General features: G+C 63.4%; 55 protein-coding genes and 3 pseudogenes. 31 read left to right on the forward strand and 27 right to left on the reverse strand.

Annotated features, from left to right (window positions below):
• Positions 1–259 precede the first annotated feature (259 nt).
• From EVC45_RS47730 to EVC45_RS32020, 3 genes and pseudogenes are all read left to right on the forward strand, one after another.
• Positions 260–454: a hypothetical protein gene (locus tag EVC45_RS47730; RefSeq protein ID WP_306770808.1), complete on the forward strand. Its 195-nt coding sequence runs from the start codon at positions 260–262 to the stop codon at positions 452–454.
• Positions 388–540, forward strand: a pseudogene (locus tag EVC45_RS47735) (Hsp20 family protein); the annotation flags it as partial. The gene EVC45_RS47730 and the pseudogene EVC45_RS47735, both read left to right, overlap by 67 nt.
• 31 nt (positions 541–571) lie before the next feature.
• Positions 572–871: a hypothetical protein gene (locus tag EVC45_RS32020; RefSeq protein ID WP_129962176.1), complete on the forward strand. Its 300-nt coding sequence runs from the start codon at positions 572–574 to the stop codon at positions 869–871.
• Between the two features lie 437 nt (positions 872–1,308).
• On the opposite strand, the gene ald is transcribed toward EVC45_RS32020, so the two are convergent.
• Together ald and EVC45_RS32030 are read right to left on the reverse strand one after the other, a co-directional pair.
• Positions 1,309–2,424 (reverse strand): alanine dehydrogenase, encoded by a 1,116-nt coding sequence (ald, locus tag EVC45_RS32025; protein WP_129962177.1) that lies wholly within the window; start codon positions 2,422–2,424, stop codon positions 1,309–1,311.
• A gap of 285 nt (positions 2,425–2,709) precedes the next feature.
• Positions 2,710–2,982: a hypothetical protein gene (locus tag EVC45_RS32030; RefSeq protein WP_129962178.1), complete on the reverse strand. Its 273-nt coding sequence runs from the start codon at positions 2,980–2,982 to the stop codon at positions 2,710–2,712.
• A 309-nt stretch (positions 2,983–3,291) separates the two neighbouring features.
• Here EVC45_RS32030 and EVC45_RS32035 point away from each other — a divergent pair, with 309 nt between their 5' ends.
• The 5 genes from EVC45_RS32035 to EVC45_RS32055 all read left to right on the forward strand — a co-directional run bounded on the left by EVC45_RS32035 (position 3,292) and on the right by EVC45_RS32055 (position 7,901).
• Positions 3,292–3,555: a hypothetical protein gene (locus tag EVC45_RS32035; protein ID WP_129962179.1), complete on the forward strand. Its 264-nt coding sequence runs from the start codon at positions 3,292–3,294 to the stop codon at positions 3,553–3,555.
• Positions 3,556–3,801: 246 nt separating this feature from the next.
• Positions 3,802–5,871, forward strand: a complete 2,070-nt coding sequence (locus tag EVC45_RS32040) for a [FeFe] hydrogenase, group A (protein ID WP_129962180.1) — start codon at positions 3,802–3,804, stop codon at positions 5,869–5,871.
• 53 nt (positions 5,872–5,924) lie between these two features.
• On the forward strand, positions 5,925–6,395 hold the full coding sequence (locus EVC45_RS32045) for a YbhB/YbcL family Raf kinase inhibitor-like protein (protein WP_129962181.1): 471 nt from the start codon (positions 5,925–5,927) through the stop codon (positions 6,393–6,395).
• A 185-nt stretch (positions 6,396–6,580) separates the two neighbouring features.
• Positions 6,581–7,144, forward strand: a complete 564-nt coding sequence (locus EVC45_RS32050) for a YSC84-related protein (RefSeq protein WP_129962182.1) — start codon at positions 6,581–6,583, stop codon at positions 7,142–7,144.
• 286 nt (positions 7,145–7,430) lie between these two features.
• Positions 7,431–7,901: a universal stress protein gene (locus EVC45_RS32055; RefSeq protein WP_129962183.1), complete on the forward strand. Its 471-nt coding sequence runs from the start codon at positions 7,431–7,433 to the stop codon at positions 7,899–7,901.
• A 90-nt stretch (positions 7,902–7,991) separates the two neighbouring features.
• Here EVC45_RS32055 and EVC45_RS32060 read toward each other — a convergent pair whose 3' ends face one another.
• Together EVC45_RS32060 and EVC45_RS32065 are read right to left on the reverse strand one after the other, a co-directional pair.
• Positions 7,992–8,189 carry a hypothetical protein gene (locus EVC45_RS32060; protein WP_306770812.1) on the reverse strand — a complete coding sequence of 66 codons (198 nt, stop codon included), beginning with the start codon at positions 8,187–8,189 and terminating at the stop codon, positions 7,992–7,994.
• A gap of 138 nt (positions 8,190–8,327) precedes the next feature.
• The gene (locus tag EVC45_RS32065) at positions 8,328–9,110 is read right to left on the reverse strand and encodes a helix-turn-helix domain-containing protein (RefSeq protein WP_129962185.1); all 783 of its coding nucleotides are present in this window, start codon (positions 9,108–9,110) and stop codon (positions 8,328–8,330) included.
• Positions 9,111–9,531: 421 nt separating this feature from the next.
• Between EVC45_RS32065 and EVC45_RS48010 the strand changes: the two genes are divergently transcribed.
• The 4 genes from EVC45_RS48010 to EVC45_RS32085 all read left to right on the forward strand — a co-directional run bounded on the left by EVC45_RS48010 (position 9,532) and on the right by EVC45_RS32085 (position 11,628).
• Positions 9,532–9,705 carry a poly-beta-hydroxybutyrate polymerase N-terminal domain-containing protein gene (locus tag EVC45_RS48010; protein WP_168991576.1) on the forward strand — a complete coding sequence of 58 codons (174 nt, stop codon included), beginning with the start codon at positions 9,532–9,534 and terminating at the stop codon, positions 9,703–9,705.
• Between the two features lie 192 nt (positions 9,706–9,897).
• Positions 9,898–10,425: a flavodoxin gene (locus tag EVC45_RS32075; protein WP_129962187.1), complete on the forward strand. Its 528-nt coding sequence runs from the start codon at positions 9,898–9,900 to the stop codon at positions 10,423–10,425.
• A gap of 64 nt (positions 10,426–10,489) precedes the next feature.
• Positions 10,490–11,032 (forward strand): Hsp20/alpha crystallin family protein, encoded by a 543-nt coding sequence (locus tag EVC45_RS32080; RefSeq protein WP_129962232.1) that lies wholly within the window; start codon positions 10,490–10,492, stop codon positions 11,030–11,032.
• Positions 11,033–11,133: 101 nt separating this feature from the next.
• On the forward strand, positions 11,134–11,628 hold the full coding sequence (locus EVC45_RS32085; protein ID WP_129962188.1) for a BCAM0308 family protein: 495 nt from the start codon (positions 11,134–11,136) through the stop codon (positions 11,626–11,628).
• Positions 11,629–11,710: 82 nt separating this feature from the next.
• Here the strand turns inward: EVC45_RS32085 and EVC45_RS32090 are convergent, their stop codons facing one another.
• Positions 11,711–12,697: a ribose-phosphate pyrophosphokinase gene (locus tag EVC45_RS32090; RefSeq protein WP_129962189.1), complete on the reverse strand. Its 987-nt coding sequence runs from the start codon at positions 12,695–12,697 to the stop codon at positions 11,711–11,713.
• A gap of 458 nt (positions 12,698–13,155) precedes the next feature.
• Here EVC45_RS32090 and EVC45_RS32095 point away from each other — a divergent pair, with 458 nt between their 5' ends.
• From EVC45_RS32095 to EVC45_RS45825, 3 genes are all read left to right on the forward strand, one after another.
• Complete coding sequence (locus EVC45_RS32095; protein ID WP_129962190.1) at positions 13,156–13,812, forward strand: dienelactone hydrolase family protein; 657 nt, start codon at positions 13,156–13,158, stop codon at positions 13,810–13,812.
• 283 nt (positions 13,813–14,095) lie between these two features.
• Complete coding sequence (locus EVC45_RS32100; RefSeq protein WP_211193508.1) at positions 14,096–14,908, forward strand: hypothetical protein; 813 nt, start codon at positions 14,096–14,098, stop codon at positions 14,906–14,908.
• A gap of 203 nt (positions 14,909–15,111) precedes the next feature.
• Positions 15,112–15,252, forward strand: coding sequence for a hypothetical protein (locus EVC45_RS45825; RefSeq protein ID WP_168991577.1), 141 nt, complete (start codon positions 15,112–15,114; stop codon positions 15,250–15,252).
• A gap of 308 nt (positions 15,253–15,560) precedes the next feature.
• On the opposite strand, the gene EVC45_RS32105 is transcribed toward EVC45_RS45825, so the two are convergent.
• Genes EVC45_RS32105 through acsA form a run of 5 tightly spaced genes read right to left on the reverse strand, consistent with a single transcriptional unit; the run spans position 15,561 to position 20,793 of the window.
• Positions 15,561–15,812: an acyl carrier protein gene (locus tag EVC45_RS32105; protein WP_129962191.1), complete on the reverse strand. Its 252-nt coding sequence runs from the start codon at positions 15,810–15,812 to the stop codon at positions 15,561–15,563.
• Entirely contained in the window at positions 15,809–17,008 is a 1,200-nt protein-coding gene (locus EVC45_RS32110; protein ID WP_129962192.1) for a dihydrolipoamide acetyltransferase family protein, read from the reverse strand. The genes EVC45_RS32105 and EVC45_RS32110 overlap by 4 nt, the downstream gene beginning before the upstream one ends.
• Before the next feature lie 28 nt (positions 17,009–17,036).
• Positions 17,037–18,011 (reverse strand): alpha-ketoacid dehydrogenase subunit beta, encoded by a 975-nt coding sequence (locus tag EVC45_RS32115; RefSeq protein WP_129962193.1) that lies wholly within the window; start codon positions 18,009–18,011, stop codon positions 17,037–17,039.
• Entirely contained in the window at positions 18,008–19,030 is a 1,023-nt protein-coding gene (gene pdhA / locus EVC45_RS32120) for a pyruvate dehydrogenase (acetyl-transferring) E1 component subunit alpha (protein ID WP_129962194.1), read from the reverse strand. The genes EVC45_RS32115 and pdhA overlap by 4 nt, the downstream gene beginning before the upstream one ends.
• Positions 19,027–20,793, reverse strand: coding sequence for an acetate--CoA ligase (gene acsA / locus EVC45_RS32125; protein ID WP_129962195.1), 1,767 nt, complete (start codon positions 20,791–20,793; stop codon positions 19,027–19,029). The genes pdhA and acsA overlap by 4 nt, the downstream gene beginning before the upstream one ends.
• A gap of 115 nt (positions 20,794–20,908) precedes the next feature.
• On the opposite strand from acsA, the gene EVC45_RS32130 reads away from it, so the two are divergent.
• A complete protein-coding gene (locus EVC45_RS32130; protein ID WP_306770809.1) occupies positions 20,909–21,301 on the forward strand; it encodes a flavin reductase family protein in 393 nt (130 codons plus the stop codon).
• A gap of 113 nt (positions 21,302–21,414) precedes the next feature.
• Here the strand turns inward: EVC45_RS32130 and EVC45_RS32135 are convergent, their stop codons facing one another.
• Together EVC45_RS32135 and EVC45_RS47050 are read right to left on the reverse strand one after the other, a co-directional pair.
• Positions 21,415–23,094, reverse strand: a complete 1,680-nt coding sequence (locus EVC45_RS32135) for an AMP-binding protein (protein ID WP_248295335.1) — start codon at positions 23,092–23,094, stop codon at positions 21,415–21,417.
• Positions 23,095–23,579: 485 nt separating this feature from the next.
• Positions 23,580–23,765, reverse strand: a pseudogene (locus EVC45_RS47050) (alkene reductase); the annotation flags it as partial.
• Positions 23,766–23,917: 152 nt separating this feature from the next.
• On the opposite strand from EVC45_RS47050, the gene EVC45_RS32145 reads away from it, so the two are divergent.
• Positions 23,918–24,907, forward strand: a complete 990-nt coding sequence (locus tag EVC45_RS32145; RefSeq protein ID WP_129962197.1) for a zinc-dependent alcohol dehydrogenase family protein — start codon at positions 23,918–23,920, stop codon at positions 24,905–24,907.
• Between the two features lie 29 nt (positions 24,908–24,936).
• On the opposite strand, the gene EVC45_RS32150 is transcribed toward EVC45_RS32145, so the two are convergent.
• A complete protein-coding gene (locus EVC45_RS32150; RefSeq protein ID WP_129962198.1) occupies positions 24,937–26,469 on the reverse strand; it encodes an NAD(P)/FAD-dependent oxidoreductase in 1,533 nt (510 codons plus the stop codon).
• Positions 26,470–26,866: 397 nt separating this feature from the next.
• Here EVC45_RS32150 and EVC45_RS32155 point away from each other — a divergent pair, with 397 nt between their 5' ends.
• The 7 genes and pseudogenes from EVC45_RS32155 to EVC45_RS32185 all read left to right on the forward strand — a co-directional run bounded on the left by EVC45_RS32155 (position 26,867) and on the right by EVC45_RS32185 (position 35,657).
• Positions 26,867–28,288: a DUF2252 domain-containing protein gene (locus tag EVC45_RS32155; RefSeq protein WP_129962199.1), complete on the forward strand. Its 1,422-nt coding sequence runs from the start codon at positions 26,867–26,869 to the stop codon at positions 28,286–28,288.
• A complete protein-coding gene (locus tag EVC45_RS48015; RefSeq protein ID WP_129962200.1) occupies positions 28,179–28,529 on the forward strand; it encodes an alpha/beta hydrolase in 351 nt (116 codons plus the stop codon). Before EVC45_RS32155 ends, EVC45_RS48015 begins: the two co-directional genes overlap by 110 nt.
• Complete coding sequence (locus EVC45_RS32165) at positions 28,420–29,313, forward strand: hypothetical protein (protein WP_248295336.1); 894 nt, start codon at positions 28,420–28,422, stop codon at positions 29,311–29,313. Before EVC45_RS48015 ends, EVC45_RS32165 begins: the two co-directional genes overlap by 110 nt.
• 73 nt (positions 29,314–29,386) lie before the next feature.
• Positions 29,387–29,587, forward strand: a pseudogene (locus tag EVC45_RS32170) (SulP family inorganic anion transporter); the annotation flags it as partial.
• A 167-nt stretch (positions 29,588–29,754) separates the two neighbouring features.
• A complete protein-coding gene (gene speC, locus EVC45_RS32175; RefSeq protein WP_129962202.1) occupies positions 29,755–32,118 on the forward strand; it encodes an ornithine decarboxylase in 2,364 nt (787 codons plus the stop codon).
• A 35-nt stretch (positions 32,119–32,153) separates the two neighbouring features.
• Positions 32,154–34,400 carry a putrescine-ornithine antiporter gene (potE, locus tag EVC45_RS32180; RefSeq protein ID WP_129962203.1) on the forward strand — a complete coding sequence of 749 codons (2,247 nt, stop codon included), beginning with the start codon at positions 32,154–32,156 and terminating at the stop codon, positions 34,398–34,400.
• A gap of 102 nt (positions 34,401–34,502) precedes the next feature.
• The gene (locus EVC45_RS32185) at positions 34,503–35,657 is read left to right on the forward strand and encodes an AI-2E family transporter (protein ID WP_129962204.1); all 1,155 of its coding nucleotides are present in this window, start codon (positions 34,503–34,505) and stop codon (positions 35,655–35,657) included.
• A 138-nt stretch (positions 35,658–35,795) separates the two neighbouring features.
• Here the strand turns inward: EVC45_RS32185 and arcC are convergent, their stop codons facing one another.
• From arcC to EVC45_RS32235, 10 genes are all read right to left on the reverse strand, one after another.
• A complete protein-coding gene (gene arcC, locus EVC45_RS32190) occupies positions 35,796–36,725 on the reverse strand; it encodes a carbamate kinase (RefSeq protein ID WP_129962205.1) in 930 nt (309 codons plus the stop codon).
• A 102-nt stretch (positions 36,726–36,827) separates the two neighbouring features.
• Complete coding sequence (locus tag EVC45_RS32195) at positions 36,828–37,838, reverse strand: ornithine carbamoyltransferase (RefSeq protein WP_129962206.1); 1,011 nt, start codon at positions 37,836–37,838, stop codon at positions 36,828–36,830.
• 60 nt (positions 37,839–37,898) lie between these two features.
• The gene (arcA, locus tag EVC45_RS32200; RefSeq protein WP_211193509.1) at positions 37,899–39,158 is read right to left on the reverse strand and encodes an arginine deiminase; all 1,260 of its coding nucleotides are present in this window, start codon (positions 39,156–39,158) and stop codon (positions 37,899–37,901) included.
• Positions 39,159–39,329: 171 nt separating this feature from the next.
• On the reverse strand, positions 39,330–40,178 hold the full coding sequence (locus EVC45_RS32205; protein ID WP_306770810.1) for a transporter: 849 nt from the start codon (positions 40,176–40,178) through the stop codon (positions 39,330–39,332).
• Positions 40,179–40,300: 122 nt separating this feature from the next.
• Positions 40,301–41,680 carry a DUF2254 domain-containing protein gene (locus tag EVC45_RS32210; RefSeq protein ID WP_129962208.1) on the reverse strand — a complete coding sequence of 460 codons (1,380 nt, stop codon included), beginning with the start codon at positions 41,678–41,680 and terminating at the stop codon, positions 40,301–40,303.
• Between the two features lie 61 nt (positions 41,681–41,741).
• On the reverse strand, positions 41,742–42,041 hold the full coding sequence (locus EVC45_RS32215) for a hypothetical protein (RefSeq protein ID WP_248295337.1): 300 nt from the start codon (positions 42,039–42,041) through the stop codon (positions 41,742–41,744).
• Positions 42,042–42,314: 273 nt separating this feature from the next.
• On the reverse strand, positions 42,315–43,346 hold the full coding sequence (locus EVC45_RS32220; protein ID WP_129962209.1) for a nitroreductase family protein: 1,032 nt from the start codon (positions 43,344–43,346) through the stop codon (positions 42,315–42,317).
• A 515-nt stretch (positions 43,347–43,861) separates the two neighbouring features.
• Complete coding sequence (locus EVC45_RS32225) at positions 43,862–44,689, reverse strand: universal stress protein (RefSeq protein WP_129962210.1); 828 nt, start codon at positions 44,687–44,689, stop codon at positions 43,862–43,864.
• Entirely contained in the window at positions 44,686–45,189 is a 504-nt protein-coding gene (locus EVC45_RS32230; RefSeq protein WP_129962211.1) for a universal stress protein, read from the reverse strand. The genes EVC45_RS32225 and EVC45_RS32230 overlap by 4 nt, the downstream gene beginning before the upstream one ends.
• 34 nt (positions 45,190–45,223) lie before the next feature.
• On the reverse strand, positions 45,224–46,063 hold the full coding sequence (locus EVC45_RS32235) for a universal stress protein (RefSeq protein ID WP_129962212.1): 840 nt from the start codon (positions 46,061–46,063) through the stop codon (positions 45,224–45,226).
• A gap of 333 nt (positions 46,064–46,396) precedes the next feature.
• Here EVC45_RS32235 and EVC45_RS32240 point away from each other — a divergent pair, with 333 nt between their 5' ends.
• Entirely contained in the window at positions 46,397–46,924 is a 528-nt protein-coding gene (locus EVC45_RS32240) for a flavodoxin (RefSeq protein WP_129962213.1), read from the forward strand.
• Between the two features lie 36 nt (positions 46,925–46,960).
• Here the strand turns inward: EVC45_RS32240 and EVC45_RS32245 are convergent, their stop codons facing one another.
• Positions 46,961–47,572, reverse strand: a complete 612-nt coding sequence (locus tag EVC45_RS32245) for a LemA family protein (RefSeq protein WP_248295338.1) — start codon at positions 47,570–47,572, stop codon at positions 46,961–46,963.
• Between the two features lie 276 nt (positions 47,573–47,848).
• Here EVC45_RS32245 and EVC45_RS32250 point away from each other — a divergent pair, with 276 nt between their 5' ends.
• Both EVC45_RS32250 and EVC45_RS32255 read left to right on the forward strand, forming a co-directional pair.
• Positions 47,849–48,733, forward strand: a complete 885-nt coding sequence (locus EVC45_RS32250; RefSeq protein WP_129962214.1) for a F0F1 ATP synthase subunit gamma — start codon at positions 47,849–47,851, stop codon at positions 48,731–48,733.
• 35 nt (positions 48,734–48,768) lie between these two features.
• The gene (locus tag EVC45_RS32255) at positions 48,769–49,260 is read left to right on the forward strand and encodes a hypothetical protein (RefSeq protein ID WP_129962215.1); all 492 of its coding nucleotides are present in this window, start codon (positions 48,769–48,771) and stop codon (positions 49,258–49,260) included.
• A gap of 194 nt (positions 49,261–49,454) precedes the next feature.
• Here the strand turns inward: EVC45_RS32255 and EVC45_RS32260 are convergent, their stop codons facing one another.
• The 3 genes from EVC45_RS32260 to EVC45_RS32270 all read right to left on the reverse strand — a co-directional run bounded on the left by EVC45_RS32260 (position 49,455) and on the right by EVC45_RS32270 (position 52,712).
• Positions 49,455–51,143, reverse strand: a complete 1,689-nt coding sequence (locus tag EVC45_RS32260; protein ID WP_129962216.1) for a bifunctional aminoglycoside phosphotransferase/ATP-binding protein — start codon at positions 51,141–51,143, stop codon at positions 49,455–49,457.
• Complete coding sequence (locus tag EVC45_RS32265; RefSeq protein ID WP_129962217.1) at positions 51,140–51,382, reverse strand: hypothetical protein; 243 nt, start codon at positions 51,380–51,382, stop codon at positions 51,140–51,142. The genes EVC45_RS32260 and EVC45_RS32265 overlap by 4 nt, the downstream gene beginning before the upstream one ends.
• Positions 51,383–51,752: 370 nt before the next feature.
• Positions 51,753–52,712, reverse strand: coding sequence for an LOG family protein (locus EVC45_RS32270; RefSeq protein WP_248295339.1), 960 nt, complete (start codon positions 52,710–52,712; stop codon positions 51,753–51,755).
• Positions 52,713–52,887: 175 nt separating this feature from the next.
• On the opposite strand from EVC45_RS32270, the gene EVC45_RS32275 reads away from it, so the two are divergent.
• The 4 genes from EVC45_RS32275 to EVC45_RS32290 all read left to right on the forward strand — a co-directional run bounded on the left by EVC45_RS32275 (position 52,888) and on the right by EVC45_RS32290 (position 56,296).
• A complete protein-coding gene (locus EVC45_RS32275; RefSeq protein WP_129962218.1) occupies positions 52,888–53,868 on the forward strand; it encodes an acetyltransferase in 981 nt (326 codons plus the stop codon).
• Between the two features lie 535 nt (positions 53,869–54,403).
• The gene (locus tag EVC45_RS32280) at positions 54,404–55,081 is read left to right on the forward strand and encodes a phosphoribosyltransferase (protein WP_129962219.1); all 678 of its coding nucleotides are present in this window, start codon (positions 54,404–54,406) and stop codon (positions 55,079–55,081) included.
• Between the two features lie 44 nt (positions 55,082–55,125).
• Positions 55,126–55,575 (forward strand): CBS domain-containing protein, encoded by a 450-nt coding sequence (locus tag EVC45_RS32285; RefSeq protein ID WP_168991580.1) that lies wholly within the window; start codon positions 55,126–55,128, stop codon positions 55,573–55,575.
• 202 nt (positions 55,576–55,777) lie between these two features.
• A complete protein-coding gene (locus tag EVC45_RS32290; protein ID WP_248295340.1) occupies positions 55,778–56,296 on the forward strand; it encodes a hypothetical protein in 519 nt (172 codons plus the stop codon).
• Positions 56,297–56,374: the final 78 nt, after the last annotated feature.

Raw genomic sequence — 56,374 nt, forward strand, 5'->3', positions numbered from 1 at the left:
ATTGACCATGATCGAAAGGTCGCCTAACCTATGCCGCACCCGCCGTCCCAACCTTCAACTGTCATTGGGACATTGCCGTCATGAAGGAACAAGCTACGAATTTGCCTGTAAAGAGTGAGGCAGCGAGCACTCAGGCTTCGGCCCCGCTATAGGTATGACACCGTGTCGAGGCCCTGCTCCGGGAGGTGGATCGTCACTTCGAGGAGGTCGACTGCGGGCTTGGGGTTCTTCCGATCACATTGCAGCTGAATTACCGGGAATGGACGAAAGGGACATCGAGGTGATGCTCGCCAATGGCGGTCTTACGATCAAGGGTGAGAAGCGGGAGGAGAAGAAAAGAAGAAGGACTTTTATCTTCACGAACGACGCTTTGGAACATTCGAACGCTACTTCCGGCTACCGGATGGCGTCGATCGCGAAAAGATCGAAGCAGATTTCAAAAAAGGAATTCTGACAGTCTCGCTGCCCATGACGCCGGAATCACGATACGCCGAGCAGAAATTCCTATCAGAGCGGCTTGATTTCGGTGATTGTTGGTGAAAGTAAAAGGTACATTTTCAGGAGCACAATCATGTACAGGTTTATCCGCACTTCCACGGTCAAGAACGCGGCGCTATTGCCGTCCGCACTGGCTTTCGCATCCCAGGTTACCGCCCACCTCAACAAGTCTTATTCCCTTCAAATGCATTTCGGCGTCGAGCAATTTGGTAGCCTGAAGGTTCATTGGCACTTTGATTCGGACAGTCTTGACAAGATGCAGCAAATCAACGAAAAACTGATGGAAGACCAGGACTATCGGTCGTTGCTCGAAAAGTACAAGGACGTCTGGGAGGACGGCGCCATGCGTGACACGGTCGTTCGACTGGCCTGACGGAAGCACCTCGGAGAAGACTGGGGACATTCCTTCACGCTCGTCGAACCACTTCAGTTTGCAAGAGCGCCAGGCTTCTGCGCATTCAAGCGGTCCCGGCAGCGGCACGTTACGGGAGCGCGCGCTCGCTGGCCGCGCCAGGCGTACCTGCCTGGGCATTAAAGGAGCATGCGTTGGCTCGCACTCGATGCGTGTCTGAGGCTGTCCTTCTGCCCCGGCATCTGGCCCGGCCGCGCGAGGCGCGCACCGATCAGGCCTGCATCCGTGTCGCGGAGACTGATCAATCGGTGGTCCGATCCTGAAACGTGGCGTCCTTTCCGTCTTGTGCGTCTCCTGCGCGGACCGCATACCAACGCGGTGCTTCACCTGAATCTGTTTGAGCAGGACGGCGATGTCGCGCAGTCAATCACCGGGCACCGCACCCTGTAATTGCGGCCTTAGCCGAGCAGATCGTGCGCGGGCACGTAAGGCTCGCCGAGCGCGTGTGCCACGGCCTCATAGGTGACTCGGCCCTCGCATATGTTCAGGCCGGCGCGCAGGTGCGCGTCGTCGGCCATGGCACGCTTCCAGCCCTTCTCCGCAAGCGTGATCGCATGGCCAAGGGTGGCGTTCGTCAACGCGAAGGTCGACGTTCGCGGCACTGCGCCGGGCATGTTAGCCACGCAGTAGTGCACCACACCGTCGACGACGTAGGTGGGCTGCGCGTGCGTTGTGGCGCGCGAGGTCTCGAAGCATCCGCCCTGATCGATCGCGACGTCCACTACGACGGCGCCATTTTTCATTGCGGCGATCATCTCGCGCGTGACGAGTCGTGGGGCGGCTGCGCCCGGTATCAGGACAGCGCCGATCACGGCGTCGGCGCTCAGCACCGTTTTCTCGATCGCGTGCGCGCTCGAACTGAGCGTCGTGATGCGGTTGCCGAAAATCAGATCGAGCTGCCGCAGCCGTTCCACGTTGGTATCGAGAATCGTCACGCGCGCGCCTATGCCGACCGCCATCTGCAAGGCGTGCGTGCCGACCACGCCCGCGCCGAGGATCGCGACATGACCGGGCGCGACTCCGGGCACGCCGGCGAGCAACAACCCCATGCCGCCATGTGGTTTCTCCAGACTGGCGGCGGCCACCTGAATCGACATGCGGCCGGCCACTTCGCTCATCGGCGCGAGGAGCGGCAGCCCGCCGGCCGGACCGGTAATCGTTTCATAAGCGATGCAGACCGCGCCGGATGCGATCAGCGCCATGGCCTGGTCGCGATCGGGCGCCAGATGCAGGTACGCGTAGAGTATCTGGCCCGGCCGCAGCATGGCGCGCTCCGCGGCCTGCGGCTCCTTGACCTTGATGATCATGCCCGCGCGCGACCAGACTTCGCTCGCGTCGCCGCAGACGGTGGCGCCCGCGGCCATGTACGCCTCGTCGGACAGACCCACGGCCGCGCCGGCCTGCTTCTGGATCAGCACCTGGTGTCCGCGGCGTGCGAGTTCCCGGGCGCTCGCTGGGGTGAGGCCCACACGGTATTCCTGGTTCTTGATTTCCCTTGGGACGCCGATCTGCATGCCGCTTCTCCGTCGAATACGTCTGCGCCTCGCCTCGAGGCGCCGATCACGAACGCTTGAGCGTCAGTTCTCCGACGACGAGCCGCACGCCAGGCGCCGCGCCAATGCGGGCGCGGCCACGGAAATCAGGCTAGCGCCAGGTCTATTGCTGGGGATTGATCCAGGTCAATGGCGTCGGCGCGGAGGCGATCGCGGCGCTCGGTCGTGCGCACGACGGCCCGGCACTGGCGGGTGCGAACGCGTCGGCTCCCACGGCGATGAACATTCGTCGAGATCTCGTCGCCGTCAGGCGTTCAGGTATCCGCAGCCGCACAGAAAGAGGCTGAGCAGCGTGTCCACGACACCAGCGCCGATGAGGAGGCACCGCGACTCGAGCAAGTGCTTACCGGCTGCAGAGATCCACTGCGGCATGAAGATTGTCACGACCGCGCGAACGATCGTCAGCCACCCGAGTAGCGTGATGACGATGCGCCATTCGTGCAGCAAGAGGTTATGGACGAGAACCAGCGCGATGCCACCCAGTAACCCGAAGAATCTCTTTTTGCGGGATTGCTTCACTATGAGCTTTCGTGTGACGAAGGCGCTCCAATTGCACGCGTTATGGAGAGGTGGCGGATCCGACCTGCTGATCGCGACAGGAACAGGCCATTGACGTGTGTCAATCTTGATCGGTGAACCGTGGACCATGCTCTTGGTAAGCACCGCCGCACTCGGCATGTTCCGCTTTCTCGCCTGGCGACGAGCTTGTTCAGCATGCAACCGCTCGACAGGGGTACGGACCGTGACCTGTATGTGGCCACGCGGGCACAGGGCTCCAGAACGGGCTCGTATCCGTGTTTCCGGTAAATCGACAAGGGGAGCAAGAAAATGCGCTGGCTAGTCATTCTGGATGGGAAGCATTGGGGTGATCTCTCCCCAGTTGTCTTCCACGAGCATCACCGCAACAAGGATTGGTGCATGCTGCTTTGCGACGCTGTTGATGCAAGCGGCACGATGACGGAGATCACCCGCGGAGACATCGAGATCTGCGTGCCGTCAGTTTCCGTCGTAGCTGCCGTCCATATTCAGGATCCTCGACAAACGTTGGGATTTATTGACCCGGAGATGGTTGAAGGAGAGGCACCGGAATAATCGCGCGAGGGCGCAGAGCAAGCGGGAGATGGCGATAACCGCAATCGCGCCGTCGGTCGACGAGCTGCACGATGCATTCGGCGATCTCCCGCGCATCGCCGCCGCCGGGGGCAGATCGCCCGCAGAAATGTCCACGCCACGGGTGGATGCCGAGTTCGACGAAGCGGAGGCAGGCGATTGCTTCTGGCGGTTCGGAGCGCTGCAGGACCTTCCTGGCGCGAACAGCACGAGTGGCTGGAGATGCGAATGATCCGGATGACTATCAATGGAAAATCCGTCGAGGTCGGTGACGGGTCCACCCTCCTCGATGCAGCCACGAAAGCCGGAGTGCATATTCCCACGCTTTGCTACTATCCGCGTCTGCCGTCCCACGCGGTATGCCGCATTTGTCTCGTGGAAGTAGAGGGGAAAGAGCGTCCGCAACCCGCCTGCGCGACCGTGGCCAACGAGGGCGATGTCGTCGTGACGGATTCAGCCGATCTGCGGGCGTTTCGCAACGTGGACGCACAGTGGCTCCTTGCGCGCCACCCGAACGACTGCATGCGATGCGAGGTAAGCGGTTCCTGTAGTTTTCAAAGCTTTGTCAACGAGTATCAGCTGGAAGACGGGTGGCAGAAGATCCCACGAGGGGCAGCGGAACATCCGCTGCATACGCTTACCGACCATACCTCGCCGAGCATCTGGCGCGACCTTTCGAAGTGCATCGAATGCGGCTTGTGTGTAGAGGCTTGTGGCGAACCGGGGCAGCAACAATACGTAATCGGATTCGCCGAGCGTGGATCGGGCCGCTTGCCCGTTACGGTTTTTGACCGGCCCCTAGCCGACACACAGTGCATTTCCTGCGGTCAATGTACGCTCGTGTGCCCCGCTGGCGCTCTGGTCGAGACGCCGCACTGGCACAACGTTCTCCATACGCTCGACTCGCGCAGGCGGGTATCAGTCGTTCAGGTTGCACCCGCAACGCGCGTGGCAATCAGTGAAGAATTCGGGATGCAACCGGGCACGGTAAGCACCGGACGGATGATCAACGCACTCCGGCAACTAGGGTTTGACTATGTGTTCGACACAAACTTCGCGGCCGATCTGACGATCATTGAAGAAGGGGCAGAGCTTCTTTCACGTCTGCGGAATGAAGGGGTATTGCCGCTCTTTACATCATGCTGCCCTGGGTGGGTGAACTGGATCGAAATCAACCGGCCGGATCTGTTGCCCTATTTATGCACGGCGAAATCGCCGCAGCAAATGCACGGTGCTCTCTCCAAGCGCGGCCCCTTCGCACGCGGGCTCGGCCGAGACTTCGCGCAAGGCGACGCTGAACCGTACGTCGTCAGCGTGATGCCCTGCACTGCCAAGAAGGATGAGGCTGCCCGGCCGGGACTTGCCGGCGATGTCGACCATGTTCTTACTACCCGTGAACTGGCCCGGATGATCAAGGCGCGAGGCATTGCCTTCAACGCGCTGCCGGAAGTTGCAGCGTTCGACAATCCGCTTGGCGAGAGTAGTGGCGCCGCACAGATTTTCGCCGCATCGGGCGGTGTGATGGAGGCGATCGCGCGTGCGGTGACTCACCTGACCGGCCAGAGCATGCCTGCGTTGGACTGGCATCAGCTTCGCGGCGTGGGCGAGGGCGTGAAAACGGCAGAAATCTCAGGTGTAGGCAAGGTCGCCGTTTGTAACGGCATCGGGGCAGCGCAGCGAATGCTGCAGACGGAAACCTGGCGCGCTGAATACATTGCTATCGAGGTCATGGCGTGTGTGGGGGGATGTCTGGGAGGAGGTGGAGAACCCAAGTCCATGGATCCGCTGATCCTCGAAAAACGCATGCACGCGATCTATGAGATGGATAAGCTCGCGCCGCTACGTTGCTCGCATCAAAATGAGGATGTCGCACGTCTTTACACAACTGAACTGGGACGACCTAACTCGGCAAGCGCACACGCTCTACTCCACACGAGCTATGCCGCCCGAAATTCCAAACGACTGCTTCTGATGCAATTTCTCGACTGCGTCGACAGACGGGACGCCGCCGGTGCCACTAGCCTTTTGCATCCCGGAATAGTGTGGGAAACGGATTCTCCTATCGGTCGGATTCAGGGGATTTCGGATGTCAGGAAGTTGATCGATAGCCGTCTGCCGCCCCGCAAATATGGATCCGGATACGTCAGGCATCGGATGGAGTCGGCCGCGGATGCAGACGAATTGACCGCCGTGACGCCTACGGGCGAACGATGCTTGTTTCGCATCGATGTTGAAACTGTCGTCGAAGGCAGAAGATTTAGAACTCTGATTACAAAACTGGTGAGGGAACTCATTTAGGCGCACAGTACTTCGGTCAGCGTCGTGACTGTAAGAAGGAGTGGCAAGGCGATATGAACCTGATCCTGAGCTCACAGGCTTTCCGCGACGGCGGTGAGATTCCAGCCCGCTATACCTGCAAGGGCGCGGACGTGTCGCCGCCGCTGGCGTGGTCCGGCGTGCCCTCCCTTGCCAGAAGTCTGGCGCTGCTAGTCGAAGACCCGGACGCGCCCGATCCTGCCGCACCGCGCATGACATGGGTCCACTGGCTGCTCTACAACATTCCGCCGACGACCGGGAGTCTGGAAGAGGGAATCGCCGCGAACCAGCTACCGGCGGGCACGCTCGAGGGCACTAACGATTTCCGGAAGACTGGCTACGGCGGCCCGTGTCCGCCGATTGGCCGTCACCGCTACTTCTTCAAGCTGTATGCGCTCGACACGCTGTTGCCCGACCTTCACCTTCCTGCCAAAGGAGCATTGGAAAAAGCGATGAAAGGTCATGTGGTGGCCCATGCGGAACTGGTCGGAACGTTCCGAAAGTAAGGCCTCAATCCGGATCAGCCTGACGTCGTCGAACGCCCCTGGTTCCAAGCCCGTGATGTCGAGGTAAGAGTGAGGTCCGATTGTCTTGACGGCAAGCAGGTACCGCTATCGATAGCACTCGGGAAGATCGCAAGGTGGTAGTTCGTTTCATACCGCGAGGTCGCCCTCTGAATGGAGCGTCTGTCATGAGCAAGTATCTGCGTTTTTTTCTTGCAGTCTCGCTTCTGTTGTTCGCAATGGCCTGTTCGACTCAGCAGAATTCTAACTCGGGGACGGGTGATCCAGAATTGGAGGCGCAAGCGCGCGCGGCGCTCCAGCAACTGCTCGAGACGGCCCCCACGGCCCGGGACCTTCATGATCGGGCGAAGGCGGTTCTCGTGTTCCCGGACATCCTCCGGGCGGGCTTTGGGGTTGGCGCGCAAGGCGGAAGAGGCGTGCTGTTCGGCCCGGACGGTAAAGTCCTCGGTTACTTCAGAGCCACCGCGGTTTCGTGGGGCCTGCAGGTTGGCGCTCAGACGCTCTCGGAGGCGTTGTTCCTGATGACCGATGCAGCCGCGCGGCAACCCTTCGATAGCAGTGGATGGGCCGTTGGCGTAGGCCCCACTGTCGTAGTCGCGGACGCGGGCGCAGCCAGGACGATGAACACCACAACGCTTCAGGCCGACGTCTACGCATTTATCTTCGGCCAGCAGGGGTTGATGGCCGGGCTCGGCCTGCAGGGTCAACGAATTACGCGGCTTAATCTCTGACGTGAGCGAGAGCTCCGTCGAACCGGGGCTTCTCTTTCTGGATTAGCGACCGGCGCGCGCTCCACGAATTGCTCAGCGGCAATGTGGCCGGGTACGGCGGTGCTTGCGATGCGGTGACGGTTGACCCAGATCAAGCCGGCTGTCGCATCGAGGTCGATGATGTAACCGCGCAACTTCTCTGTTTCAGCTCGTTATCTCCAGCCTTTACGGGGACCGGCGCCGTTCCACTCCCCATGCTTTGCGTATCCGTTGCCGAAGCACATGACGATCTTATCGGAGAATCACCGTGTACCAGAACATCCTCGTTGCGCTCGACGGCAGCAGTTCGTCGAAGCGTGCACTGAAAGACGCTGTGGGTCTCGCTGCCCTGACGAAGGCTGTCGTGCATGCGCTCTATATCGTGGACAAGACACCGCTCTTCTCCTACGCCGGCTATTACGATCCGATCGCCTATATCGATGCTGTGCGCAAGGACGGACGCTCAGTGCTGCAGGAGGCGGAGCGGGCTTGCGCTGGAGCCGGCGTGGAATGTCGCGCCGAACTGGACGAAACGAACAACCTGTCTGACGACGTGGCCAGCGCCGTGCTGCGCCACGCGGATCAGGCCCATGCCGATCTGCTCGTGTTGGGCACGCATGGACGCCGTGGGGTACGGCGTCTGCTGATCGGCAGCGTGGCCGAGCAGGTTGTGCGCTTCTCGCGGTGTCCGGTGTTGCTGCTTCGCGAAGAGGGCAAGCACGAAGCCGTCGCCGCATAGTTTGCCGGAGGCAGGGGGCGCACCGGCGGAGGATGGAATCCCGGCGCCCAGCGCATCAAGGGCCATACGCCGGACGACCTTCCGGACTCGTCAACCCGCTGTGCGTTCGGCGAGCAGCATCTGGCAAAGCGCCGCCGCAAAGCGCTGCAGCGACACGACCGAGCCCGCCACGCTTTGATACCGTTCGCGTCCGATCTGTGCATCGAGCATCACGAGCATGCCGGCGCCACGCGCGATGGACAGAAGCCGATCGACGTCGACGTCGGCGAAGTTTTTCTCCGGTTGCATGGGCCGCTCGGCCGGGATCCCGCGAACTGGATCGCCATGGTTGGCGCAATGCGGTGCGGTGGTGGCGGATGACATGATCGTTCTCCTTGTAGAGCGCGCCGCGTCGATGGTCCGCGGCAGGTGGCGCGGTGGCCGTCCTCAAACCTGAGCCAATCCGTGCGCGTCGACGATGCGGATGGTCTTGCCGTTCGCGTTCACCAGGTGTTCACGCTGGAACTTCGAGAACATCCGGCTCACGGTTTCGAGCTTCATGCCCAGAAAGCAGCCGATCTCTTCGCGCGTCATGCGCAGATGAAACTCCGCCGCGGAAAAGCCGCGCGCCTTGAAGCGCTTTGACAGGTTCAGCAGAAACGTCGCGACGCGCTGTTCGGCGCTCATCGTGCCGAGCAGCATCATCTGGCTCGATTCGCGCACGATTTCGCTGCTCATCATCTGATAGATGTGGTGCTGCATCGGCTTCATCTCGCGGCAGATCGCCTCGAGCTGCGCGAACGGAATGATGCACACGACGCTATCCTCGAGCGCGATCGCATCGCAGTTCTGCTTGCCGGCACAGACGCCGTCGAGGCCCAACGCTTCGCCGGCGATCTGGAAGCCGGTGACGTGTTCGCGACCGTCGCGATGCATGACCATGGTCTTGAACGACCCGGCGCGAATCGCGTAGATGCTCTGAAAGGTGTCGCCGGTGCGATATAGCACTTCGCCGCGTTTGACCGAGCGCGTGGAGAAGATCACCGAGTCGAGTCTCGCGAGCTGCTCTGGCGTCAGTTCGGGCGGCATGCAGACCGCACGCATCGAGCACGTGGAGCAGCGCGATCTCCGATGTGCCGCCGGGACATCGGCCTGGATCGCGTGAATCGGCGTCACGGTTGCGGGACGGGGCGCGCGGAATGCGGGTTCGCAGGCTTCTGCAATTAGCATGATCGACTCCGTTTGGCTACGCGCAATAACTGGGCAGCACGATGCTGACGATGGACGGTCACGCCAGCGATAACGCCGGAAGGCGCCCGGATTCGCCGGCCTCGTCGAGGAGCAAGATCTTCGATTTGGAGGCTGACGTGGTGGTGTCCATGTCAACCAGTATTGGCGGTCGTAACTCGAAAAAAAATCGGCCGAGCTTTAAGTGGGGCCAGGAGTTTGGGTAGCGGCTGTAGGAATATTCCTGGCGCACGACGGGGCGAGCGGGCGGCTGGTCGGCTTCGTCGGCGAACAGCTTGTGGCGGATTGCATCGCGGACGAGCCCGTTCTCGACGAACTCGCGATTGGAGAGCCGCCGGTGCGTTAGCGCTTCAACGGCGTGCGCGCGGTAGTCGATGATCTAGAGTCGTCGAATGACCTGTGCGTGGCGTCCGACCGACAAACGCCCGACGCGTCGGCCGCCCCTCGAGCGCGCCTCGCGTCTTCGTGCGGCGCACGCTGGCGTGGCCGCGTTGGCGGCGGGCTGTCGCCATCGTCGGCGGTCCTCGAGATGGCGGACTGGCTCCTGCATATCGCGATTGCGCGGGGCGTTCGTTGATTCACACGCCGCGCGTGCTGCTGCTCGACGAAATCAAGGCGCTGAAGACAAACCCCAAACGGTCGTCTGGCGACTGAACGGGGCTTTCGCTCGTTTCTTGATTTCCATCAGTGGCCGCAACCGCAGCGCGCCTATTCTGAACAAGTGCGGACCAAAGTCACCCTGTGCAACCAGCGCCTGAAGGAGCGAGCCATGACGCCCAACAAGATTCTCGTGGTCTTCTATTCCCGCTCGGGGACAACTCGCAAAGTTGCGTCCGTGCTTGCCAGGATGCTCGGGGCGGACGTCGAGGAGATCGTTGACCGTGGTGCTCGCGGCGGCCCATTTGGCTACGTGCGCTCGCTCGTCGAGGCCATGCACGCGAGACCGTCGCAGATCGCCCCGCCAAAGCACGATGCCTCCGACTACGATCTCGTCGTGATCGGATCGCCGGTATGGTCCGGCACCGTGTCGTCGCCGGTGCGCGCCTACCTGTATGCGAACTTCGAGAGGTTGAATCGGGTGGCGTTTTTCTGCTGCTTCGCGCGGCGCGGCGGCGAATCCGCGCTGAAGGAAATGAACGCACTCTGTGGGGCCGCGCCGCTCGCCGAATGCTGCGTGACGGCGCGCGAAGCCCGGCACGGAGACGCGAGCCGTGTTTTGTCTGATTTCGTCGAACGGATCGAACGCAAGCTCGCGGAAATTCAGCAGCTCGGCGCGAATCAAAGAGAATTGACTTGAATCAATCCGGAACCAATCTGCCAGACGATCATGAAATCTCCATTGACCTGAAGGAGGACTGATGATGAGCGAGCCGACCAGCAAAGTACCCGTCAAGAAATCGGCAGAGAGCACCGAGCGCTCGTGGCCGTTGCAAAGCTGGCATCCAATGGAGAGCCTGCGCCGGGAGATCGACCGCCTGTTCGACGATTTCGACGGCGGCTTCAAGATGCTGCCGATGCGCCACTCCGTTTTCGACATCGAGCCGTTCTGGCGCCGCGAGCGGGCCTTGACGTCCATGCCGGCGGTAGACGTCGCTGAGACCGACAAGGCCTATGAGATCACGGCCGAACTGCCTGGCCTCGAAGAGAAGGACATCGAGGTGAAACTGGCCAACGGCGGCCTGACGATCAAGGGTGCGAAGAACGAAGAAAAGGAAGAAAAGAAAAAGGACTATTACCTGCACGAGCGCCGTTACGGCTCATTCGAGCGTTACTTCGACATGCCGCAGGGCGTCGACAAGGACAAGATCGAAGCGATTTTCAAGAAAGGCGTCTTGACCGTGACACTGCCGAAGACGGCGGAAGCGCAAAAGGCGGAAAAGAAGATTCCGGTCAAGGCGGGTTGAGCGGACAGGGAAGGGATGGAATCGGATCGCGGCGACCGCCGCGATCCGATTCGTTGGTTCTTTCGGTTATGACATATGAAGCGCAACAGCAGGGGGTTCGCATGAACGATCGCACGAGGCCCTTCAAACCAGGAGAGCACTTCGACGTGTATCCCGGGCTCGAGCAGGATCCATACGCGGCGCGTGGCAAACTTCCGGAGCCGGCGGTTTGCAAAAACTGCGGCGCCGTCCATCAGGGCGGGCATTGGCGTTGGCAAGCGCCTCCGAAAGAAGCCGAGCAGGTTCTCTGCACGGCATGTCGCCGCATCGCGGATGGACTGCCGGCCGGCTATGTCCATATCGATGGCGAGTTCGCGACTGCGCACCACGACGAGGTCATGCAGATCGTGCGTGGGCACGAAGCGCGCGCGAAGGCCGAGCATCCGATGCAGCGGATCATGTCCGTGGACGAGGACGGCACAACGACGGTTATCACGACCACCGATGTTCACCTCGCTCGCGATATCGGTACGACGCTGAAAGCAGACTTCCAGGGCAAGCTCGAACTGAAATACGGCCCTGGCGAATCGCTCGTGCGCGTCCATTGGCGACGTTAGCGAGGCGGACAAGGCACTGTGCACGTCACACGCGCTGCCAGATGGAACTCGCGCAGCGGCCGCAGCGGCATATCGAGCGCCGTCAGCGCTGAAGCAGCGAGCTGATCGAGCCGCCGCTGTGCAGCCGCTCGATCGCTTGCGCGAACAGCACGCTGCAATCCACGACGGCGAGCTTCTGCCTGAGCGCGCCGTCCGGTATACGGAAGGCCGGCACGCTGTTCGTGACGACGATGCCCGTCAACGCCTCATTGCCGAGCGTTTCGGACGCGGCACCCACGAACAGGCCGTGCGTCGCCGCCGCATACACGGCCTTGGCGCCGAGCGCGCGGCAATCGCGTGCGGTCGCGGACAATGTTCCACCGGTGCTGATCAGGTCGTCGACGATGACCGCGCAACGATCCCGGACGTCGCCCACAATCGGCTCGTGCGTGACGACCCCCAGCGCGCGCAGCTTGCCCGCGAACGCGGCCGGGACAGTGCGGCCGAGCGCACGGGAGAGCCGCTCGCGGAAATCGTCCGCGCGCCTGACACCGCCCGCGTCGGGGGACACTACGACGACGTCTTCATCGGCGAGCAGCGGCGCGAACCAGGACACGAACAAGCCGTTCGCCTCAAGATGCTCCGTGTTGCAGCGGAACGCGTTCTGATAGGCGGCGAGGTTGTGCACGTCGAGCGTGACAACGCGCCCGGCCCCGACCGATTCGAACAGGCCCGCGACGTAGCGGGTGGTGACCGGGTCGCGCGGTTGCGACTTCTTGTCTTTGCGCGCATAGCAGAGGTAGGGTACGACCGCCGTGACGTAGGAGGCCCCTGCGTCTTTCAGTGCGCCGATAAAAAAGAGCAGCCTGCAGAGCTTGTCGTTGACGCTTTGCTGCGCGTCGCCGTACAGAGACTGGACGACATAGACGTCGCGCCCACGCACGCTGACGAGCGGCCGGGATTTGTGCTCGCCGTCCTCGAAGCTGCGTTCCTCGTGCTCAGACAGGGCGAGGCCGAGATGGCGCGCCACGCTTTCGCCGAAGGCGCGGCTCGCGTCCAACGCGAAAATCACAGGATGGGTCGCAATCATGATGGCGGGGTTCTCCTTTCGACGCGATCGGCACCCACGGGGTCGCCACGCATATTCAGTGTGTGTGGGTCCCGCTATTCGCGATTGATACAGATCAAGGCATGTCCGGGACGCGCCACGCAACGAACGATGGCGGTCGAGTCGCGGAGCGCCAAGGGCAGCCGCAGCGGGCGGATCGATAGCTGAGCGCGTGTCTCGTGCGTTTGATGAGGATCAATATCGACGCTGCGCGCGTCCATATGCTCGGTAAGGGATCCATGGCCCATACGAGCCGTCGGACCCGGGTTGATCCTTGCCGAGGAGAACCGATGCGCGTCGACGACAGCGCACAGCCCAGCATTTTGAGGGGTGGTTCTCACGCACTCGGATGGATTGCAACTGCCGTGATGGGCATGGCGGCGCTTTGGACGTTCATTTCGCATTAGCGATGAGATGCCGGGGCGCAATTAGGAGGTTGTATGCAAACCATGGATGTCGCCATCGAAGTCGACTACGTGCAGCTCGAAGGTACGCTGAGTGTCCCGCACGATGCGAGCGCGATTATCGTCTTCGTGCACGGAAGCGGGAGCAGCCGCTTCAGCCCTCGCAACCGTCAGACAGCGAAAGCCTTGCAGAAAGCAGGCATGGCGACGTTGCTGTTCGACCTGCTGACGCGCGGCGAACAGGAACACGATAACGTTACGGCCGAATATCGCTTCAATATTCCGCTGCTGACGCGCAGGCTGGTTGGAACACTTGGGTGGCTGCGCGGGCAGTCCCTCGTCGACGCGCTCCCAATAGGTCTGTTCGGCGCAAGCACAGGGGCCGCGGCTGCGTTGGCCGCATCGGCGGAAATACCCAAAGTGCTTGCGATCGTGTCGCGCGGAGGGCGGCCGGATCTGGCGCGCGAAGCGTTGCCATCCGTGGTCGCCCCGACCTTGCTGATAGTCGGCGAACTCGATGAAGAGGTGATTCGCCTGAACCGCAAAGCTGCGGAGCAGATGGCATGCGAGCACGAGATCGTGATCGTCCAGGGGGCGACGCACCTTTTCGAAGAACCGGGCAAGCTGGAGCTCGTAGAGCGTCTTGCCGTCCAATGGTTTGCGTCGAAGCTGGCAGATGGCCGGACGCATTGAAGGTAGTCAATAAAAGATGGCTCGGGTCGGTTTTCGCAAGCGCAACATCAAACGGGTGCGAAGTCCGGTCAGTTCCGTGCCACCCGAGCAGAAGGTCGCCCGGCTGCGCGTACCTGACGCATGGCCCGATCGGACACGCCGTGTGGAGGCGATCGAAACGCATCTGTCCTGGGTTTTCCTCACTGCGCGCCATGCGTGGAAGATGAAGAAGCCTGGTTGCTACGACGGCGTGGATTTGCGCAGTGTCGCTGCACGAAAAAGAAGCTGCCATACGGAACTTCGGTTGAACCGCCGTTTGTCGCCATCGGTGTATCTGGGTGTGGTTCCGCTGACGCTCGGTGCCGATGGCGTGATGCGCGTCGGTGCCTCGGGGAAAGTTGTCGACTGGCTAATCAAGATGCGTCGATTGCCTGCCGGGCTGATGCTTGACCGCGTGCTCACGCGAGGTGCGGTGGGGCAACCCGATATCGCAAGGATCGTTCGCAGGCTCGGCACGTTCTACCGTTCTTTGCCTCCCGGCAAGTTGAGTGCGTCCGAATATCGCACGCATTTTCTGACGGAAATCGCAAGCAACCAGTCGGTGCTGGTCCGCATCATGAGCCGACGGGCCGCTGCGGTGCGACAACTGTGCGAAGCGCAGCGCGCGGCGGTAGCCGGTTGCGCGGCCCGGCTCGAACAGCGCGTCGCGCACGGCTGGGTCAGGCAATGTCATGGCGATCTGCGTCCCGAACACATTTGCCTGACGAGACCGGTAGCGATCATTGATTGTCTGGAGTTTTCAGAGCGTTTGAGGACAATCGACACCCTCGATGAAGCGGGATTTCTCGCGCTCGAATGCGAGCGTCTCGGCGCGCCCGGGACCGCCAGGGCGATTCTCGATGCCTATAGCGCGTCGATGCAGGACCCCGTCGATCCGTGCCTGCTGCATTTTTATCAAAGTTTCCGCGCGAGTGTGCGGGCAAGACTGGCTGCGGCTCATCTCCTCGACCGCAAGATCGGACGTGTCAGGCACTGGCGCCGACGTACGCTCGACTATCTGGAGATCGCGCAGGCTCATGCGCGACAGTGCACGGCAGCGCTGCAAATGGGTTCGTAGGCGCGTTGCCCGCTGTCCTTTCAGAGCTCCTACTGTATGCCGAACCACTTGTCATGGATCCGTTGGTCAGTACCGTCTTCGCGAGAATCGGGCCGGTATGGCGACATCGCTCGCGGCTGGAACGCTATGCACATCTGCCTCGGTATGCCACGCTGGACCTCTCGGATCAACGACCATACACGCACGTTTTGAGGTTACTCGCCATGGCAAACCGACAAGCCGATCTGGAACGCGCCGACGTCGACGTCGAACAGCGCGCACTGAAGGGCGATTACAACGGCGAAGTCGCCGAACTCTCGGACATTTATACGAGCCGCGCCGCAAGCGTTCGGAGGGCAAGGTGACACTGCCGAGCCGCAAGCAGGTATTCGGCAGCCGTGATGGGGGCGGCCGTATTCTGGAGGACCGCCTCGCGCTGGCGCATGAAATGCTCGACGGTGCTCCGTTGCCAGGCACCGTCATGCGCGATGGCCAGCGGTGTGTGCTACCGTCGATCGACGAAATTCGCGCTCACGCCGTGCGAGAGGTTGTGTCGCTGCCGGCTTGCCTGCGCATGTTGAAGCCGAGCCCATCCGCAACTGATCGGGACGTTCAGCAGGTAGGGCCCCGATCCGGATGCGCGTGACGTCGTCGAACGCACGCTCGAATGCAGCTACGAGCGCCTGCATGCCTGCGCGAGATAGGTGACGACGCCATCGAGCGTCACGAGCCGCGCGTAGTCGGACTCGGGAATTTCCACCTTCAGTTTCTCGTGCAATTGCGTGAGGAAGTGCAGCCAGTCGATGGAATCGAGATCGACCTGATGACGAAGCGGCCGATCGGTGCGCAGCGTCGCTTCCTCGATCTCGGGCGCGATGGATTTGAGCGTGGCCAGCACGACCGCGCGAAGTTCGGCTTCGTTCATTGATCCAGCTCCTCGGGATGCTGCAAGGTCTCGCCCAGTTCGACCAGGAAGCGCGCGCCGCGATGGCCGTCGGTGACGCGATGATCGGCCGAGAGGCTCGCGGTGACGGTAGGCATGACCTTCAGGCCGCCGTGCTCGGCCCATGGCCGCTCCGCGACGCGGCCAAATCCGACCAGCGCGACCTGCGGCGGATAGATGATGCCGAGAACTTCGCTGCTGCCCTGGTCGCCGAGGCTAGTCACCGTGATGGTGGGCTCGGACAGCTCGGAGCTTCGCAATGAGCCCGCGCGGCATCGGCTCGTGAGGTCGCTCAGCTCGCGCATCAACTGGGCGAGCGGTTTCGTGTCGGCGTCGAGCAGGGCAGGGGCGACGAGGCCGCCATGACGCAGCGAGATCGCAATGCCAACGTGGATGCGAGGCGCGGCGTGGAAGCCACCGTCGCGATAGAAGCCGTTGAGATCCGGAAAGCGCCGCAACGTGAGGGCCACCGCCTTGATCAGCGGCACGGCGGCCAACAGCCGCTCCTCGATCGAGCGCTTTGCGTTTTCCGCGATGAGCCACGCCAGCATGCGGCCGAGCGGGATCGTCTCGGATACATAGTAGTGCGGGATTTCCCGCTTCGAGCGTTCCATCGCGGCGGCGATGGTGCGACGCATCGCGGCAAGCCGGTCGCCCCCTGCGCCCTCCGGCGCGGCGCCGCCGGCAATGGCGGAGCTTCGCTCGACGTCTTCGAGCATGACGGCCCCATCGGGGCCTGTGGGAATCACGGTATCGAGGTCGATGTGCAGTTGCTGCGCCCGCTTGCGCGCAGCGGGCGATATCTTGCGGCGCGTTGCAGGCGCACCAACGTTCGCACCCAGAGGCACGCCGACTGGCGCACCGGCAGAGATGGTCTGAGAGACCGGGCCGCCCGCTTCGTGCGACGGTTTGCGCGCGGGGCGCGTGGCAGGGGGCGCTTCCCCAGGCTCCAGCAGGGTGGCGATGGTCGTGCCCACCGGCACCTTTTCACCAGCCTCGAGCATCAGCTCGTCGATGGTGCCTTCCTGCCAGCTCTCGATGTCGACGGCTGCCTTGCTCGTGTCGACGATCGCCACGACCTGGCCTTTCTTCACCACATCGCCCGGCTTGACCTTCCATTCGAGGAGTGTGCCCTCGTCCATGTCCGCACCCATCGAAGGCAGCTTGAACTCGATCATGTGTCATGCTCCGGGTGCGCCACTAGCATCACGTCAGCAGCCTGCGCGCGGCGTCGGCGATTGTCGTTGCCTGGGGGAGCGCGGCTTCTTCCATATGGCGCGCGTACGGGATTGGCACGTCCTCGGCGCACACGCGCGCAATGGGGGCGTCAAGCTCGTAAAACGCCTGCTCGACGATGCGCGTTGCAATCTCCGAAGCCACGCTCGCGCTACGCCAGCACTCGTCGACAATCACCGCGCGCCGGCATTTCGCGACCGAGGCCATGATGGTTGCATCGTCGAGCGGCCGCAGCACGCGCAGGTCTACCACCTCGGCGCTCACGCCGCCGCTGGCCAGCAGGTCCGCCGCCTCGAGCGCCTTGTGCAGGCATCCGCCATAGGCGAAGATCGCCACGTCGCTGCCCGTGCGCCGCACTTTCGCGGAGCGGATGTCGACGCCGGTCGTGTCGGGCAGTTCGTCCTCCATGTTGTAGAGGCCCGCATGCTCGAAGATCAGCACCGGATCAGGATCCGCGAGCGCCGCAGCAAGCATGTAGCGCGCATCTTCTATGGTGGCGGGCGCAAGCGCCTTGATCCCCGGGATGCCTGCGTACCAGCCCTCGAAGCTATGCGAATGCTGCCCCGCGACCTGGCGCCCGGCGCCGCTTGCCATGCGCACGACGAGCGGCACCGAGAACTGACCGCCCGACATATGGTGATAGAGCGCGGCCGTATTGACGATCTGGTCGAGCGCCAGCAGGCTGAAATTCACGGTCATGATTTCGACGATGGGACGCATGCCGCCAAGCGCGGCACCAATGCCCGCGCCCGTGAATCCGAGTTCGGAGAGCGGCGTATCGCGAATGCGCTCGGGGCCGAACGCGTCGAGCAGTCCGGCGGAAACGGCATAACTGCCGCCATAGCGGCCCACGTCCTCGCCCATGAGAAAGACCCGCGCGTCCCGGCTGAGCGCTTCGCGCAATGCCTCGCGCAATGCCTCGCGGTAGCTGAGCCGGCGCGTCACGATTCTTCTCCCGGTTGCGTATAAACGTACTTCGTCAAGGCTTCGACCGGCTCCCAGGCGCCAGCCTCTGCAAATGCGACCGCCTGCGCAACTTCGGCTTCGACCTCGGCGTCGAGCGCCAGGAATTCTGCTTCGCTGAGCCTGCCCTCGGCCTTGAGCCGCTCCGTGAACGTGTGGATTGGTCCGCGCGTTTTCCATTGCTCGACTTCCGCCTTGTCGCGATACAGTTCCGCGTCGTACATCGAATGCGCGCGGAAGCGGTAAGTCTGCAATTCGAGGAACAGGGGTTGCCGCTTGCTGCGTACATACGCTGCGGCTTGGGCCGTCGCGTCGTGCACGGCCACGATGTCCATGCCGTCCGCACGCCGCGTCTCGATGCGGTATGAGGCGGCTTTCATGCAGAGATCAGTTTGCGACTGGCTGCGCTCGAGCGCCGTGCCCATCGCATACAGGTTGTTCTCACAGCAGAACAACACCGGCAGTTGCCAAAGCGCCGCAAGGTTCATCGACTCGTGGAATACGCCCTCGGCCACCGCGCCGTCGCCGAAAAAGCACGCGGTGATACGTTCGGCATGCTGCATCGTGTCGGCGAGCGCAAGTCCCACTGCGAGAGGCAGACCGCCGCCCACTATGGCATTCCCGCCAAACAGGCGCGTCTTGCGGTCGAACAGGTGCATTGATCCGCCCCGGCCATGCGCGCAGCCTTCGAGCTTGCCGTACATCTCCGCCATCAGCACGCCCATGTCCATGCCGCGCAACAATGCATGCGCATGCTCGCGGTACGTGGCGACGATATTGTCGTCGGCGTCCAGCGCATGAATCGCACCGACTCCGGTCGCCTCCTCGCCGATATACAGGTGCAGAAAGCCGCGAATCTTGCCCGCGCCGTAGAGCTCCGCGCACTTCTCTTCGAGCCGGCGCACACGCAGCATGTCGCGCAAGAGGGCGCGAGCGAGCGTTTCGTCGTACGGGACCGGTCCGCAGGGAGGCGCCGGAGCGGGGTGATCGACTGTCGTCATGATCCGGACTCCAGCGTTGAGGTATCGCCTTCGGCGAGGCCGAGTTCACGCGCTTTCAGCAGCCGGCGCATGATCTTGCCGCTACGCGTATGGGGCAGTTGCGCGACGAACGCGAGCTCCTTCGGCGCGACAGCCGCGCCGAGACGCTTGCGGGCGTGGCCGAGCAACTCCATGCGCAACGCTTCGTCCGCCTTATAGCCCTGATTCAGCGCGACGAACGCCTTGACGGTCTCGCCCACCACTGGATCCGGCTTGCCGATGACACCGGCTTCCGCCACGGCGGGATGCTCCATCAGCGCGCTTTCGACCTCAAAAGGGCCGATCAGGTGGCCGGCCGACTTGATCACGTCATCGGCGCGGCCGACGAACCAGTAGTAGCCGTCGGCGTCGCGCCGTGCGAGGTCGCCGGTCAAATACCAGTCGCCCGCGAAACTCTTCAGGTATCGCGTTTCGTTGTTCAGGTAGCCGCGAAACATGGCCGGCCAGCCGCGCTTGAGAGCAAGCTCGCCCTGGGTGTCCGGCGTCTCGACAACCCGGAAGCCCCCGTCTTCAAGGTGCTCGACGATCGCGGCGTCGACGCCCGGCAGCGGGCGGCCCATCGAGCCCGGCTTGATGTCGAATGCCGGCGTGTTCGCGATCATGATGCCGCCGGTTTCGGTCTGCCACCAGTTGTCGTGAATCGGCAGCCCCAACACTTCCTTGCCCCAGCAGACAGCCTCGGGGTTCAGCGGCTCGCCGACGCTTGCAACGAAACGCAACTGCGGGAACGCGTACTTCCTCGCGATCGGCGCGCCGGCCCTCATCAACATGCGGATCGCGGTAGGCGCGGTGTACCAGACCGAAACGCGCTCGTCCTGCAGGATGCCGTACCAGCGCTCGGCGTCGAACTCTTCACGGTCGACCACAGAAGTGACGCCATGCAGCAATGGCGCAATGACACCGTACGACGTGCCGGTCACCCAGCCCGGGTCCGCAGTGCACCAGTAGACGTCGTCGGGGTGCAGATCGAGGGCGTAGCGGCCGGTCACCCAGTGTGTGAGCGCGGCGCCGTGCACGTGCAGCGCGCCCTTCGGTATGCCCGTGGTGCCGCTTGTGAAATGCATCAGCGCGAGGTCGTCGGCTGATGTTGGCTCGCAGGCGCAAGTATCGGACGCCTGCGCCATCAGCGTGGCCAGGTCGCGCGTGCCGGGAACGGCTGTCTGGCCTCCGTCTTCCGCCACCAGCAGTACATGTTCCAGGCTGGGCATCTGGTCGAGGCAATGCGCGAGCTTGCGCTCGAAGAGCAGATCTGTCGTCACGAGCACCGTACCCGCGCCAAGGTTCACGCGAGTTGCAATGGGCTCAGGCCCAAAGGCGGAGAAGAGCGGCGAGACGACAGTGCCGTTCTTGAGCGCGCCAAGCAGCGCGACATAAAGTTCGGGAATGCGTCCGCTGAGGATGAAAAGTCGGTCGCCTTTGCGCACGCCGATCTTGCGCAGGACGTTGCAAAACCGGTTCGCGAGCGCCGCAAGTTCGGCATAGCTGATATTCGTGGCGGGGGCGTTGCGGGCAAGAAAGCGTAATGCGGTTTTTGTGCGAAGTGGCCCGTCGCAATGGCGATCCACTGCCAGCCAGGCGATATTGATGCCGCCTCCCGGCTGCGCGGGCATTTCATGGGCCGCCGTTTCCCACGAGAAGCGGCGGCGCTCGCCCTCGTAGTCGGCAAAATTCGGTGTGATCCGCAGGTCGGCAGCGCTCTTGCGGATGATCGGTTGTAGGTTCATCTCTGCGGTTTCCATCCTGAAGCGGCTCCAGGGAACGCGCTGCAGTCCATTTCGCGCCGGCACAGTCGAGGCGCCGTGGATTCAATTCTTTGTTCCGATCTGCCGGGCACTCTTGATGTGCATCAAATTACCGCGACTACGTTCAAGCGGAGAATGCGTGATTGCGGTGCCGGACCAGTCACTCGCGCAGCAAGTGATCGAAGTGGGCAATTGTTGCGGTCGTGACGTCGACAAGTTTGCATTAACGGACCTGACGCCTCTCGCGGCACAGGAAGTCGACGCTCCGATCGTCTTGGAGTGCTTCGCGCACCTCGAATTCGGGGTGGTCGATACGTGGCTCGTGCCGCGCTACGAGCTGGTTGTGCTGGAGGTCGTGCGCACAAGGGGCCGGCGCGCCAAGCTTAAACCGAGGATGCTGCATCACCGCGGATACGGTGTCTTTGTGGTCGATGGAGAGGGGTTACGCTTCAAATCGGGAACGAACCGACGCGAGATGCTGGTTCGATAGCAGCAGTTCTTCAGTCTACGCATGCAGGTCCATGACCGGCTCTATCCGTCCCACGGCAAAGAAGGCGGAAACAACGCCTGCTGCCGTCGCTGGCCGGGTATAACTGCCGTCGGTTATGACAGAACTCGACGCAACACCTTTCCTAACGCATCAACCGGCAGCGTGTCGAGAAATTCGATCGCGTGAGGAACCTTATAAGGCGCAAGGTTCGCGCGGCAGTGATCAAGTATCACATTTGCATTCAGTTCCGGCGTGGCACGCACAACGAACAGTTTGACGGCCTGCCCAACCTTTGGATGCGCGCTGCCGATCGCAACCGCTTCCTTGACGCCTGGACACGACCGCGCGACATCCTCAACTTCCGAGGGGAACACCTTGAATCCCGAGACAATGATGAGATCCTTCTTGCGATCGACGATGCGCAGCGCGCCGTCGGACATCAGGTAGCCGACGTCGCCTGTGCGTAGCCAACCGTCGGCGGTCAGTGCAGCAGCGGACTCGCCTGGTTGGTTCCAGTAGCCGTGCATGACCTGCGGGCCCCGCACCCAGAATTCGCCTGGCTGTCCGTCGGGCAGTGGCATGCCATCGTCGGAGCGGACGCTAATTTCGGTCGATGCAAGCGGATAGCCTACAGTACCGGTAAATGTCGTTTCCCCTGTGCGATTTGCCGATACCACGGGCGACGCTTCGGTCAACCCGTAGCCTTCGATGATCGGTACGCCGGTCGCCAAAAGCCACCGCTCCGCCACTTCCCGCTCGATCGGGGCACCGCCCCCGATTACCAGGCAATCTGGACGCCAGTGGGTCGTGGCGAACCCGGGTGCACGCAAAAGCGCATTGAAGAGCGTGTTGACGCCTACCAGTGCGCTCGGGCGTGTGCGCTTGAGCAGGGATACCAGCGGCCCGATTCGGCGTGGATCAGTCACCAGCACGTTGCGTCCGCCGATCGCAAAGAACGTCAGGAAGCTCGCAGTCAGCGCAAACACATGGTAGAGCGGTAACGGAGTGACGACGGTCTGCGCGCTGGCGCAATAGCTCGGACCTAACCAGGCCCGAATCTGTGCGATGTTTGCGCTGAGATTGCGATGGGTGAGGACAACAGCTTTCGGCTTTCCGGTCGTGCCACCCGTATATTGGAGTAAGGCGATGTCGTCCAGCTGCACATGTCGCCTTGCGTCGCTGCTGGGCGCGAGCCCAAGCGCGCTTCGAAAGGAGCGTGTCGCCAAACGGCTGCGCGGGACCGCATCGTGTCGCCTGCGCCGCGCGAAATCGATCGCCAGACGCTTGAACCACGGCAATGCGTCACTTAGGCTGACCGCGATGATCGTATCGATGCGTGTCGCTCCAACGATCTCGTCGAGCTTGCTGGCAAGGCCCTCAAGGACCACGATGGCAATCGCGCTGGACGAAACGAGCTGGACCTGGAGTTCGCGAGACGTAAACAGCGGATTCACATTGACTACCACCAGACCAGCGTGCATCGCACCGTTAAAGGCGATGACGTATGGCAGCCCATTGGGCAACATCAGCGCAATGCGCTGGCCGGCCGGCAGTGCGAGTGTTTCGCATAGAAACGTCGCGAATCGCGCCGACAGCTCCGCAAATTTTGCGTAACTGACTGTATGACCGAATGACGTGAATGCCGGCCGGCCGCCATAGCGCGCGCATACTGCGTCGAACATCTCTGGCAACGTCAGCAGCGCTGACTCGTCTATCGCTCCAGGTGTCACGGGCACATGGCGCAGCCTGTCGGACATCACGGCGGGGTCATCAGCTAAGGTCAACTTGATCACGAGGAGTCCTGCCAAGGCTCACTGAGCACGGTGGCCAAACGTTCGGCGTTGCGGCGAGGCGCTCTTCATGGGGCGCCCGGTGCGAAATGTCGCCGCGCGCCGCGCGAATCCGTTCACCTGAGGCGTGACGGTCTCCTGCAGCAGCGACAGTACGATCCCGTCGAAATGAACATGCTCCAGCAGTTCGAATCCGCGCAATCATCTAGCTGTTCTCGACGAGGCGGGCAACGACGATCGGGTGTCGCATGGCAGTTCCCCTTTCCGGGCGGCCTCGGCTTACCTGCGGACAGCGAAGCGATCGCGTCAACGCCGGCGCCGTGCGGTCACCGTTCGCGCACGCCACGCGCCCCTCAGGATGATGCGAGACGGTATCAGTCCCGGGCGGCCGGGCACGAACGCTCTCCAAGCCGCACTGAGTAGTCTATTGCGGGCGCCCGTCGGCCCGATTGATCCAGGTCAATCGACGCCGCCAGACGGAGCCCGCTGGCCAGCGAGGCGAAATCGGTGCGGGCCTTTCTGTGTTCGAGGCGACACGGCAGGTCCGGGTTCGACGAGAAGTGCCTGCCGAACGCTACGAGATCCGCATCGCCGGATGCGACGATGGCTTCCGCGCTTTCGCCGTCGAAGCCGCCCGCCGCGATGATCGGCCCGCAGAAGTGCTCGCGGAGGTAAAGTTGGCGCTTACGCCATATGTCCGCGCGGCGTTCCGGGGCGGCGACGAAAAGCACTATTCGGATTTCCCCGCTTATCAATCGAATTCCGTCGCGGAAGCCACGATGTAATTTCCCCAGTGCTCCCCCATCAATCGATCCAGGAGGTAGTGATGTCACGGACTGTCAGGTTTGCCGAGGCCGGTGCGCCCGTGGTGCTTCGATTCGTCGATGAATCGGTCCGCGCCCCCGGCCGCGGTGAAGTTCGCATCAATGTGAAAGCAATCGGTCTGAATCGCGCGGAAGCGATGTGGCGCATCGACCAGTACATCGAGCCCGTTCGCTTTCCGGCCGGGCTCGGGTACGAGGCGGCCGGCATTGTCGATGCCGTGGGCGAGGGCGTCGCCGGTTTCGCACCCGGCGACGAGGTCAATGTGATCCCGTCGTTCTCGATGAACCAGTACTTCACCTACGGCGAAGTCGTCATCGTGCCGGACTATGCGCTCGTCAGGCATCCGAAATCGCTTTCCTTCGCCGAGGCCGCGTCGGTGTGGATGATGTTCGTCACCGCATATGGCGCGCTGATCGAAGATGCGAAGGTGGGCGCCGGCGATTATGTGGTCGTACCGGCCGCTTCGAGCAGCGTTGGCCTGGCGGCGATCCAGCTGGCGAATTACGCGGGAGCGACGTCGATCGCGCTCACGCGTCACGCAGGCAAAAGACAGCAGTTGCTCGACGCGGGCGCCGCCCACGTGGTCGTGACGGACGAGTCGGACCTCGTCGACGAGATCATGCGGATCACGGATGGAAAAGGGGCGCGCGTCGCTTTCGATCCGGTCGGCGGCCCGAACTTCGCGAAACTGATCTCGGCGCTGTCGTTCCAGGGGATCGCGTATCTGTACGGCGCGCTCGACGAGCGTGCCACGACGCTGCCGGTGCTACCGATGATAGCCAGAATGATTTCCGTGAAGGCGCACAACATCTGGCTGACGAGCGGCGACGCGACGCGCCGACAGGCCGCGGTGGAGTTCGTGCTCAAGGGACTCGAAAGCGGCGCACTCAAGCCGGTCATCGATCGCACCTTCAAGTTCGACGAGATCGTCGACGCGCACCGTTACCTGGAGACCAATGGGCAGTTCGGCAAGATCGTGGTCACGATGTAGCGCGCGCACCGGCATGGCCCTGAGCATGGCTAGGCCGGAAAGCCGTCGGCGGTGCTAGCAGACTTGCCGTGCCGGTCCGGCACGAAATCGATGCCGTCCTGCCTGCATATGCGGCGCACCGCGCGCCGAGCGGTCATCAGGCCGGACGGCAGGCCGCCGCCCGGCATCACCCACTGGCCGATCATCAGGAACCGCCGCAGCCCGGGCAACGCCGACGGCAAGGGTCGCAAGCCCGTCTGCGGCGTGAGCAGCCAGCCTTCCATGCTGCCGTGCCAGTTGCGGGTAAAGCGGACCACGGTGGCCGGCGTCGAGACGTCGACCACTTCTATCGCGGCGCGCACACCGGGCGTGCGCTCGTCGAAAATCGCGATCACGCTGTTCGCCACGCGGCGCTTTTCCGCTTCATATCGCTGCGGGTCGTGCTCGCTCAAGCGCGCCCAATACTCGACGTTGCGCGTCGGCAGCGTGCACGTCACGGCGGTCTTGCCCGCGGGGGCGAACGTCGGATCGTAGTGGAACAACCGAAAAGCAACCTGATGCAGCACGGTTTGCGGGTCGATAGTTAGCGGCTCGTCGAGCAGCCGCATCACGTACCCGCATTGCTGCGAAAGATCGCGCGCGACACCGAGGCTCACCTGCAGGAACGAAGGGAAGGGCTGGTACGTGCGATAGGCGTGGGCGATGCGCTGTCCGACGTACCGGCCGTCGAGCAGATCGTAGACGGTCGAGTGTCCGTCGGCGGCGGACACGACCCAGTCAGCGTCGATGCGCTCGCCGTCGTCGAGTTGCACGCCGATTGCCGTGTCGTTTTCCACGAGAACCCGCTTGACGCTGGCACCGGTGCGCAACACGCCGCCAAGGTGCTTCAGGTTCTCGGTGATCGGCTCGATCACCGCCTGCGAGCCGCCTGCCGGATAACCGGCGTTGCGATTGCTGACCCACGCGAGCGCGAAAACGAGCGCTACCATCGCAAGCTGCGCGTTGTCTCCTTCACCGAAAAAGCCTCGCAGCAGCGGGTCGTTGAAGCGGTGGCCGTAGGCTTCGCAACTGATACGCGAGAGGCTTTGCAGAAGCGGCATATGAGGAATCATTTGCAGCCCTGTCGCGAGGCGTTCCCGCCAGTCGCTGCTCAATGACGGCAGCGGGCAGCGGCTCAGGCTGCGCACGGCATGCACGAAGTGGCGGATCTGCGTCTCCTCGCGCGGGGCATGCCGCAGCAGTTCCGCTTCGAGCCGCTCCAGATTCGAGTAGATGGACAGGCTCTCGCCTTGTTCGCTTTCTACGCGCACCCATTCTTCCGGATAGACGAAGTGCAGGCGGTCGATGTCGAACACTTCGCGCCATAGCGCGTGCATGGGGTCATCCGGATTCGAGCCGAGCAGCCAGTGCAGACAGGCCTCGAACGTATAGCCGCCGCGCCGCCAACTGGTGGCGAGACCGCCGGGACGCTCGCCTTGTTCGAGCACGGTGACGTCGTACCCGCACTTGCGCGCATAGACCGCCGCGCACAGTCCGGCAATGCCGGCGCCGAAGATGACGACTTTTCGGGGGACGGAATTCATGGTTGCGACTCCAGCGCGATGAACGGAGCGTATGACGCGCGTTTCGACGCGTGCGGAGCGTACGGGAAGGCGCCGGACTTGTCGCAACGCGCGGCATACGCGTTGACTAATCTGCCGCACGAGGCGGCGCAACTGTTGATTTGCATCAAGTGCGCTGCAAGCGGCATCTTTATCAGGCGCAGCAATACGGTGGCCCCGCAAGATTCGAGTTTCGCGAGCAATCTGTAGCCCTCGAACAAAGTTGATTTGCATCAAAAAGGCGGTCGATCGCTTGCGTATCTTAAGTTGCAGGTAGTAGCGGGTAAGCGCGCATCGTGTCTAGCCGACACTTTCTGCCGGTTGAGGGGCGCGATGACGTATCAGTTTCATGACAGAACTCATGCCGGCGGGAGAGATCATGGATAAGGCCGTGTCACGCAAAACAGCGGGCGACAAAAGCGCATCTTCGGCTCAGTATCGAACGCCGGAAGAGAGGGCCGCGCAAGGCCGCACCATACGCGATTCGATTCCCCGGTCGTCCCAGGCCGGTTGGAAATCTCCCGCACAGCGCAAGAGTCCAATCGAACTGCTCGAAATCTCCAACGAAGGTCGTCTTCAGAGTTTGATCCCGCTGCGCTTCGGTCGAATGGCGGCGTCGCCGTTTGCGTTCTATCGCGGCGCGGCCGCCGTGATGGCGGCCGATCTGGCGACCACGCCCACCAGCGGTCTGTTCGTACAGGCATGCGGCGACGCACACCTGATGAACTTCGGCGGCTTTGCGACGCCGGAGCGCAATGTGATCTTCGACATCAACGACCTGGATGAGACGCTGCCCGCCCCGTTCGAATGGGATCTGAAACGGCTCGCGGCAAGCGTCGTGATCGCGGCGGAGCATCTGGAATTGCCGCGTAGCGACACGACGCGCATCATCATCGACCTCGTGCGCGAATACCGTGAGCGCATGCATGACTATGCGTTCATGCGTGTACTCGATGTCTGGTACGAAAAAATCGACCTGCAAAAGTATGAGGATCGCTCGGGAGACCCGGCCATCATCGAAGCCGCGCGCAAGCGGATCGCGCAGAGAATCGAAGTGGAGCGACGCAAGACCGTTCCCGATCATCTGTATCCGAAGCTGGTCTCGGAGGAGGGCGCTCAGCCTCGAATCAAGGATGAGCCCCCGCTGATCTTCCATCCAACTGAAGAAATGGCACCCGGTCTCGCGAAGGGTTATGCGGAAGCGATCGCGACCTATCGTGAGAGCCTCGACGAACACGTGCGCGTCGTATTCGACCGGTTTCATTTCGTCGATATGGCGATCAAGGTGGTCGGCGTCGGCAGTGTCGGCACGATGTGCGGCGTGGGTCTGTTCATGGCGGGCGACAACGATCCGCTGTTCCTGCAAGTCAAGGAAGCCAAGGCGTCGGTGCTCGAGCCTTATGCGGGCAAGAGCCGGCATCCGAATCACGGTCAACGGGTGATCGCCGGCCAGCGCATCATGCAGTCGGCCAGCGACGTCTTTCTCGGCTGGACTCGTGGGCAGAACGGCCGCGATTTTTATGTCCGGCAGCTCCGCGACATGAAAATCTCCGTGCTGATCGAAGCGCTCGATCTGGGCATGCTCCGGCAGTACGCGCGCATGTGCGCCCACGCGCTTGCCCGCGCGCACGCGCGTTCCGGCGACGCGGCGATGATCGCCGGCTACATGGGATCGGGCCAGACCTTCGACGATGCGATCACCGAGTTCGCGACGGATTACAGCTCCCAGAACAGACAGGATTATCGCGAGTTCATTCGTGCGATTCGCGAGGGCCGCATCCAGGCGACGACCGAGGAATAGGCGCGCCGGCGGCGCGGGCAGCACGCTGGGGGGTCGCGTGGGCTACGCCCGGTCGCTGCATGCGGTGTGGGACTCACCGGGCTCGCAAGTCGTGCGGGCTCGGTGGCCGTATTTTTTGCTGGAGAATCGACGTGATCCGCTGGTACCTTCGGGCCGCGCAGAGCAATGCGCGGCGGCTATCCGGAGCGCTTGCGCTGCTTTGCTCGTTGACCGCGGGCGCGGCCATTCATCAGAATCCTGATAGTTCGTTACGTGAGAATGCGCCGAGCGTGTCCTCTTCAGCGTGGTTCGGCGGTCCGGATCTGAGCGACGCGCTGGACCAGTTCGGCATCGCGCGCGGCTCGACGAAAGCGGGCATCGTGGCTTCATGGTTGAAGAAGATCGAGCAAGACCCAGCCGTCGCGCAGCGCATCCCCGGTGGCGTTCGTGAGCTCGAACAGATGTTTCTCGATGAGGGAAAACGCGAGGCGCTGATGTCGAGCGGACTCGCGCGTCTGACACCCGCGGACCGGCTGACCTATCTGCAATTGTTCACGCACTTGCTCGACGAATTCGTTCCCGTCAACTGCTTTGGCCTCGTCGATATCAATGAGGTGATGAATCGGATCACGCTTGCCCAGATGTCTGACGCGGATGCAGAACTCTATCTGCGGCTCATTTATAAGGTTCTGGTCAGTAGTGCGTCGGGCGGCCCGGTTCGGTTGCCAACGCGGCAGCAATATTCAGAGGCAGTCGAGGTGCTGTCGAGCAAGATCGTGATCGAACTGGATGCCGATCCGGTCAACCTCGACCGGTATCAGTCGTATTCGGCGCATCCGGAGTCTTCCACCCCGTCCGACGTGTGCTGGACTACGAGGGTGACGCTGCACGCGATCGAAAGAATGCCCGAACCGGAACGGGACTTCATTCTGATGCCCGCCATCATGAATTCGGACGCGGCATCACTCGCGAGCCCTGACGGGACCAATCCGGCGATGACGCCGCTTCCTTGGCGGGGCGGACGAGTCGAACCCGCGATGCCTTGAAGGAGTGCGCATCGCGGCGGTCGATAGGCCCGCGATCAGCGCACCTGGCATATGGGGCTGAGGTATTGCAACACTGCCGAACAAGGAGAGCTATGCGACGTTGGCCTGCTTGCCCCCGCAGTACGGTATCTACTGCTTTCTGGTGGGCGGGTTCTTCCACGCGCTGCTTGACTCCTCGCGTCAACTGGCCATCGGTCCGACTTCTGCGATTTCGATGCTCGTCGGCTTGAGCGTCGCGGACATGGCTGGAGGGATCTGGAGCAGCAGGTCGGCGAACTGGGGCGCCGCAGAGATCGAGTGCGCTGCCACCGGGACGCATGGCGATGCGATGGCGAAGGATTCAATCCGTGCGCCGTAAAGCGCTCAGTAATGCAATTGATCTGCATCAATTGGGCCTCGTGTTCCGATGCTTTAATCAAGTTGCGTAGAGGAGTAGCGATCATGATCCCGCGTTCCGTCAAGACCCCGACAATACCGATTCCGTTTCATAAGATGCTGAAGGTGGTCGCGGTCGTCGATCCGCATGATGAGGCAACCAAAGAGCTGCTCGATCACATCGCTCTCGCGGGCATGCAGGTCGAGGTGACGCACGATCCGGTCCGCGATCTGAACGAGGATGCGGACGTTGGCGCGTATATCGTCGGCATCGACGGGAACCGCATGGAGGGCGCACGTCAGCTGGCGGCGGGCGTCCGCGGGTTAGGCTTTCATACGCCTCTGTGGGCACTGGCCAACACGCATCGCATCTCCGAGCTCGTCGTTGCGGGCGGACTCGGCGAAGTCGACGGCTACATCTACCTCGGCCAGCAAACCCCCGCGTTTTACGCGAAGCAGATCGTTGCCAGCTTCGTGAAGTACGGCATGAGCCTTCTGCCGCCATTCTTCGGCGGGCTCGTCGCCTACGATGGCGAAGCCAATATCGCGTTCGACTGCCCGGGACATCAGGGAGGGCAGTTTTATCGGAAGTCGCCGGCGGGACAGCTGTTCTTCAAGTATTTCGGTGAAAGCATTTTCCGTAACGATCTGTGCAACGCGGATGTCGATCTCGGCGACCTGCTGATTCACGAAGGCCCGGCTGCCGATGCCGAGCGTCATGCAGCCGAAGTGTTCGGCGCGGACCAGACCTATTTCGTGCTCAACGGCACCAGCACGTCGAACAAGATCGTCACGGGTGCGGTGCTGCGACGCGGCGACCTCGTGCTGTTCGACCGGAACAACCACAAGTCGGTGCATCAGGGCGCGCTGGTGCAGGCGGGCGCCATTCCCGTGTTCCTGCCGACCGCGCGCAATCCGTTCGGAATGATCGGCGCGGTCGACTGGGAAGCATGGGATGAAGATTGGCTGCGCAGGCAGATCCGCTCGAACCCGCTAGTGAAGGATCCCGAGCGCAGCAGGGCGGAGCGGCCGTTCCGTCTCGCATGCATCCAGCTCGCCACCTATGACGGCACGATCTACAACGTGCGCAAGGTGCTGGAGAAAATCGGCCACCTGTGCGACTACGTGCTGTGGGACGAGGCATGGATCGGCTACAACGCGTTTCACCCGCTGTTCGAAGATCACAGTCCGATGCGGATCAGGCAACTGACGCCGCAGATGCCGGGATTGTTCTCGACACAATCGGTGCACAAGCAGGGCGCGGGGTTTTCGCAAGCGTCGCAGATTCACAAGCGCGACGGACATATTCGCGGCCAGAAACGCTTCATCGAGCACCGGCGGTTCAATGAGTCATTCCTGATCCACGCCAGTACCTCTCCGTTCTATCCGCTGTTCGCCTCCCTCGATGTGAATGCGAAGGTTCATGAAGGCAAGGCGGGCGAGATGTTGTGGGACGGTTGCATCGCACTGGGAATCGAGGCGCGCAAGAAGATCCGTGAATTCGTTCATTACTATGCGGCAACCGGAAAGAGCCGCGAGGAACAGTGGTTCTTCGATCCGTTCGTGCCCGATGTCGTCACGGTCCGCAATTCGAGCTTCACGACGGACGTCGAGAACGTCGCATGGGAGTCGTTACCGACCGACGTGATCAAGCGCGAGCAGCAATGCTGGGCGTTCAAGCCCGAAGCGCGCTGGCACGGCTATGCAGGCTACGCCGAAGGCTATGCGATGGTGGACCCGAACAAGCTCACGCTGCTGACGCCGGGAATCGACCGAGCGACGGGAGAGTATCTCGACTTCGGCGTACCGGCGACCGTGGTCGCGAACTATCTGCGCGAGGAAGGGATCGTGCCGGAGAAATGCGACCTGAACAGCGTGCTGTTCCTGATGACGCCGGCCGAGGACGAAAGCAAGCTGAATTCGCTGATCGCGAGGCTCGTCAGGTTCAAGAATCTGTGGGATCGCGATGCGCCGCTGGCGGACGTGCTGCCGAGCTTGTGCGCAGCGCACGGCGCGCGCTATGCGGACTACTCGCTGCGCCAGGTGTGCAACGAGATGCACGGCTTTTATCGTGAAGCCAACGTGAAGGAACTGCAGCGGCTCTGCTTCCGGGCGACGAGTTTCCCTGAACTCGCGATGCCGCCCGAGGCCGCCTACGAGTCTCTGGTCGCGAACGACGTCGAGTATGTGCCGCTCGATCAGGCGCGCGGGCGCATTTCCGCCACGCTGGCGCTGATCTATCCACCGGGTATCGGGGTCGTGCTGCCCGGTGAGCGCTGGGACGAACGCGCGCAGCCGATGCTCGATTACTTCATGGCTTTCCAGGAATCGTTCAACCGCTTCCCGGGCTTCAACTACGAAGTACAGGGCGTTTTCCAGGAGCGGGAAAACGGCCGTATTCGCTTTTACACCTACGTAGTCCGCGAATAGGCGGACGTGAACGGGTTACCGTTGGGGAGGAAATCATGGCGGAACAACCCAAAAAGATGAATGTCGTGCAACTGACGTTCATCGTGACAGTCAACATGATGGGCTCGGGCATCATCATGCTGCCGACCAATATGGCAAAGGTGGGGGCGATCTCCCTGCTGTCGTGGCTGATAACGGCCGTCGGGTCGCTGGCGATCGCTTACGGTTTCGCGGAAGCGGGACTGCTCAATCAGCGCCCGGGCGGGATGGCCGCCTATGCCGAAGAAGGCTACGGCAAGGACGGCTACTTCCAGGTGTTCTTCCTGTATTTCCTGTCGATTGCGATCGCGAACGTGGCGGTGGCGAGCTCGGCGCTCGGCTATCTGGCGGCGTTCTTTCCTGTACTCACGTCCTCGCCGATTGCCACCTGTGTCGGTGTGATAGCACTGCTATGGCTCACCACCGTCGCCAACTTCGGGGGGCCGAAATTGACGGGGCGTATCGGCAGCGTCACCGTGTGGGGCGTGATCCTGCCCGTCGGCTTCATCTCGTTCGCAGGCTGGTTCTGGTTTCATGGCGGAACGTTTGCCGCAGCCTGGAACCCCAAGGGAGTCAGCCTCGCCGAGGGCATGGGCTCGAGCATTTCGCTGACGCTGTGGGCATTTCTCGGGATGGAGTCGGCCGTCCAGAACTCGTCGGCCGTCGAGAACCCGAAGCGCGATGTCCCGCTCGCATGCATGTTCGGCACGCTGGGTGCGGCGGTGATCTACATCCTGTCCACCGCGGCGATCCAGGGGATCGTGCCGAATGCCGACCTGGCCGCGTCGACCGGTCCGTTCGGTCTCGCTTTTGCGCGGATGTTCAACCCGACGATCGGTTCGATCGTGATGGCGCTGGCGGCGCTGGCCTGCGTGGGCTCGCTGCTCGGTTGGCAGTTCACGTTGGCGCAAACGGCCAAGGATGCCGCCGACACCAAAATGTTCCCGGGCGTTTTCGGCAAGGCGAACCGGATGGGCGCGCCGATCGCGGGCATGGTCATCATGGGCATCGTGCAGTCGCTGATGGCGCTGTCCACGATCTCGCCGAACCTCAGCGAGCAGTTCGCCGCGCTGGTCAATCTGGCGGTCGTGACGAATGTGCTGCCGTACATCATTTCGCTGTCGGCGCTGTTCGTGATGATGCGCAACGCCGCTACGCCGCCCGCGAAATACCGCGTCAATGCGGCTGTCACGGTTGTCGCGCTGGTCTACTCCGTCTATGCGATCTACGCTTCCGGCAAGGATGCGGTGCTCGGCGGCATGCTGGTCATGGCGATCGGCTACGTGATCTATGGCTTCATGGCCTTCCGCTTTGCCTCGGTGACTTCCGCCGGGCGCGCGGGCGCGGCCTCCGCGGCGGCGGTGCTGGCACTCGCCCTGATGGTGCTGGCGGGTTTGCTGCCGCCGCCCGCGCATGCGGATGAGCCGGCACCGACTGGGGCGTTGGCCAGAATCAAACAGTCCGGTGCGATCAATCTGGGCTATTTCGACGGTGGACAACCATTTTCGTACAAGGACGCGAACGGCCGGCCCACCGGCTACACCATCGCGCTGTGCCAGAAGATCGCCGACCAGGTCAAGACCGACCTCGGGCTCGCCGCACTGCGCGTGAACTGGGTAGCGATCCCGTTCGACGACCGTATGCGCGCGATCCAGGACCACCGCATCGACCTGTTGTGCGGCAGCGCCGAAACGCTCACCGCCAGGCAGGCGATGTCGTTCTCGATTCCGGTGTATCCCGGCGGTATTGGCGCGATGCTGCGCTCGGATGCACCGGCCGGACTCAAGGAGGTCCTGTCGGGCGTAAGCCCCTCGCACCCGACCTGGCGGGCGGCGCCCGCGCAACTGCTGTCGCGGCAAACCGTTTCCGTGGTCGCGGATTCGCCCGCGCAACGCTGGCTCGGCGACAAGCTCGCGCAGTTGCAGATCCCGGCGGCCGTGGTCCCCGTTCCCGATGTCGAGTCAGGCTTGCGCAAGGTTCTCGACCGGCAGTCGAACGTCCTGTTCGCCGAACGCTCGCTGCTGCTCGCAGTCGCGAGCAGCAGCCCCGCATCGGGCAACCTGACGGTGCTGGATCGCCGCTTCACCTATTTGCCCGTCGCAATAGGTGTCCCGCGCGGAGACGACGATATGCGGCTGCTCGCGGACCGGACGTTGAGCCGGCTCTTTTCATCGGCGGAGTTCTTCGCGATGTACGCCAAATGGTTCGGCGAGCCCGACGCCGAGACACGCAACTTCTTCCGTCTGAGCACGCTGCCCGAGTGACGTGAGGCAAGTCCAGCGGAATGGCGAGACCGGCATATACAGCGCCTGAGCGTTGCCGATTCCGCTCAGGGCTCTCCATTCATTTACTGACGGGTGAATTCGATGCTTACCAGGACGACTTCTGAACGAGCGTCGTCGAGGCAATTGCTCGACGTACTGATCCGCGCCGGATTGATCGCGGTGCTGTGTGTGCTGTGCTTCCGGATTCTCGTGCCGTTCATGAATCTGCTGATATGGTCGCTGATTCTTGCCATCACGCTCTATCCGCTGCAGGCACGGCTGCGCGAGCGGATTCCGAACCGTGAAGGGCTGATCGCGATGCTGATTATCGGCGCCGCCTTCGTCGTCATCCTGGTGCCGACCTACCTGCTGGGCGTCGCGGTGGCCGACTCGATCGAACACGTGATGGCCGTGTTCCGGTCCGGCAATTTCCGGATTCCGCCGCCGGATGAGTCGGTGGCGAGGTGGCCTCTGCTGGGCGAACGCGTGTACGAGTTCTGGCAACAGGCCTCGACCGACCTGACGGGCGTCGCGCACCGATTCGCTCCTCAACTGAAGGAAACCGGTCTGGCTGTTCTGGGCATGGTGACCGGCCTCGGCGCGGGGCTGCTGATCTTCTTCGTCGCCCTCGTCGTGGCAGGTATTTTGATGGCGCACGGCGAGCATGGTCGCGTCAGCGCGGTACAGATCGCCGCACGCATTTCGGGGCCGGAAAATGGCCAGCGAATCACCGATCTTTGCACCACCACCATTCGTGCCGTGGCGCAGGGCGTGGTTGGCATTGCGTTCATCCAGACCTTGCTGATCGGCATCGGCTTCGTGCTGATGGGTGTGCCCGCCGCGGGTTTGCTCGCGCTGGCCGTGCTGCTGCTGGGCATCATGCAACTGCCCGCCACCCTGATCACGGTTCCCGTGATCGCTTTCATGATCGTCACGAAAGGCATCGGTACCTCCGTGATCGTTTATTCGGTCTATCTGATCGTCGCGGGGTTGGTCGACAACGTTCTCAAACCGCTGCTGCTCGGCCGAGGTGTTGCCGTACCGATGCCGGTCGTGCTGATCGGCGCGCTCGGCGGCATGGTCTCGGGCGGTGTGATCGGCCTGTTCATCGGTCCCGTGATGCTCGCGGTCGGGTATCAGCTGTTCTGGCGGTGGGTTAGAGACCAGCCGGGCACCGCGTTGCCCGGCGCGCACACTGATTCGGCGGCTAGCGATGCAGTCGTCGCCGGCAACGGCGGGCAAGTCGAAGCGAAGTAGTGCGAGCGAAGTAGTGTGGTGCCGCGCCTTCTCTGCGCCCTTCTCTGCGCCTGCGCGTGCTGGCCAGCGCCCCGGTTAGCGGCGAGACGCTAGCGGCAAGCGGCAAGCGGCAAGCGGCAAGCGGCAAGCGGCAAGCGGTTACCGATAGCGGATACCAGGCGTCGACGTGCTCACACACGTGCCGCCCCGCCGTTCTGCAATGGCCTGGATGTCGGCGAGGGAGCCGATGACCGCATCCTTGCCCGTCTTGCGCGCGAATTCGATTGCCGCCTGGACTTTGGGCCCCATCGAGCCACTGGCGAAACCGAGCTTCTCCAGTTCGTCCGGGTGCGCCTGTGCGATCGCTTTCTGGTCCGGCTTCCCCCAGTTCACGTAAGCCGCATCGACATCGGTCGCCACGATCAACATGTCCGCACCCAGTTCCCACGCAAGCAGTGCCGAGCACAGATCCTTGTCGATCACCGCCTCGATGCCGGTCAGCTTCCGGTTCTCGTCGTAGCAGGTGGGAATACCGCCGCCGCCCGCGCAGATGACGATCGTGCCACGTTCGAGCAGCCACCGGATCGGGCGGATCTCAAAGATGCGACTGGGCCGCGGGCTCGCGACGACCCGACGGAAATGCACGCCGTCGGGCGCGATGCTCCAGCCTCGTTCCCGGGCGAGGCGCTCGGCTTCTTCCTTCGAATAAACCGGACCGATCGGTTTGCTGGGCCGCTCGAAGGCGGGGTCGTGCGGATCGACCTCGACCTGGGTCAGGATCGTTGCGAACGGTACTTCGACCGGTAACAGGTTGCCGAGCTCCTGCTCGATCAGATAGCCGATCATGCCTTCCGTCTGCGCGCCGAGCACGTCGAGCGGATAGGCCTCGACTTCCTTATAGGCGGCGCTCTGGAGTGCCAGCAGCCCGACCTGTGGACCATTGCCGTGCGCAATCACAATTTCATTGCCGGGCACGATCAGCGCGATCTGACTAACGGCGAGCCGGACGTTGTCGCGCTGGCATTCCGCCGTCATCGGCTGACCGCGCCGCAGCAGCGCATTACCGCCTAACGCAATGACGATACGCATGATGCACACCTCCCGATGCACGTCAGATTACAGGTGACCCAGGCGTCGTCTCCCGGACCGTACCGGCTCGCCACGGCGTCATGACCGGGCTGTCGCGGCTGCTCAGATGTCGGCAAGCGTCGAGACGAGGATTGCCTTGATCGTGTGCATGCGGTTTTCCGCCTGCTCGAAAGCAATACACAAAGGCGATTCGAAGACTTCGTCGGTCACTTCGATTCCGTTCGCCAGCGCCGGATAGTTTTCGGCGATCTGCTTGCCGACCACCGTCTCGCTATTGTGAAACGCGGGCAGGCAGTGCATGAACTTTGCGTGCGGGTTATGCGTGGCCTTCATCAGGTCCATGTTGACCTGATACGGCAGAAGCTGTTGAATGCGCTCGCCCCAGGCTTCCACCGGCTCGCCCATCGAGACCCACACGTCCGTGTGCACGAAATCGACACCGTCGACGGCGGCTTTCGGGTCTTCGGTCAGCGTGATGCGCGCACCGCTTTCGGCGCCTATCCGCTGGCACGTTTCGACGTATTCCGCGCTCGGCCACAGCGATTTCGGCGCGCCGATGCGCACGTCCATGCCGAGCTTCGCGCCGATCAGAAGCAGCGAATTGCCCATGTTGTTGCGAGCGTCGCCGAGATACGCATAACGGATTTCCGGCAGCGGCTTGTCGCTGTGCTCACGCATGGTCAGCACGTCGGCGAGCATCTGGGTCGGGTGATATTCGTCGGTCAGGCCGTTGAACACGGGGACGCCCGCGAATTTGGCCAGTTCCTCGACGATGTCCTGATGGAACCCCCGGTACTCGATCGCGTCGTACATGCGTCCCAGCACGCGGGCCGTGTCTTTCATGCTTTCCTTGTGGCCGATCTGGGAGGAATGGGGATCGATGTAGGTGACGTTGGCGCCCTGGTCGTACGCGGCGACTTCGAATGCGCAGCGTGTGCGGGTCGATGTCTTCTCGAAGATCAGAGCAATGTTGACACCTTTCAGATGCTGCTGTTCAGTGCCTGTGTACTTCGCACGCTTCAGATCGCGCGACAGGTCGAGCAGGTAGCGAAGCTCCCGATTGGTGTGATGCATCAGACTCAGCAGGCTTCGGTTGCGCAGATTGAAAGCCATGGTGTTCTCCGTCTCGGTCGGTTCGACGACGGCGCGCCTGTGGCGGCCGTGGCCGCAAAATCAATACTCGATGGGGTCGCGCACGATCGGGCAGGTCATGCAATGTCCGCCGCCGCGCCCGCGCCCCAGTTCGCCCGCGGTGATCGTGATCACCTCGACGCCCGCCTTGCGTAGCAACGTGTTCGTGTAGGTGTTGCGGTCATAGCCTACGACCACGCCGGGCTCGAGGCAGACGAGGTTGTTGCCGTCGTCCCACTGCTCGCGCTCGGCTGCGAAGCTGTTGCCGCCGGTTTCCACCACGCGTAGTTTGGGCAGTCCGAGCGCCTCGCCGACGACGTCCGTAAACGGCTTGTCCTCACGCCGGATATTCAGTTTCATCGCATTGGAGTCGTCGGGTCGCAGTGAGAATGCGACGATCTCCTTGACGACCTCCGGGAATACCGTGACGAGATCGCGGTCGCAGAACGTGAAGACCGTGTCGAGATGCATCGCCGCGCGCGACTTCGGCATGCCCGCCACGATGATGCGCTCGACAGCGCCCTTGGCGAAAAGGCTCTGGGCCAGTTCGCCGATAGCCTGCCTCGAGGTGCGCTCGCCCATGCCGACGAGCAGCACGCCGTTGCCGATCGGCATCACGTCGCCGCCTTCGAGCGTAGCGAGGCCATGATCACGGTCAGGATCGCCGTACCAGACTTCGAATTCCTGAGCTTCGAAGTCCGGGTGGAAGCGGTAGATCGCCGTGGTCAGCAAGGTCTCCTGGCGACGGGCCGGCCAGTACATCGGGTTGAGGCTGACGCCGCCATAGATCCAGCAGGTGGTGTCGCGGGTGAACAACGTGTTCGGCAGCGGCGGCAGCACGAAGCTGGAGTGTCCGAGATACTCGCGGAACATCTTGAGGGTATGGGTCTCTTCGGTGTCGGGAATATCCTCCGCCACGACGCCGCCGATCAGAAACTCAGCCTGTTGGCGAGGCTCGAGACCTTCCATCCACGCCCGAACCTCGCCGGAGAGCCCGACACCAACGGTATCGGGACGGATCTTGCGGTCGAGGATCCATTTCAGCGCCTGCGGGTCACGTACCGTTTCGGTCAGCAGATTGTGCATTTCCAGCACTTCGACGTCGCGCTCGCGCATCTTCGAGACGAAGTCGAAATGGTCGCGTTTGGCCTGGCTCAGCCAGATGACGTCATCGAACAGGAGCTCGTCGCAATTGCTCGGCGTCAGACGCTGATGCGCAAGACCCGGCGAGCACACCATCACCTTGCGGAGCTTGCCCGCCTCCGAATGAACCCCAAACTTTGAAGTCTTCGCATTCATCATCTGTCTCCTCGAATCGCAACACCCGCATACCTTCTCGGCGCGATTTCAGCATATGCCTCGCCGTGCGCTGCCGATTGACCTGAATCAAAGTCTCGCCGCGAGGCAAAAGCGCCGTGTGGGATCGGGCACTGAACATATCGAAGCACCGCGTCGATATCTTTCCGGCTGGCTTCAGTTGAACCAGCGATACTGAAGCGCCAGCGAAATCGCCTTGTAGTTGCCGCCCGCCCTGACGAGGAGTCCATTCGATACGGCCAGTTTCGCCGACCAGCCTCGGGTGACGGGTATCGCAAGCGTGACGCCATAGCGGGTGTTGTTCTGCCGGTCGTCGTTGCCAATGCCGTTGACGGTGGTCGCGCCGCCGGCATAAAACCCCGCGTCGAACGCTATCCACAAGCCCGGACGGAACGTATAACCGGCATGCAGTTGCAGCGCGCCGAGCGGTGCCTGGCTACGTTGCCTATTGCCGAGAAAGGCGTCGTTGTCCATGAATAGCCACACGCCGACGGTGGCTTCGAGAAACCAGTTGCCGACGGGCTGGGAGATGCCGACCTCGGGCTTGAATGCCCAGCGGTTGGTGCCGATGTTGACCAGGTGCGCGGGTTCGTATTGTCCCGTGGGTGCCACGACCGTCAGGCTCGCGCCGACGATCGTCCCCGGGACGCGGCGCGCGAACTCCTCCGGCGTCATGGCACGGCCGCCCAGCAGATCGACAGCAAGCCTGAGGCGCACGTCACCGAGCCCGGCGCGGTGCACCTGAGTCGGCGCATCCAGCACGTCGCCCGACACATCGCCGAAGACGAACGGTGCAGCCACTCCGAACTGCACCGCATATCCGGCGAGGTCGAAAACGTGGACGTATCCGAGCGACACGGCATTGATATTCGCGTGGATGTTGGTGACGGGCAGGGAAGGATCGGTGAGAACCTGTCCGCTCAGCCACGAATACGCGAGGCCGATGAAGTTCGTGCCCACCGGGGCGGGCGAGTACGCGCGTGGCTCGAGTTCCTGGGCTGACACTCGCGATATGCACAGCAGAAGCATTGCGCCGATGAATAGCGAGCAGCACGTTCGCACGTGCGTCGAACGCGGCACCAGGCAACAGAGTCGCGCACGGAACTGCGCGGAGGATGGATGCACGGTTAACTGGTATTGGACGTTGACTGTTCCGCTTTGGTGGCCGTACTGCTCCTATACCACGCGCCGCCGAGCCCCTGCGTGTCCGGGACGCGTGCAAGTTCTCTGTCACTTTCGTAAGTGTGACCGTCGACGATCTGGGTATCCAGCAAACCGAGTTCACACCGCAGTGCATCATGGCGAGAGACAGGCAAAGTCAGGATCAGATTCTCGATCATTGCCCGCAAGCGCCTTTCGATCTGCAGGCTGCCCGCACCACAATGACGTATTTCCCTGAAGCTAATATGCACGTAGTCTTCCCAGTCGGGTGTGCGGAACAGCACACGCGTGTTGCCCGCGGGGTCCTTCACTTCGCGATTCGCCAGCGACTGCTTGCCAACCATACGAAGCAGCCTGTGCAATTGGTCCAATGCGAGCACCGCGGTCGTCGGATCATTGATGGCCGGAGAAAGCGCTTTCAGCGCGATATCGACCTCGATGCGAAAAGCGAACATCGGGTCCTGTTCCATCGTTCGTTCGGTGCCGAGCGCGATCAGATTCTGAAGTCGCCGGGCGTCGACCGCCTGATGATTCCCATGCAGGTAGAAGAGGGGCTCATCGGTGGCGAGGAAATCGCCTATCTGTACGGCAAACTCGATCACGCAGCCGGCAACCGTTGCCTCCCGCAGAAGCGCTTTCAGGTTGGCAGCCAGCACGACACCCGATTTTCCGTCGTAGTACACGACGGCAGCGGCGCTGAACATGAACGGCGGCGACATGTGCACCGTGTCCGGACTGCTTGCGGACCGACTGGGGATTCGCTCGTCTGGCTCGGGGTGCGGGTAGATGCTTTCGATGACGGCGAAGCCATGTTCCGCGATGCGCCCGACGAGGGCGACGGGGCGCAGCAAACGTGCGGAATAGTCAATCAGCACGATGAAGGCGATCAGTGATCCGAGCCCGACGATGTTCGCAATCAATACCTGCAATTGCGGCACGAGGTGCGTTTGCCCGATTTCGGTCATCGTCCGATGTGTCCAGAGCAGCGAAAAGACCAATAGCCCGACGATCCAGCGGATCACGTTGTCGCGGAGCAGGGTGGTCGCGATGATACGAGGGGTGTACTGTCCGCCCGCGATCTGAATGGCAACGAGCAATGAGCCGAAGGTAAATACCAGACACGACAGATTGAGGGTAAACACGCGGTCGAGAATGGCATGCGCCTCTTCCATGCTGACATCGAGGAAGCCATGCCGCAGATCATATCCGCCACGCAGGGCAAGCCAGCGGACAATGAATTCCGACGCCCGATTCAACGCGAGCGCCGCCAGCAGAGAAATGATAGGCACAACCCAAAGCGCCGATCTGACATAGCTGCTCAGACTGTATCGCCGATTCCATGCCATGGTGGTTCCTCCGGTCGTTGGCTGGCACGATCGATCTTTCCGCCGCAACTTGCCGTTTCCACTACGCACGGACAGACAATCGCACAGGCATCGTGCTCGGCACCATCGTAAATGCAGAAACCTCTCGCATGCGTTCGCGAGCGCGCTCCATCATGTCCCGCACGTACCGGTGAACCTCGATCAACGCGCGCTCGACCCTGCGGTCGCGAGGCACCCGAACATATCGCCAGTACGGGAACGGTGCATTGACTCGGTTCATCAACATGGGGAAGATCAGCGCCAGGTGTTCCTGAATGACGCCGCGGTCCCTTTCCAGGGTTCTCGGATCCTCGCCGAAGGCCAGCGCACTGGTGACGTCCACCGTGTAGCGTTTGAGCTCCTCAGACGCGCGGCGGCGCACCCAGCGAGGCCGCCACCAATGACGATGACGTCGAAACTGTCGTTACTGCGCGCGTGCTGCTTTGGCGCTTCACCGTCGCACTGCATCGTGCTGTTCACGATAGGACCTCGCGACCGCGGAAAACAGGTTCACTCAGTATAGGCGGAGCTTGTGGTACGAACTATCGACGTTTGGGCGACGCATCTCGCGAGAGCGGGGGATCGACGCAGCCCGATTCCCGACCGATAGCCGCACTCAGGACACCACATCGGCCAATGGCCGCCTCGGCGCATGATCGACGTGCGGGCCGCGGCCGACGCGAAGCAGAAGCTGCGGATACGCATCCGTGCGCAGCAGCGTCTGGAGCCGCTCGCGCAGCGGGTCCACTTCGATTGGCTGGTTCAGGTAGGAAGCGGTCAATCCCGCCGATGCCGCGACCAGCAGCATCCGTTCGAGCGCTTGTCCCGCGGCCAGCCACGCCTCGCGGTCGTCGCGCATCGTGGCGATGCCGACCATCAGCGGCGAGCCCTGTACGAGGCGACCGTTGGTGGCGGGCTGTCCCGCGCCCACATCGAAGACCCGCACGGCTAGGCTGACAAGCGGCGCCGCGAAATCGAGCAGCGTGCCGACAGCGGTACCGTAAGCGGGCATGCCATCGTCGCGTCGCCGCGGATGGATCCAGCTGGCGAGCTCGCGCCTGAAACGCGGGTCCATGAACTGCGCGTGATCCGCCTCGGCGATCAGTTTCGCGAGCGCCTCGCGCCCGGTCTGTTGCTCCACGCAGAAGGCAATTGCGCCCTCTTCGTCGCAGGCGTCGCCGAGCTTGCGTTGCAGTTCCGGCGTAACAGCTTCATCGACGAATGGTGCACGCGTCGTTACGCGCGCGGTCAGCGCGTCGAATAGATCGTGCAGGGGCGGATTGCGTGGCCCGTCGCGCGACACGCGCACGAGCGCCACGATGTCGGGATCGGCCTCCGATGGAAACAGCGTGATCGCATAAGCGAGTCCGAGACGGCACAGCGCCACGCGAAGATTGAACAACGCCGCGCCGCAGCTCATCAGAAGTTCGCGATCGAACGGATCGACCACGGGAAGCGCGCGCATGCGGTCGGCGCAGATCTGCACGGTCTCGCCGTCGACGATGAAGCGCCACGGTTGCGTATTGTGATTCGACGGCGCGAGTACCGCATAGTGCAGCGCAAAGCGCAACTGCTGTTCTATTGGCGTGGAAGCGGCGAAGTGCGGTTCGCCGATTTCCCACGCGTCATGCCGCACGACATCGTTCATTTCGAACTCTCCTGTCGGATCGTGGCCGCAAGCACGCGGTTCGTGTCGTTATCGTGTCACCGGGCGCCGTGGCGGGTTTGAGGCAGGTCAATGTTTCGGATGCTCCCGTGCGTGCAGACCTCGGCGAGCCCTGGCGCGTCTTCGATGCGGAGCAGGCGCGGAGAGGGAAGGGCTACAGGTCGTTTTCGTCGTCGCCTTTGAGGCCTTAGCGGTTTGTGAATTGTTGGCGAGGCGCTCGATTGCGGTCGCGAGGTAGAGGTCGTTGAGCAGGGCTAGCCGCGGAACTGCGGAACCGATGCGATGCGGCGAAGCGCTTCAGCGCACGAGTGGGCTCGCGGGTTGATGCGCGCGGCTGCACTGCAATCCGCGAGCATTCGGCACGCGAGCCGAAAGCGAAAGGCGTGGAGTCCTCGCGATAGCGACTCAGGCGTCGCGTGAGTGTGTATCGCGCCCCACGCCGCGTCCCACGCCCGCGTCCGCACCGTGCCGCACCGATCGTTCGGCGCGGCAACCCGTCAATGCGCCATCAGCACGGGCACCGTCATCGATTCGAGCATCGTCCGCGTGACGCCGCCCCACACACGCTCACGTGCCCGAGAATGGCCATACGCGCCCATCACGAGCAGATCGGCGTGCAGATCCGATACCCTGTTCAGCAACGTCGCACCGGTGCCGGCGGTGCCGAGGCGCGGCGTCGTCGAGAACGACGCGCGCACGCCATGCGCTTCGAGCCACGCCGCGACGTCGATCGCACCGGGTCCGGCTTCATGGTCGTGCTTGGGCTTGACGACATCGACGCCGACGAAGCGCGCCCGCTGGAGCAACGGCATCGCGTCGGCGATCGCTCGCGAGGCTTCGCGGCTGCCGTCCCACGCGATCAACACGTTCTCACCGAGCGTCGGCACGGTGCCCGCGCGCGGGATCACGAGTGCGGGACGCCCCGCACCGAGCACCACCTCGCCGACGAAATTCCGCTCCACGTAGCTGGCGGGATCTTGCGGGTCGGGCTGCCCGAGCACCAGCAGGTCGGTGTGCCGTGCGTGAAGCGTGGTCACATCGACCGGCGAGCCCTCGGGTGCGCGCCATTCCGCTGCCCGGCCGGCGCGCTCGGCCGCGGCGAGAAATGCCCGCTGCGCCATCTTGCGGCGATCGGCGGTCAGCGCGGTGAGTTGGGCAACGAAACGGTCGTCGGTGCCGAACAGAGGTCTCGAGATGCCTTCGGACACGGCATACAGACCGATCAGATGTGCATCCCAACGCTGCGCAAGCTCGAGCGCGAGCTCGACGCGTGCGTCGCAGCGGCGGCTGTCGTCGATGTGAACGAGCAGGGTCTTGTAGCTCATGTCAGCTCCTTTTCGGCGGAGGCCGGGATGGAATGGTCGACAGTCTCGACGCCGGCGTGTGCCGGGATCATCAGGACCGGGCAGCGGGCGCCGCGCAGCACGCGCTCGGCGACGCTGCCGAGCATCAGCCGTTGAACCCCGCGGCGGCCGTGCGTGCCCATCACGATGAGGTCGGTGCGCCATTCGAGCGCCGCCGCGACGATGCGCTTCGCGACGTCTTCACCAGGAATCGAGGCTGCCACCGTGCGTGGCGTGCCCTTGACGCCGCGTGCCGCCAGCCGGCTTTGCGCATCGGCCACGATCCGCTTGCCCTCTTCGATGAAGGCGTTCTGGATCGCGCACGGATCGAAGCCGGGCGCATCGTACGCGATGATCGGCACGTCGATCACATGGAGCGGCGTCAGCTCGGCGCCGGATTCGGCGGCGAGGGTCAACGCGGCATCGAAGGCACGTGAGGCGGTATTGCTGCCGTCGAGGGCGACGAGTATGCGGTGAAACATGAGGTCTCCTTGAGCGCGAACTTCAATGCGATCTTCAGTGCGACAACAGCACCGGCACGGTCATCGATTTGAGCATCGTGCGCGTCGCGCCGCCCAGTACTACTTCATGCATGCGAGAGTGCGCGTAGGCACCCATCACGATCAGGTCGCAACCGAGATCCGACGCCTGCGACAGCAGAGCATCGCCGACCGGCGTGTCGTTTTCGACGCTCAGCTCGCGCACGTCGATCTTCACGCCGTGACGCGCGACGGTCAGCGCGATGTCCGCACCGGGGATCCGGTCGCGCGGCGGTTGATCGTCGGGCGAATGGACCGTCAGCAGCGACACTTTTGCCGCATGCGTGAGGAGCGGCAACGCGTCGTGGATCGCGCGGGTGGCTTCACGGCTGCCGTCCCACGCGATCAGCACGTGCCGCCCCGACGGCGTGAAGGTGCCTACCGACGGCACCAGCAACACCGGCCGCCCAGCCGACAGCACGACGTGTTCGACGAACTGTTCGGCGACGAACGCCTCGGGATCGGTCGGGTCCGTCTGCCCGAGCACGATCAGATCGGCCAGGCGCGCATAGGGCGGCACCACGTCGTTCGCGTAGCCGTCCGCGACGATCCACTGACCTTCGACCTTCGCACGCGCGAGTTCCGCATGGAATAGCCGCTCGAGCTCGCGGGCCCGTTCGTGGCGCTGGCGCTCGTGCTCCGCGTAGTACTCGGCGGTGCCGGCCATCACGAAGAACGCGTGGGGCGGCGGCACGTACGTTGAAAACAGGCCAGTCAGCCTCGCATGAAACCGGTGCGCGAGCTGCAATGCGATCGTGAGGCGCGACTGCGCGCGGGCGCTCGTATCGAGGTGAACGAGAATGCTTTTGTAGGTCATCGCCGAAGCTCCGCGACAGAACGTGGACACATCGAGTCTATGGGCCAGCCCGGCGCGACTGTTGACGCAGATCAAGCGCGTCGATGCCGCACGCCGGTTGATGTAGGTCAAGCGCTGCCGGTCGCGCACAAATACAGTGAGAGCAGTGACAGCAACGGACCTCTCACCGTAGCGCTTACGTGCCGTCTGTGGCGGGCAACGATCACGGTCGGTGAATCCTCCGATTCGCGCGGACTGCCTGCACAGCCGGGTCTGGCGGGTACGTTTCGCGCACACGGCGCGAAACGCCCAATTGACGGACGAGGCGGCCAATTTCTGCGCCGGAGAAGGAACATGACCGAGGGTTGCAGGATTCTCATCGTTTACTACTCGCGCGCCGGCACGACGCAACGCGTGGCGGAGCTGCTCGCGGCCGAGCTCGACGCCGACCTCGAACCGATCCGCGAGCGCGCCGGGGCCAAACCCCGTGACGGCGCACGTGGCTTCGCCAAATCGGTGATCGATGCGCTGTGCCGTCGTCGTACCGAGGTCATGCCGCCGCTGCTCGACGCCGCCGCGTACGAGCTGGTGGTCGTCGGCGGCCCCGTCTGGGCAGGCGGCGCATGCGCGCCGGTCCGGGCCTGGCTGGAAGCGTACGGCGCACGAATCCACCATCTCGCGCTGTTCTGTTGCGAGGGCGTGGGCGGCAGCGAAGCGGCGCTGGAGCAGATGTCGAAGGCGGCGGGCAAGACGCCGCTTGCGACCTGCGCGATCAACGGCCGTGATCTGTACGGACGCAGGGACGGCGACAAACGCGACGAGTTCGCCCAGAAGATCCGGCAAAGATTGGCGGCGCGCCGGGAGACGGAGTGGCTGGTGTAGCGCAAGCGGTCGCACGCGCGGTCGAAAACGAAGCGGCTACACCCGCAGCGAACCGCGCAACGCGCCGAAATCGGTGCGTGGATGACGATGCACCGGCGTTGCGTCCGGTACGGTGAAAGCCGGCTTGTCCTGCTCCGGATGAATGAGGTCCGCGAGGTCGAAGGGGAAACGGTGACGCGCCGCGTTGTAGCGGCGTGCCGCTTCGTCGTAGCGTTCGCGTGCGAAGGCGATCCGTCCCGCGGACGACGCGAGCCGCATGCGCAACGCGCGAAACGCCGGACTCCCATCCAGCCGGCGGACACCCTCGCACGCGATCAGCAGCTGCGAAATCGCATCGGTCAGATCGCGTTGCGCGACGTCGAAGCGTTCGAACGAAGCGGGCGAGTCGAGCAGAGCAGGCGATGCATGCAGATCCGCGACCGCCATGCGTGAACTGTCTATCTGCGTGAGTGCCGGCGCATCCGGTGGCAGATGCTTGCGCGCGAGCGTGACCGCCTGCTGTGTCAGTTCGAGGCGTTCGTTGTAGAGATCCAGCACGTCGGCGAACGCCACGATGACCTGGTGGTCGGCACGCGGCGCCGGGTCCGTCCCGCATCCGGCCATGCAAAACAGCGCAAACAGAATCGAAACGATCAGGGCCGGTTTCAAGGTCGTCCTCGCCGTGTGGTGTCGATGTGGCCGGGGCGGTGTGCCTCGCAAGCGTAGACCGGTGGCACAGGCGCGGCTTGATCGTCGTCAATGGAACGTGAATCGGCGGCGCCGTGCGGATTGCTCCGGGAGGCCGTGGCTACGCGTTGACCGCAACGTTTGATCAGGATCAGCTTGCCTGCTGGGCGCGCCGCTATCGTGAGGGAGTCGCAGAGCCGCTCGTCGAGCGCGCAATGCACGAGCGTCCAGACGCGGCGCAAGCAGCAGGGGGTCCCGATGAGCAGCAAGCTCAGTGAGATCGAAAGCCGCACCGCTTCGGCGAGGCAACTCGAAACGGTGATCGGCGCGATGCGCGGCATCGCCGCCGCGCGCGAGCGCGAGGCGCAGGCGCGGCTCGCGGGCATCCGCTCGGTGGCGGCGACCGTCGGCGAGGCGATCGGGATGGTGCTGGCGGCTGCATCGTCGCCGGCACAGGCTGCGCAAGACGCGCCACCGGAAAGCGCCGCGCGCATTCTGATCGTGCTGTGCACCGAGCAGGGATTCGTCGGCGGCTTCAACGAGCATCTGCTGGCCCGGGTCGAACGACTGAAGGCGGACGAGCCGGGCGAGATTTTCATCGTCGGCACGCGAGGCATGATGCTCGCGCAGGAACGGGCGTTGCACTACGGCTGGTCCGTCGGAATGGCCACGCACGCGGAGGACGTGATGCGCGTGGCCGGTCAGATCGCGGATGCGGTATTCGCGCGCTTTCGCGATCACGCTTCGTCGCAGGTGTGGCTCGTGCACGCGACGCCCGGCCCCGGACTCGACGAGCGCATCGTGACGCGGCGGCTCGTGCCGTTCGATTTCACGCGCTTCAGGGTGGCGTCGCGCGGTCAGCCGCCACTTCTGAACCTGCCGCTCGACGGCTTGTTGAGAGGCCTCACCGAGCGCTACGTGTACCTCGAACTGTGCGAAGGCCTGATGCAGTCGTTCGCGGCGGAAAGCGCGGCGCGCGTCGCCACGATGCTGGCCGCGAGCCGCCATGTGAAGGACCGGCTGCAGGAACTCACGCGCGACTATCGGATCGTTCGGCAGGACGAGATCACCGCCGAAATCGCTGAGCTGGCCGCGACGGGCGCTTGCGCGCCGATAGCCGGGCAGGGGCGGGGGCAGTCATGAAGCGCGCCGACAGCCGCGCAGGGGCGGAGGGAGTCATGAAGCGCGTCGACAGCTGCGCAGGCACGAGGAACGTCATGAAGCGCGTCGCGTGCTGGCTCTGCGTGTCGATGCTCGGTCCGGCGCTGATCTCCGGTTGCGCGAACGCCGCGCGCGAAGCAGCCTTCCGTCGCGAGGAGCTGGCGCTGTTCGAGGCACGCCAGCAGGCCACCGTGCGTTGCGAAGCGCAGGACGCTTGCGAGGCGGCGTGGGCGCGCGCCCGCGCGTTCGTCGCCACGCATTCCGCGAGCCGGATCGTGCGCGCTGGCGATACGCTGATCGAAACCGCGCGGCCGCATTCGTTCGGCTTCGTGTATCTCGCGGCGCTGAAGCAGCAGACCGTCGAAGGTCACACCTTGATCCAGCTGAAAGCGATGTGCCGCGGCATGTACGGCACCGATGGCAATGCAGGCGTGCTGTATTCGACCTGTGCGAATTCGATCATCACGATCGAGGGCGAATTTCGCGCGTGGATGAGCACAGCCCAATGACCAGGCCCGGCGCGCGTGTCAGATGCGCGGCGGCCTGCGCGCACGATCCGCACCGCGCTTCGGATGTCGCGACCAGTTCGCCGTCCTGGCTGGCGTGCCGGGGTGCCCCTTGCGCATCGGTTGCCGATGTAACCAGCCGCACAGCGTACGCCGGCGAGGCTGATGGAAAGCCGGTGTTGCCACGTGGCGGCTTTTCAGGTTCTGCACGTCACAGGCGAGGCAAACGTGACGCTTTCCATGCGCGCTTGCATCAGGTCGAGCACCGGTCGCCAGTACGCGGGAGTGTCGAACGCGGCGATCGGTACCGCGGTGTCGAATGACAAGCTCAGCGCCCGTTCCGCCGGCGTCAACGCGTCGGCGCTCGCGAGCTGACGCGCGAGGGTGGCTGTGTCGGCGTCGGACAGATCGCGCGGACCCTGGCGGCGTGCTTCGATGCGTTGCGCGAGCACCGCTGGTTCGGCGCGAAAGTCGAGAATGCGGGCCGGTACGCCAAGCCGTTCGGCGAGCGCCAAAAACGTGCCGCGGTGACGGAACTCGAGAAACGTGGCGTCGACGATCGCGCTGTGCCCGCTTTGCAGCACATCGTGCGCGAGCCGAAGAAGGTGGCCGTAGATCGCGTGACGCGCAGCCTGCGTGTAGTGTTCGGCGCCCAGTGCGGCTTGCTCGTCGGGCGGGGGGAGCCGACGCTTGCGTTCGGCATCGCTCGACACGCGCACCGCGCCGCACAGGTCAGCGAGAGCCCGGCTCGCGACCGATTTCCCCGAACCGGAATAGCCATGACACAGCAGTAGAACGGGTCCCGGTCTCTGCGTTTGCGCCCTTGCCAGTTCGAGATAGCGCAGCGCCGGTCTCGGGATGGCGACGTCGCTGCCCGCCAGGTGTCCCGCCTTCAGGCACGCGACCCACGCCCGCACCAGGGCGCGATAGGCGACGTACAAGGGCAGCAGCGACAGCGCCGCGTAGTCGCCCGACGTTTCCAGCCAACGGTTCAACAGCCGATTGGCCAGACGGGGTTCGGCTCGCGCGCCCAGGTCCATTACCAGAAACGCTACGTCCGCTGCTACGTCGATCCAGCGTAGCGCGTCGTCGAAGTCGATACAGTCGAACATCGCGATTGCGCCGCGCCAGCGGACCACGTTGTCCAGATGCAAATCGCCATGGCAGCCGCGCACGAAACCCTCGGCGCGGCGCCGCTCGATCAGCGGCGCGAGTTCGTCGAGCTGCCGCGCGCACCACGCGGCCATGCCGGGAAGCGCGGGATGACTGCAATTGGCCAGCAGCGCCGCCGTGATGGTTTCGATCTGCGCGCGCACCAGCGAGGCACTGCCGTAGCGCGACGAGGGCGCGTTGCGGGGTGCCCTCAGGTGATAGTCGGCGAGCCGCTTCGCCGCACCGTCGATATCTCGCGGCGTTAGTGCTCCGTTTGCCGCGAGACTCGAAAAGAGCATCGCTTCGTCGAAGCGGCGCATCCTGACCACGTGCTCCACAGCCGTGCCGTCGGCCCCGAGCGCCAGCACACCGTGATGGCGCGCAATCGGCAGCACGCCGGCGTAAATGCCTTGCGCGAGTGGCCGGTTCAGGCGGAGCTGCGCTTCACAGCAGCGCTCGCGTGTCGCGGTGGACGTAAAGTCCGCGAAGCCCGGTGCGACGGGTTTGATGATCTTGTACGCGAAGCGCCCGGCAAGATACACGACGGATATATGCGTTTCGATCCGCACGATCCTGCCCGCCGGATGGCGGTACGTGCCCGGCCTGCGCAGCGTTGCGTCGAGTCCGCGCACGCTGCGGCGCGCGGCACGCAACCGGTTGGCGAGATGCAGGGGGCCGCGAACGGCGGTGTCGGCGCGGCGTGCGGAATGCTTGCGGCTCGGCGGCGAGCTCATGCCGGGCCCCATCGCCCGAGCAACTGCGTGCGCACTTCCCCGTAGGAATCGGACAAGTCGTCCGAGCGCGCGAGCGCCCCGCCGGAATTCGCGACGAGCGGCGCGGCCCGCCGCCCCGCGACGATCACATTGCGGCCACCGGGAGCAGGCTCGACCTCGCCGGCCCCGGCGAGCGGGTTGACGCCATCGTGCGGCAACGACCGGGCGTCGTGATGAAAAACGGGCGTCTCGTTCGACACGGTTGACCTCCGCGTGATGGGACGGCCGGCGCTGGCGATGCGCGCGAACCGGGATCGTCTGCTTATTTAAGCCATCGAGTATGACAAGCGGATTGATCTGTATCAACGGAGCCCAGCGGGCGTGACGAATCCGCGTGGAATTCGCGCGACGTTAAGGCCGGATCGCAAGCGCTTGATCCTTGTCAAACGCCGCGCCGCGCCATCGGCGATGCTGAACCTGCCGCCGCCCGGCCGACGGAGAGGGAACGAGGAAACCGGATCGCGCGGCACGGCACGGCGGAGCAACGCTGATGCCGTTGCCGCTTCTCTCGCGTCAGCGCCGCAAGCCCTCGCCATGGCTCGACTTCGCGAGATGTTGTGCGCCGCGCGCTCACACATCCGCTCGACGGTTTGCGTGCCATTCGACGATCGCGGACCAGATGTCTTCGGCCGTTTCGCGAATGACGAACAGTTCCGCGTCCTGAGCGGAGATCATGCCCTCGGTCACCATGAAGTCGAAATCGATCGCGCGCCGCCAGTATGACTGACCGACGAGCACGACGGGCAGCGGCCGGATCTTCCTCGTTTGCAGCAGCGTCAACACCTCGAACAGTTCGTCGCAGGTGCCGAATCCCCCGGGAAAGAAGATGGCCGCCTGCGCACGTTCGAGCAGGTGCAGCTTGCGGATCGCAAAGTAGTGGAACCTGAAGCAGAGGTCGGGCGTGATGTAGGGGTTCGGCTGCTGCTCGCGCGGCAACGCGATGTTCAGGCCGATGCTCGGCGCGGCGCGCTCGTGGGCGCCGCGATTCGCGGCTTCCATGATGCCGGGGCCCCCGCCGGTTACGATCGCGAGCGACGACAGCGCGCCGGTACGACGCGCGTTGCCGACGATGCGGCCCAACTCGCGTGCAACCTCATAGTAGCGGCTGAGTTCGAGCAGATGTGTTGCAGCTTCCAGCGCCTGCTGGTCGCGCCGCACGTCCGGTCGTTCGCGCAGAGCGCGGCGCGCCTCGCGAAGCCGCTTTCGCGCGATGTCGGGCGCCGGAATCCGGGTGCTGCCGTACACGACGATCGTGTGACGAATGTCGCGACGTTGCAGCGTTTCCTCGGTTTTCCAGTAGTCGAGTTGCAGACGCACGCCGCACATTTCCGGTCTGCGCAGGAACGCGAGGTCTTCGTCCGCTTGCAGGTAGGTCGGATTCTCGACGAGGCGGCGCACGCGTGGCGGCAGCTCGGAGCGGGTGGCGCCGTCGGCGTGGCTCGCGCCGCGGCGCCGCGCGCCCGGCTGCGGGGAACGGTCGTGCGCGTCGCGCATAGCCCCTCGCGTCAAGGATTCCTTGGCCCTCGCCATGTCCGTCTCCGTGCAGCAAATGTCTTTACCTTACGGTCGAGGGGCGCGATCGCGTTGATCCACGTCAAGCGGGCGATACCGGCGTACGCTTGCATATGAAATGGAACGCGGGCCACCGTTTGACCCTAGTCGAGCCGCGTGCGATCGTGGCAGCGACGCACCGGCGGAGCAGCGGATGAAGCGATTCGATATTTTCAATGGTGATGCAGACGGCATCTGCGCGTTGCATCAGTTGCGGCTCGCCGAGCCTGCCCACACCGACCTGATCACGGGCGCCAAGCACGAAGTAGCGCTGCTGCGCCGCGCGCACGCGCAGCCGGGCGACAGCGTGACCGTGCTGGATATTTCGCTGGATTCGAACCGCGACCCGCTCATCGCACTGCTGGAACGCGGTGTGAAGATCGACTATTTCGATCATCATTTCCCGGGCCCCATTCCCGCGCACGCGCTGCTGACGACCCATATCGATACATCGCCGGAGATGTGCACGGCGCTGATCGTGGACCGCCACCTGCAAAGCCGCTACACGCGCTGGGCAGTGGTCGCGGCCTATGGCGACAACCTGCACCCGGCAGCGCATCGGGCCGCCACTGCGTGCGCGCTTAACCCGTCCGACGAGCACAAACTGCGCGAGCTGGGCGAAGCGTTCAACTACAACGCTTACGGGGACAGCGTCGTCGATCTTGCCGTCGATCCTGTCGAGATGTATCGCGCGATCCAACCGTATGCGGACCCGCTCGAATTCATTGCGGCGACCAGCATCCTGCCCGAATTGCAGGCGCGACGAACTGAGGACCTGGAACTGGCCGTGGGGCTCGCGGTAATCCGGCGGCTTGCCAATGGAACGCTGCACATTCTTCCCGACGCGGCGTGGGCTCGGCGCGTGCAGGGTGAATTCGCCAACCTCGTCGCGCGCCGCGACCGGACACGAGCGCACGCAGTGCTGACGGCTCGCGCCGATGGCCGATACATGGCGAGCGTACGGGCTCCGCTCGATTGCCCGCGAGGCGCTGACGTCCTTTGCAGGAAGTTCGGCGGAAACGGCAGAGTCGCTGCCGCCGGTATCGACCGGCTCGCTGCCGCGCGGCTCGACGAATTCGCGGCAGCGTTCAGCACTGCGTTCGGCAGCGAATCTGGTGGGACGGGGGGCGGGTAATTCACCGCCGCATTCCAGTCGACGATACGAATTCGCCATGCGGCCCACGGGCCCGGACGTCGTCCCTTTCGGCTCGTCGGCGGAGGGCGCGCTTGATACAAATCAACATCGGTCCGGCGCTACGCATCGATGATTGGGCTGTACCTGAACCCGGGGCTGATCATGAGTAGCCGGACCTTTGTAACAGGCGCATCGCGCGGCGGAAGCGACGCAGCCGACTGGTCTCAGTTCGAGTGCCTGAAGCCATTTGGCCGCGCTGTTCGGTTTGCTGGACGAAAAAGCTCGCTCGCGCGACGCCTGCTCAACGACCCGGAGGCGCAACTCGCGGACACAGGCACGGCGCTGGGTGGCGAGTGCATCGGTGCGTCTGATCAGTTCCTGCTCCGCGCGCTCGCGTTCCGTGATCATCGACGATCGCAGCGAGCTTTCATGCGCCGATATCGTTGCCGTACCTTGAGGAACGCTCCATGCGGTCTACGATGGAATGATGGGTGTGTTGGGCGACGCACCTCGACATTCCTGAGGAGAAGTGGCGATGGCTAATGTGTTTCGCGATCGCGCCGATGCCGGCAGACAGCTTGCCAACGCACTGGCGAAGTATGAGGGCCGCGACGATCTGGTGGTGCTGGCGCTGCCGCGCGGCGGCGTGCCTGTCGCGCTCGAAGTCGCTCGGGCACTGCATGCGAAGCTCGACATTCTCGTCGTCAGAAAGCTTGGGGCGCCTTACGACGAAGAACTGGCGATGGGTGCGATAGCGACCGGCGGCGCGCTTCATCTGGAAAGGTCGGTACTTCGCCAGCTGGAGGTCAGTGACGCCCAATTAGCCGCCGTGATCGCGCGGGAGCGAGCCGAGTTGGCGCGCAGGGAATTGGCCTACCGGGGGGAAACTCCCCCGGTGACGGTACAGGGCAAGACGGTAATCGTGGTCGACGACGGCCTCGCGACGGGGGCGTCGATGCATGCGGCGATCGAGGCGCTCCGTAGCCGAAATCCTGCTCGCATCGTGGCGGCGGTCCCGGTGTCGCCAGCCGGTGCGGGCACGCAGTTCGACGGCATCGCGGACGAGTTCGTGAGCGTGCTGCAGCCGGGCTGGTTCATGGGGATCAGCCAGTTCTATATGAATTTCAGCCAGACGAGCGATGAAGAGGTCCGCGCGTGTCTCGCAACCGCGCGGAGTTGGGAGCACGAGCAGCGTATGGGCTCGGCCGAATGAAGGCACGCATGGCCATGGGCCGTGTCGAACGTGGAGCATCTATCGTGAATACAGGATCCATTTGCACGCGGCACGTCACTGTCTGCGAGCGGCAAGCGACGGTTCTCGAGGCCGCGCAACTGATGCGCGAACAGCATGTCGGCGATCTCGTCGTGATCGAGATGAGCGGTGGACGTCGGGTACCTGTAGGAATGTTGACCGATCGCGACATCGTGTTGGCGATCGTGGCCAAACAGGCCAACCCCGAGAAGATCTTCGTGAACGATGTGATGTCGTCGCCGCCGGCGCTCATCAGCGAAGGGGACGATCTTTGGCTCGCCGCTTCGCGAATGCATCTGAACGGCGTGCGGCGTTTGCCTGTCGTCGACGGCGCAGGGGAGCTGACCGGCATCGTGTCGCTCGACGATCTGCTCGAGGCGGTGTCCGGACTTCTGTCGGAGCTCTGGCGCGTGACGGGCCGTCAGCCTCACATCGAGCAAAAGAGCCGCGCGTGACGCCGGCGCGGCCGATGCATTGGCCCGGATCGACGTCCGTGCCGCCAGGCGCCGTAGGCTTGAAAATGGAACGCCGGTCAGGCAGCGGCCCGCATGGCGACGCAATTGACCGGATGCAATTCGACTGTCGTGATCGAAGGCACCGCGAATCATGGAAGACGCTCTCGAAAGACGCGCCCTGCTGCTTCATCTGGGGCGTGTGATGCAATTGATCGTTCGGCTCGACGAAATGGCGCCGGGCGAGGCGAGCATTGGCGAGCTGATCGCACAGCACCCGATTCTCGATGACGAGCCGCTGCTCGCGCATCTGCGCCCGGATATGTCCGTGGACGCGTTCAGGTCCCACGCGCTTCACGCACTCTGCCTGTGGCCGCAATGGTTGCTCGACGACCCGCTCGACCGGGACGCGCTGGCTGCATCCGTGCGTATGTCGCTGTTCGATGACAACGCGCGAGGCTGGCGTGCCTACGTAACCGGCTTGCGTCGCGACGTGGGATGGTTCGATGCGAAGGCGGTGAAGCGGCGCGCATCGCGTCGCGTCGCGGACGCGGCATCGCCAGTTCAGAACGACGACGAGCCGGCATTCGATGCGCCCGCCGGCCGAGCCATCGCGACGGATGTCGAGCGCGACTTCGGCGCCGCCGGTAATCGCGGCGAAAGCGTGGAAGGAGCGCGACGGCTAGATGAGGGCCGCACCGACGAGCAGCGTGTCGCGCGGTGAGACTGGCGCTCACGCGCGGCCGAAGGTCACCGCTGGATTGCACAGACGCGACGCTCAGATCAAAGGATGAATGGCGGC

This window comes from Paraburkholderia sp. UYCP14C (genome assembly GCF_004197395.1).
Lineage (GTDB): Bacteria > Pseudomonadota > Gammaproteobacteria > Burkholderiales > Burkholderiaceae > Paraburkholderia.

Bases quoted from the DNA above. Each gene is read 5' to 3' on its own strand.
- EVC45_RS47730 (WP_306770808.1), top strand. From the start codon at position 260: ATGGACGAAAGGGACATCGAGGTGATGCTCGCCAATGGCGGTCTTACG.
- EVC45_RS32020 (WP_129962176.1), top strand. From the start codon at position 572: ATGTACAGGTTTATCCGCACTTCCACGGTCAAGAACGCGGCGCTATTG.
- ald (WP_129962177.1), bottom strand. From the start codon at position 2,424: ATGCAGATCGGCGTCCCAAGGGAAATCAAGAACCAGGAATACCGTGTG.
- EVC45_RS32035 (WP_129962179.1), top strand. From the start codon at position 3,292: ATGCGCTGGCTAGTCATTCTGGATGGGAAGCATTGGGGTGATCTCTCC.
- EVC45_RS32040 (WP_129962180.1), top strand. From the start codon at position 3,802: ATGATCCGGATGACTATCAATGGAAAATCCGTCGAGGTCGGTGACGGG.
- EVC45_RS32045 (WP_129962181.1), top strand. From the start codon at position 5,925: ATGAACCTGATCCTGAGCTCACAGGCTTTCCGCGACGGCGGTGAGATT.
- EVC45_RS32050 (WP_129962182.1), top strand. From the start codon at position 6,581: ATGAGCAAGTATCTGCGTTTTTTTCTTGCAGTCTCGCTTCTGTTGTTC.
- EVC45_RS32060 (WP_306770812.1), bottom strand. From the start codon at position 8,189: ATGCAACCGGAGAAAAACTTCGCCGACGTCGACGTCGATCGGCTTCTG.
- EVC45_RS32065 (WP_129962185.1), bottom strand. From the start codon at position 9,110: ATGCTAATTGCAGAAGCCTGCGAACCCGCATTCCGCGCGCCCCGTCCC.
- EVC45_RS32075 (WP_129962187.1), top strand. From the start codon at position 9,898: ATGACGCCCAACAAGATTCTCGTGGTCTTCTATTCCCGCTCGGGGACA.
- EVC45_RS32080 (WP_129962232.1), top strand. From the start codon at position 10,490: ATGAGCGAGCCGACCAGCAAAGTACCCGTCAAGAAATCGGCAGAGAGC.
- EVC45_RS32085 (WP_129962188.1), top strand. From the start codon at position 11,134: ATGAACGATCGCACGAGGCCCTTCAAACCAGGAGAGCACTTCGACGTG.
- EVC45_RS32090 (WP_129962189.1), bottom strand. From the start codon at position 12,697: ATGATTGCGACCCATCCTGTGATTTTCGCGTTGGACGCGAGCCGCGCC.
- EVC45_RS32095 (WP_129962190.1), top strand. From the start codon at position 13,156: ATGCAAACCATGGATGTCGCCATCGAAGTCGACTACGTGCAGCTCGAA.
- EVC45_RS45825 (WP_168991577.1), top strand. From the start codon at position 15,112: ATGGCAAACCGACAAGCCGATCTGGAACGCGCCGACGTCGACGTCGAA.
- EVC45_RS32105 (WP_129962191.1), bottom strand. From the start codon at position 15,812: ATGAACGAAGCCGAACTTCGCGCGGTCGTGCTGGCCACGCTCAAATCC.
- EVC45_RS32110 (WP_129962192.1), bottom strand. From the start codon at position 17,008: ATGATCGAGTTCAAGCTGCCTTCGATGGGTGCGGACATGGACGAGGGC.
- pdhA (WP_129962194.1), bottom strand. From the start codon at position 19,030: ATGACGACAGTCGATCACCCCGCTCCGGCGCCTCCCTGCGGACCGGTC.
- acsA (WP_129962195.1), bottom strand. From the start codon at position 20,793: ATGAACCTACAACCGATCATCCGCAAGAGCGCTGCCGACCTGCGGATC.
- EVC45_RS32130 (WP_306770809.1), top strand. From the start codon at position 20,909: ATGTGCATCAAATTACCGCGACTACGTTCAAGCGGAGAATGCGTGATT.
- EVC45_RS32145 (WP_129962197.1), top strand. From the start codon at position 23,918: ATGTCACGGACTGTCAGGTTTGCCGAGGCCGGTGCGCCCGTGGTGCTT.
- EVC45_RS32150 (WP_129962198.1), bottom strand. From the start codon at position 26,469: ATGAATTCCGTCCCCCGAAAAGTCGTCATCTTCGGCGCCGGCATTGCC.
- EVC45_RS32155 (WP_129962199.1), top strand. From the start codon at position 26,867: ATGGATAAGGCCGTGTCACGCAAAACAGCGGGCGACAAAAGCGCATCT.
- EVC45_RS48015 (WP_129962200.1), top strand. From the start codon at position 28,179: ATGCGATCACCGAGTTCGCGACGGATTACAGCTCCCAGAACAGACAGG.
- speC (WP_129962202.1), top strand. From the start codon at position 29,755: ATGATCCCGCGTTCCGTCAAGACCCCGACAATACCGATTCCGTTTCAT.
- potE (WP_129962203.1), top strand. From the start codon at position 32,154: ATGGCGGAACAACCCAAAAAGATGAATGTCGTGCAACTGACGTTCATC.
- EVC45_RS32185 (WP_129962204.1), top strand. From the start codon at position 34,503: ATGCTTACCAGGACGACTTCTGAACGAGCGTCGTCGAGGCAATTGCTC.
- arcC (WP_129962205.1), bottom strand. From the start codon at position 36,725: ATGCGTATCGTCATTGCGTTAGGCGGTAATGCGCTGCTGCGGCGCGGT.
- EVC45_RS32195 (WP_129962206.1), bottom strand. From the start codon at position 37,838: ATGGCTTTCAATCTGCGCAACCGAAGCCTGCTGAGTCTGATGCATCAC.
- arcA (WP_211193509.1), bottom strand. From the start codon at position 39,158: ATGATGAATGCGAAGACTTCAAAGTTTGGGGTTCATTCGGAGGCGGGC.
- EVC45_RS32210 (WP_129962208.1), bottom strand. From the start codon at position 41,680: ATGGCATGGAATCGGCGATACAGTCTGAGCAGCTATGTCAGATCGGCG.
- EVC45_RS32220 (WP_129962209.1), bottom strand. From the start codon at position 43,346: ATGAACGATGTCGTGCGGCATGACGCGTGGGAAATCGGCGAACCGCAC.
- EVC45_RS32225 (WP_129962210.1), bottom strand. From the start codon at position 44,689: ATGAGCTACAAGACCCTGCTCGTTCACATCGACGACAGCCGCCGCTGC.
- EVC45_RS32230 (WP_129962211.1), bottom strand. From the start codon at position 45,189: ATGTTTCACCGCATACTCGTCGCCCTCGACGGCAGCAATACCGCCTCA.
- EVC45_RS32235 (WP_129962212.1), bottom strand. From the start codon at position 46,063: ATGACCTACAAAAGCATTCTCGTTCACCTCGATACGAGCGCCCGCGCG.
- EVC45_RS32240 (WP_129962213.1), top strand. From the start codon at position 46,397: ATGACCGAGGGTTGCAGGATTCTCATCGTTTACTACTCGCGCGCCGGC.
- EVC45_RS32250 (WP_129962214.1), top strand. From the start codon at position 47,849: ATGAGCAGCAAGCTCAGTGAGATCGAAAGCCGCACCGCTTCGGCGAGG.
- EVC45_RS32255 (WP_129962215.1), top strand. From the start codon at position 48,769: ATGAAGCGCGTCGACAGCTGCGCAGGCACGAGGAACGTCATGAAGCGC.
- EVC45_RS32260 (WP_129962216.1), bottom strand. From the start codon at position 51,143: ATGAGCTCGCCGCCGAGCCGCAAGCATTCCGCACGCCGCGCCGACACC.
- EVC45_RS32270 (WP_248295339.1), bottom strand. From the start codon at position 52,712: ATGGCGAGGGCCAAGGAATCCTTGACGCGAGGGGCTATGCGCGACGCG.
- EVC45_RS32275 (WP_129962218.1), top strand. From the start codon at position 52,888: ATGAAGCGATTCGATATTTTCAATGGTGATGCAGACGGCATCTGCGCG.
- EVC45_RS32280 (WP_129962219.1), top strand. From the start codon at position 54,404: ATGGCTAATGTGTTTCGCGATCGCGCCGATGCCGGCAGACAGCTTGCC.
- EVC45_RS32290 (WP_248295340.1), top strand. From the start codon at position 55,778: ATGCAATTGATCGTTCGGCTCGACGAAATGGCGCCGGGCGAGGCGAGC.